The sequence below is a fragment of the Brevibacillus sp. genome (genome assembly GCF_003521185.1).
GTDB classification, from domain to species: domain Bacteria; phylum Bacillota; class Bacilli; order Brevibacillales; family Brevibacillaceae; genus Brevibacillus; species Brevibacillus parabrevis.
In genome coordinates this window covers 1-53,189 of sequence record NZ_DOTK01000056.1, presented here as the reverse complement: position 1 = coordinate 53,189, position 53,189 = coordinate 1, and the positions used below count along the sequence as shown (strand labels likewise).

Here is a 53,189-nt window from a genome sequence, read left to right as displayed (position 1 = left end):
CGCACTTCATATTACAATCCTTCGGATAGAAAAAAAGAAGGCAGCTTCGTCGCTGCCCTCTTCTTGTAACCAGTTATGGCTGACTGATGATTTGCGTATTTTTCGGCATCGGCACATCCGGCTTCCCGGAAGGATTGTTGTACAAATAACTCGGCACCTTGCCGACAATGAGCGCTTCGCTGATCGGAATCTGCGTCGTCACGGTCTGCTGTTTGGTGGCAAACGGAATGACGACACGCAAATCCACTTCTACGTAAATGTAGACCGTGACGAGCACCATGTTGATGCCTGCCTGCTTCAATCCTGTTTCCAGCCGGGTTTTTACCGCGCCAATCGGGACAAACGAAACGGGGATGTCCGGACCCAAGTGCTCCAGAAAAACGTTCTTGGTAGCCAGCCCGAGCGGAATCGTCGTCTGGACGTTCTCTTGCTCGAACTCTTTCAAGCGATTCTGGATACGGGCCGTCGTCTCCCCCACGATTCGGGAGTATTCGCGGAAATTGAAATTGACCGCCTTGATACTGCCTGCCTCGTCCTTTTCCATCATCACGATTTCGTTAAAATCGACTCCTTGCTGTGTCAACCGCTTCGTGACTGCATCCGTAATCGCCAGCTTTGCCACCTGATCGGCTTTGGCTTGCGCAATCAGGATCAAGGTTGGCTCTACTCTTCTTTCCACGACCACGAACAAGATCGCCAATCCGACGATGATCACCAAAAACGTAGCGAAAATTTTTCTGCCGCGCCTTTTCCAGCCTCCTTTTCGAAAACGCACGCTTTCTTCCACTCCCTCGTTTCGCCGTACGAAACTATATCAATGCTCAATCAGGACGTACCGTACGCATGGAAGAACGCTTTTGCTTGCCGCGACGCGGTCGGCCGCTTGCGAGCACGCCGCCGATGCCTGCCACAAAAGTAGGTACGCCGGATGTGACGAGAATCAGCGCCCAATCGCGGATGGACAAGTCTGTCGTCTTGAAGATGGGCTGAAGCGTGTCGATGTAGACGACACCAAGCACCAGTACCAACGACGAGATGACTGCCCAGACGAGGTATTTGTTTTCAAACACATTGCGATGAAACACGCTGTACTGGCTGCGGCAATCGAAAACGTGGATCAGCTGGGCCATCACCAAAGTGACGAAAGCGACCGTCTGGGCGTGGACCAGATCGTTTGGATTCTCGCGCAGCGTCAGCCAGAAAGCGAGCAGCGTCATGGCGCCGATCAAAAAGCCACGGCTGATGATTTTCCAGCCCAAGCCTCTGCCGAAAATGTTTTCCGCCTTGTTGCGCGGGTGCTGGTACATCGTGTCGGCCTCTGCCTGATCGACTCCGAGAGCCATAGCCGGCAACCCGTCCGTGACCAGATTGACCCACAAAATCTGAATCGGCACCAGCGGCAACGGCAAGCCGAGCAGCATGGCAAAAAACATGACGAGAATCTCGCCCACGTTGGAAGCGAGCAAATAGCGGATGAACTTGCGGATGTTGTCGTAGATGTTGCGCCCTTCCTCGACCGCGGCCACAATCGTCGCGAAGTTGTCGTCGCGCAGCACCAGGTCTGCCGCTTCTTTTGTCACGTCTGTTCCGGTAATGCCCATGGCGATCCCGATGTCAGATGTCTTGATCGCTGGAGCATCGTTCACGCCGTCACCCGTCATCGCCACCACATGCCCTTTGCTTTGCAGGGCGCGTACGATGCGCAGCTTGTGTTCGGGAGAAACCCGCGCGTACACCGTCACCCGTTCGGCGTGATCCGCGAGGACAGCATCAGACATCGCATCCAGCTCCCGGCCTTCCAGCACCTCGCCATAGCCGCGCATCAGCCCGATCTGGCGAGCGATCGCTTCGGCCGTCACCTTGTGGTCGCCCGTAATCATGACCGTCTTGATGCCCGCCTGGTGGCACAGATTGATCGCAGAGCGAACCTCTTCCCGCGGCGGATCGATCATCCCGACAAGCCCGACGAAAACGAGATTGTTTTCAATCGCCGCGATCGGTTGTCCGGGACGGTAGCCTTGCAATGTTTTGTAGGCAAAGCCGAGAACCCGCAGTGCTTTGCCCGCCATCACCTCTGTCTGCTCCAATACCCGGTGGCGAAGCGAGGCTGTAAGCGGCTGTAGCTCGCCTCCCCACAAAATGTGCGTGGATCTCGCCAGCACAGCCTCGGCAGCGCCTTTGGTCAGCAGCGAGTGCGCTCCGTCTGCGCCTTTTTCCACCACAGACATCATTTTGCGATCGGAATCAAACGGCAGCTCCTCGACGCGCATCGACTGGCTTTTCTGAGTGCTGCGCTCTGCGGCATTTCCGTTTGCTTTGGCAGCGAGCACCTTCAGCGCTCCCTCTGTCGGGTCGCCCACTACTTGCCAATGCCGCGTCGCTTTGCCCATCCCAAGCAAACTGCGTGTGCTCTGCTCTTCACAAATCAGTTGGGCATTGTTGCACCGCTCGGCGATACGGATGATTTGCGTGAGCGCTCCATCGCGGGCAGGAGACACCATTTTGCCCTGATGATGAAAAGCTCCTTCCGGCACATAGCCGCTTCCGCTCACTTCGTACGTAGCATCGCTGTGCCAGACATGGGTAACGGTCATTTTGTTCTGGGTCAGCGTGCCTGTCTTGTCAGAGCAGATGACGGAAGCGCAGCCAAGCGTCTCTACCGATGGCAGCTTGCGCACGATGGCGTTGCGTCTGATCATTCGCTGTACGCCGAGCGCCAGCGCCACCGTCACAATCGCCGGCAAGCCTTCCGGGATGGCTGCTACCGCAAGACTCACCCCTGCGAGAAACATCGTGAACAGTTCGTGTCCGTGCCACACACCAGCTACGATGACGACTATCGTCAAGAGCAGGGCGACAACCACGAGAATTTTGCCCATTTGCTCCAAACGCACTTGCAGCGGCGTCTCCGCTTCTTCGGCGGTATTCATCAAGTGGGCGATTTTCCCGATTTCAGTGGTCATCCCGGTTGCCACGACGATTCCGCTCCCGGTCCCTCCTGTCACCATCGTGCCCATGAAAGCGAGATTTTTCTGATCTCCCAGCGGCACGGTGGAAGCTTGCGCCGTATCGAGCGTTTTCACGTTTTTTCCTACAGGGACAGATTCACCCGTCAGCGCCGACTCTTCTACCTCCAGCCGATTGGCAGTAAGCAGTCGCAAATCGGCTGGAACCCGATCGCCCGCTTCAAGCTGAACCAGATCGCCCGGCACCAGGCGAGAAGCAGGAATCATGGAAATGTGCCCCTCCCGGATGACGCGCGCCATCGGGGATGCCAGCTCCTTGAGAGCTTGCAGGGACCGCTCCGCCTTTGCCTCCTGAATGAACCCGAGTATTCCGTTAATGATGATGATCGCGATAATCGTAATCGCATCCAGATACTCTCCGAGGAAGTAAGAAATCAGCGTGGCGATGAACAGGATGAGTACCATAAAATCTTTGAACTGGTCGAGAAAGACCGAGTAGAGAGGCTTGCGTTTGTTTTCAGCCAACTGGTTGGCACCTTGCTTGGCCAGTCTCCGCTCTGCCTCCTGCTGAGTCAATCCCTGCGCCGCATCGCTATGAAGGGCTTCGGTCACGTCGGCCGCCGCCAGCGTGTACCATTTTCGAATTGGCTGTGTATCCACCTACATCTCCTCCATCCACTTCTCACTCCTTCTCATGTGTATGCAGACGAGCCAGAAAATAAAACAACCCGTCCTTTTCCGTGGACGGGTCTTCATGTGGAGAGATATTATTTCAAGCTTTTGACCAACCCGATGCAAATGAGCAAAATCGGCGGAAGCCATGTCAGTCGTGTAAGCCATCTGGCTTTTCCTGCGCGTCGTCCCATCGCCAGCCCGACGACAAGCAGCAGTCCGCTCATGATGGCGATACAGAGCGCGACGACGAGTGGAGAGTATCCTAAAAACGTAAGACTGATTCCCGCGCCAAATGCATCCAGCGAGAGCGCCAGCCCAAGCATGACCGCCTCCCAGCCCATGATGTGTCCCGAACGGTCCGCATCTGCTTTGGAGGGGTCTTTCAAAATTTGAATCATCACGCCGAAAATCCGAAATTGGGTCAAGACTGTGCGATCCAGTTCTACCTGATTTGCCGCTTGTGGTACAACGGACACTTCACCCGCAGCTGTCGATCCCCCGGCCTGAGCTGTCAGCAAACATGGCTGGGCTTGCTCTGGTCCCTTCTCCCCTTCTTGCCTGGAAAAGAAAAGTCGCCACAGAGTAAACAACCCCATCAGGATTAGCACTGCCGCACCAATATGTTTGCCAATCTCAGGCGTCAGCCAATTGGTCAGGGAAGACCCTACAAGCATGACACCATACACAACGGCAAAGGAACATCCTGAAATGACGACCAGCGACAAAAAGGGCATTTTCATGTTGCGCAAGCCATACGTCAATCCTACGCTGACACTGTCCATGCTGATGGCCAGGGAAACGAGCAGGAGTGCGAGCCATCCGCTCATATGTGGTCACCTCTTTCCCATTGCCTATTAGGTATACGCGAGAAAGAGGAGTGTTGTGCCAATAAACAGGCAGGGCATGTTTGCACCAGTCAGTCCCTTCTTGGCTTTTTTATCCCGGCCAAAAGACTTGTTGCCAAATAAAAGAAAAGCTGCTATCCTTCAATTAAACAATGTTTAAAACATAGTTTAAGACGTTGTTCTGAACTTCCCCACCAGAAGGAGGTTGTCCGGCCAAAAATGGATAAAAACAGTGACACGAAGGCAAAAATTTTGCAGACTACCCTGGAGTTGATCAAGTCGGAAGGATTCGAGAGCGTCACGGTGCGCAAAATCGCAGCAGATTCGGGAACGAATGTCGCACTGGTCAACTATTATTTCGGGTCCAAGGATCGCCTGATCAACGAAGCTCTCAGCAGTTTTCTCGGCAGCTTTCAAGACACCTTTGATGTGCTCGACGATTTGACAGTCGCCCCAAAAGCGCGGCTCAGACAATTTTTGACCAGCTACGTCTCTGTCATTTCGCAGTACCCCGAGCTGGTTGCGCGGATTTTCGCCATCGGCGGGGCCGTTTTTACCTCGCAATACCAATACGGACAGTTTTTGCGCAGCATCGGGTTCGTCAAGATGCGCTCTGTGCTCCAGGAACTGACCGGGGAAGCCGATCAGGAGCTTTTGCAAATGATGATCATGCAATTGTTTGGAGCGATTTTCCTTCCGGCTCTGCTGAAATCGACGCTGTCGACAGGCGCTGGCATCGAGGTCGGCTCCGTCGAACAGCAAATGGACTTGTTGTTTGCACGCTATTTTCATGAAAATGCAAAATAGGAGTGAAAGAGTATGAACTTTCTGCGCTCGTATTGGCAAGATCTCGGACTACTCGTGGCAGCAATCGTGGGAGTTTATTTGCTGGCGGGGTGGGCGGACATCCCGGAGATTGAGCAAATTCTTTGGTTGAGCTTCATCGCGATCCTCGTGCACCAGTTTGAAGAATATCGTTGGCCTGGCTATTTTCCCGGACTGTTCAACGGACTGATTTTTCCCAGCAAGCATCCGGAGCGCTATCCGCTGAATCGACAGTCGGCCATGGTGATCAACCTCGTCATCGCCTATCTTTTCTATCTCGTTCCTGTCTTTTTCCCCACCGTCGTATGGTTGGCGCTCGGGCCGATTTTCATGGGATTTTTCCAGTTTGTCTGGCACGGCATTTTTGCGAATCGGAAAGCGGGCACCTTGTACAATCCGGGCTTGTTCGCCGTCATCGTCTTCCATATTCCGGTCGGCGGCTGGTACATCCAGCACATCGTCGCCAACAACATGGCTACGGTACTGGACTGGATCGTCGGAACGCTGTACTTTGCCGTCGCTGTGTACATTTTGATCGTCAAAGGCAACATGTGGCTGAAAGACGAGAAGTCTCCCTACGCCTTTTCCCGTCAGCAGCTTGGACCTTATTCTTAGAAATCATGACTGGCGAAAAAGGAGTCGATCGGCCACGGTCGCTCCTTTTTTCCAGGCAAGACGGTCATGAACGTTTGGCACAACAAAAGCCGCCGCCCGCTGTCTTCCAGCAAGCGACGGCTCTTTTTCCTGTATGGGAATAGGTACGTTTTTACAGTTCGTCGTCAAAACCGCCAAAGTCAAAATCTGCTTCTTCCTCTTCGCTGCCATGCTCCTCTTGTGCATCGTCGGAAGCCATTTCCTCGTCTGGCGACATCAGCTCGCCAAGCAGCATGCCCCCGAGAAGCCCGGCTGCCATGCCTCCGATCATGCCGCCCATGCCGCTGCCGCGATGGCCGTGGTGACCGTAATGGCCCTGTTGGTAGGCAGACAGCTGCACGTACGGGATGGCTTGCGGGTTGTTGGCGTAATCGCGAATCTTCGCCAGCAAATAGCGGGACAACTCTTCCTCTTGTCCAGCGGCAAGCAATTCGTTTGGCACCACGATTTCTGCCTTGTACTCCTTTTCGCGGCGCAGAAAGCCACTAGCCAGATCAAGCTCCGCAAGCATGCGCAGTTCGTCAGGAGTCGAGAAGAAGATCACTTCCAGTTCTTTGAGCGGGATTCCGAGATCGACTGCCGGGAAAAAGGCGAACTCCTGCCCGTACGGCGTCAGCTTGCCGGAATCGGCTTTTTGCCGCAGATTTGCGCGATCAAAAGCACGCAACACGCGCTCCACCCGTTCTGGCGGCAAAATTTCCAGACGGTCAAAATCAGTCGGATCGAGCGCCATTTCTACATCCAGCTTGGTTTGCAATGCAAATTGAACGGCTGGAGTAGAGATAGCCAGTCCATCCGGCATGACAAAGGAAAAAGGGATCTCTTGCACAAACGGCTTCGGCTGTACCGTAAACTGGCGGCTGATCGGGTAAACCTGCACTTGTCTGGTTACTTCTTGCCCACGCACATTCACTCTCATGAGCAGGACAGCGCTCAGCTCGGAAATGCGCTGCTCTACGTTGCCGCCCTCAATCCGCACGACGCCTGTCACCTTTTCCCCCAGTCGGAATCCAGGTGCGTCTAGTTGCAAATCAACAGTTGCTGCTCCTACACCGAATTTTGCCATCAGCTTTTTGAACATCGGCTTCTCCTCCAAATATAAGCAATTACTTATATTTATAGTGTAGCAGAAAAAGTTCTCTTTCGTTATCGTATTCCAAATTTTCCATACAGACAGCAATATGATACAATCTTTTTATGAATAAATTTACTTAAAAGGGGGTTGTTTCCATTTGAAAATGATACTTACAGCGCTTTTGTTCCTGTTTAGTTTAACTGCATGTTCTTCTAACAATCCAGAAGAAGAACTAAAAGCGCAGTCACAGAAACTAATACTTGAATATAGTAAAATCCTTTACGAGGTTAAAAAAGAGGACTATGTCAAAACACCTGGCGACTTTACCGCCTATATACCAGTCATTCAGGATAAAGCCAAGCCTTATTTAACTAAGAAGGAAGAACCGGAAAGCTTGCTCAAGTTGAACATCGGTTTTGTCGCTGCTTACTTAGCATATAATGATATTTTTTTAACTGTAGAAGACGTAAAAGTTACCGATTTCGAGAGGGATGAGGCTTCAGGAGCGATTAATATTAGTTATACCATTTTATTAAAAGATTCATTGAAAAGTGAAACCAAACACCAAGCAGGCCGAGTAACCTTAGTGCCCGACGATAAAACTTTTAAGATTGATTACTATTGGGATGATGTCAGAACCAATCAATTTAAAAGCTGAGCTGGGTAAAGAAAACATACGGTTACGAAAAAGAGAAGCACTACTGATTCGATCAGAGTGCTTCTCTTTTCATTGATTTGCTTGTGTGATTAAGGAATGAAATCAAATCCTGGAAGGGTTCTTTTGGATGTATTGTTGATGTCAGACGGGTCAACATGGATCGTAATAATCCCGCTCTGTCCGGCACCGTTCATATAATGATTTGTTAAATAATCCAAAATAGGCTCGCCGAGCTGTGGAGCACCGCTACACGCAAATAAATCGCCACATCTACACTTGTAATAACTCCAATGTGAATTGATGGTATTTCCAGTGTATTTGTTCTTGATGATAGCCCTCGACACCATGTACATCTTATGAACCCCATACAAAGTACAATCTCCTGTCGCCATAAGTAATTCCTCCTTAATTGTAGTAGAGACAATAGATTTTTTGTCTCGTCATATAACAAGGAGAAATTAAGGGCAACATTTACAACCATCTTCACAAAAAAATCTACTCATTATGTTCTTTAGAGAATAAATGACTTTAATAGCTGGCGGTTCTGAAGTTTTAATTCCAACGCCATGTTATCCAGGTTCTTTATCCAGAAATGTCGTTGCGTGCCCCCGTAGCGCGAGTAGCCAATGCGCGAGCGAGCAATTGCACCAAGTTGGCGGCGTATTTCCCTTCCGTATCCCTGAGAGCGGAAAACTCCGTCACTTCCAGTCCCGTGACGCGCCGATCGCTGACTACAGTCGCAAGCAGCATCTCCGCTTCCTCCAGGGAAAGCCCGATCTCGCTTGGCGAATAGGCCGCAGCCATCGCTTCCTTGTCCATCACATCCACGTCAAAATGAACGAGTATGCGGGCATCTGGCGGAATCTCCTGCATGATCCGGGTGATGGATTCGTGTACGCCTGCCCTTTTGAGCTGCTCCAGCGACGTGATCTCCACTCCGTACGTTTCCGCAGGCGGTTGCTGACAGCCCGCCAACCGGATTCGCTCTGCACGCCAACCGCTGCGTTCAATCCATTGCCCCTGGTCTTGCAGCAAAAACCACAGTCCCATCCCTGCCGCTCCAATGCAGCGCGAAGCAGAAGGCACTACCGCGTCCAAATGCCCGTCGATGACCAACAAGTACGCCTTTTCTTGGTGACGCGCCTGGTGGGCCAAAGCCGTCCCGACGATCAGGCTACAGTCGCCGCCAAGCATCAGGACGATCTCGTCGTCGCTTGCAAACCACGCCTGCGCTTCTTTCCCAAGCACGTCCCACAGCATGCGCGGCGCAGGCCAATTGCGAACAGGCGGAATATTGTGACGAGGCAAATAATCAGGTAGCCTCAAATCGCCGCTATCCGCCACTGTCAAGCCAACTTGCTGCAATTGCTCGATGAGCCCCGCTTTTCTCAGTGCGTCCGGGGCCAGCTCCGTTCCAGACACATACGCTCCCGTGAAATGCGGGATACCAGCCACTTTTACGTTAATAGACAGCTCCTCCAGTACCTCATTTATTGGAAATCACCATCAGTATAGCACCTCGATTGGACGAACTGCATTAGTTCGTTGACAGAAGGTTTCAGCCAGCCATCAGGCATGACAGCAGGCTCGCCGCGCAACAATTGGCAGGCAAACGTGTTCGGATGGGCGCCCGGACTCAAAAAATACACTTGCCCTCGCGGATTCGGTACGGCATCCATCGCTTCTACACATTTGCTGACGTACGTTTGCAAAGCTTCCCGATACACTGGCGCAGTAAGGGCCGAACCGCACCAGACGTCGATTCCGGTCAAAGCCTTGGCGTGTTGGGCATCCAGACTTTTGGCGAGAGAGCACACCACAAACAAAAGCTTACCAGGCGCCAGCTTGTAACGCTTTTCATACTGTTTGACAAACCGGGCAATCGTCGCATTCCACGACGGAGTATCGTAGCTACCCAAGTCGGGAATGCATTTGATCGCCGCGACCGTCTGTTCCTGCACTTGCAAAAACAGCAGGCCGTCCATCACTTGAAAAGAAATCCCTGCAATCCGCTCTGCCAGAAACGCCCCCATCCGCTCGTGCATGACGCGGGAGATTCGCTGGGACGATTTGCGCTTCAGCTTTTGCCTCACCCGGATTTCTTCTTCCTCGACGTAAATTCGTATCAGTTCTAAAAACAGCAATGCTTCTGTACTCGGCTCCGGCTGGCTCTTCTGGTCCTGTCCGGCGCACTCATTGATCAGGCACTCCAAACGGCTGTAGGCGTCTGCCAGGCTTTTCGCCCATTGCCCTGCTTTTTCTGTGCCCATTGTGATCCTCCCTTTACCTCATATCCGGCGTCTGATCGGCTACAACGAGGACGTCCATGTGCCGAGCCTCGCGCAGCAATCGCTGGACGACCGAGCCTTCGCGTATTTCCTTCCACCTCGTCCGCGCCGATTGTCCGATAATGACCTGTGTCGTGCCTTTTTCGTTCATCTGCTTGATCAACTGGGTAAAAACTTTGCGCCTTCCCGCTGCTTCGTATTGTTCAAAGCGACCTCCCAGCCGCTTGGTCAACGCGCGCAGCTTTGCCAGTTGCGCCTCTTCCTCTTCGGTAAGCGGCTCGTGATCCTTGACGTACGCCACATGCCAAACGGCCTTGAGCCGATAGGCAAGACGAAAGCCCCTGCGAATCAGCCGCTCACTGTCGGAACGCAAATTGACGCAAACAAAAATGACTTCCTGTTGTCGCCACGGCCCCCTGAGCGTCCGCCGCTCCCACGCCTCCAGCCGCTCGTCAACGTCGTCTGCCACTTCGCGCAAAGCCAATTCCCGCAGCGCTATCAAATTGCCCGTCCGGAAAAAATTCGCCAGAGACTGCTCCACCTTTTCCAGCGCGTAAATGTTTCCCTCGCGCATTCGTTGCCGCAGCGCTTTCGGGGAAATATCAATCAGCTCAACCTCGTCCGCCTGATGCAAAATATGGTCGGGCACTGTTTCCCGCACACGTACTCCCGTAATTTGTTCGACGCTGTCATTCAGACTTTCCAGATGCTGAATATTCATCGTGGAAATCACGGAAATACCTGCCGCAAGCAGCTTCTCCACATCTTGATACCTTTTTTCGCGCTCGCTCCCGGGCACATTCGTATGGGCCAGCTCGTCGACCAGGACGACCTCGGGATTGCGCCGAATGATTTCGTCCGTGTCCATCTCCGTCAAGGTCACGTTTTTGTACGGGATGCGCTTGCGCGGAATCAGGGGCAGTCCGCCGACCTGCTCGATCGTTTCTTTTCGCCCGTGCGTTTCCAGCAGGCCGATCACTACATCGATGCCATTTTCGGCCAGCTCGTTTCCTTCCCGCAGCATCGTGTAAGTTTTGCCCACGCCAGGCGCTGCCCCGACGTATACCTTTAACGCTCCTCGCCTGATTTTTCCGATCTCCTGCTCCATTTCTTCCTGCGACAGGCGGCGATACGGATTGATCGTTTCCGTAGTGTGGCGCTTGGCTGGCATCACTCGCTCCCCGTCGCGCTCTGAGCGGTCGGCGACAATTAAAATATCGATATTTTTCGTTTTCCGGAGAATTTTATGGACGATCGAGCCGTGCCAAATTTCTTCCCAGCGGGTTCGCTTCGACTGCCCCATGACGATCCGGGTTACATTGCGCGCCATCGCGTAGGCGACCAGCTCGCTTGCCACGTCCTTTTCCCGCTGCAAAGGCGTTTCCTCAAACGTACCGCCTACCTTGTCAACCAGCTTTGCAATCGCTCTGCGAAAAGTCGCTTCTTCTTTGCTCAGCTTTTTGGAGGCCGGACGAAAGCAGACGACCAACAGCTCTCCGCCGAGCCGCTTGGCAACCTGTTGTCCGCGCCGCACCAGGATGGAGCCGTTCCAATGATACTGGGCCGATACCAAAATGCGCTCGGTTGCCCCGGATGCTCCCACCATGCCGTGCTTCTCGCGGTACTCCTCCAAATCTTCGTTCACGCCTGTGGCTACGAACCGCAGCGCCAGCTCGCGCAGCACATGCAGATTGTCTCTGCGCAGCAAGGGATGGTTGCTGCGCATCGAAGCAGCACCATCCTCTTCCTGCAACCGTTTCAGGATCGCTTCCGGCGTCACGTCCAGTAGCTTTACCTCGTCGGCAAGAGCCAGCGTCTCTTCCGGCACGCACTGATCGATGTGCACCTGTGCGCGGGTCAGTCGTTCCGCCATCTCTTTCATTCCCGCCAATTCGTAAATGTTGACGGTCCCAATCACGCTGATATTGTGGTCGAGCAAATAACGAACGTCATCGAGCCGGGTCGGGCGTGGCGCATCCGGACGGTTCCGGTGAGCCAGCCCGTCCACCAGCACGACTTCGGGATCTCGCTCCAAAATTTTGCCGACATCCAGATCATGCTTCGCCTCGCCTTGCGCATGCCAGAGAAGGGAAGGGATTTCCTCCAGACCTTCCCGCTTGGGAGCAAGCTTCGGCGATGCGGCCGCACCGGAAGCGGCGATAACCACGTCGATTCCTTTTTTTCGGAGACTCTGCCCTTCCATCAGCAAATGATACGTTTTCCCTGAGCCGCTCACTGCCCCCAGAATGATTTTCAGCCTGCCCCGGTGCATTCTGGAGATGGACTGCAAGATTTCTTCCGGGGTCTTTCGGCGAAACTGCTCGACCATCTCGCAGCCCTCCTGTTTATTTCAGCCGATCCAAAGCCAGATTCAGCTTCAGTACGTTGACTCGCGGTTCTCCAAATACTCCCATGCTTCTTCCTTCCGTGTTTTCCGCAACCAAAGCCTGAACTTTTGCCGGATCGAGATTGCGCGCCTTCGCAACGCGCTGCACCTGAATGGCTGCCGCTTTTGGCGAGATGTGCGGATCAAGGCCCGAACCGGAGTTGGTCAGCAAATCGGCCGGGATATCTGCTTGCGCGACGCCCGGGTTGGCAGCCAGGAAAGCAGCGATGTCTTTTTGCACGCGCTCGGTCAGTGCCGGGTTGGATGGCGCGTAGTTGTTCGAGCCAGAGCCTGCTGCATTGTTGTCGATAGACGAGATGCGGCCCCAGAAATATTGCGGATCGGTGAACGTTTGCCCGATCAGCTCGGAGCCGACTACTTTGCCGTTCGCATCGGCAATCAGACTGCCGCTCGCCTGCGCCGGCATGACGACCTGCGCCACCCCTGTCATCGCAAGCGGGTAAATCAGTCCGCATATGAGCAGTAAAACGACAGACAATCGGAGGTTTTTCAAAATCATGGATATTCACCTTTGCTTTCCTGTTTCGATTGTGGCGGTTTCGCCTATACGAGATTCAATCCGACCAGCACCAGGTCAATCAGCTTGATGCCGACAAAAGGCACCAGAATGCCGCCCAAACCATAGATCACCAGATTGCGGCTGAGCAGCTTGGTCGCGCTCATCGGCGAGTATTTTACGCCTTTCATCGCCAGCGGAATCAAGATCGGAATGATGATCGCGTTGAAGATCAGCGCGGACAAAATGGCGCTCTGCGGCGTAGCCAAGCCCATGATGTTGAGGGCGTTCATTTGCGGGATCGCCAGCATGAACATCGCCGGAATGATCGCAAAATACTTCGCCACGTCGTTTGCGATACTGAAAGTCGTCAGTGCGCCGCGCGTCATCAAAAGCTGCTTGCCGATCGCCACTACCTCAATAATTTTCGTCGGGTCGGAATCGAGGTCGACCATGTTGGCCGCTTCCTTCGCCGCAACCGTCCCGCTGTTCATCGCCAGACCGACATCCGCCTGGGCGAGCGCTGGCGCATCATTCGTGCCATCGCCTGTCATCGCGACCAGTTTGCCCGCTGCCTGTTCTTTGCGGATCAAGGCAATCTTGTCCTCCGGCTTCGCTTCCGCCACAAAATCGTCTACCCCTGCCTCGCGGGCAATCGTCGCTGCTGTGAGCGGATTATCCCCCGTGCACATCACCGTGCGAATCCCCATGCGTCGCAGTTCTTCAAAGCGCTCTCTCATCCCCGGTTTGACGGTATCCTTCAAATAAATCAGCCCGAGAATGACATTTCCCTCCACCACTGCCAGCGGCGTTCCGCCTGCGGTTGCGATCCGGTTTGCCTTTTCGTCGAGGTCTGCCGGGATACGGCCTCCCAATTCCTTGACGTACGTTTTGATCGCGTCTACTGCACCTTTGCGAATTTGCGTGCCGTTTGCCAAATTCGTGCCGCTCATGCGCGTCTCGGCTCTAAATTCCACGCCCTCTGCGCCCGGCAGTTCCAGCTCGCTTGCTGCAAGACCTTGCTTTTTCGCCAGTTCCACAATCGAGCGGCCTTCCGGTGTTTCATCGAGTATGGAGCTTTGTGCTGCCGCCCTGTTCAAAGCGTCTGCCTTGCTGTTGCCCACTGGCACAAATTCCGCCGCCATGCGGTTTCCGTGGGTGATCGTGCCTGTTTTGTCCAAAATAATCGTGTTAATGTCGCCCGAAGCTTCCACCGCTTTCCCCGACATCGCAATGACGTTGAACTGCGTAACCCGGTCCATCCCGGCAATCCCGATGGCGGAAAGCAAACCGCCAATCGTCGTCGGAATCAGGCAGACGAGCAAAGCCACGAGCGTAGCAATCGGAATGGCGGCATTGACGTAGCTTGCGATCGGCTGCAAAGTCGTGCAGACGATCAGGAAAATCAACGTCAAGCTGACCAGCAACGTATTGAGCGCAATTTCGTTCGGAGTTTTTTGCCGTTTGGCACCTTCGACCAAAGAAATCATCCGGTCGAGGAACGACTCGCCAGGATCAGTCGTCACACGGACGCGAATCCGGTCGCTCACTACACGCGTACCGCCTGTAACGGAGCTGAAATCGCCACCCGCTTCTTTAATAACAGGCGCGGATTCACCCGTAATCGCCGACTCATCCACGGAGGCGACACCTTCGACAATCTCCCCGTCACTCGGAATCAGCTCGCCCGCTTCGACGATAACCAGATCGCCTTTGCGCAGTTCCGTCGAGCTGACCATTTGGATCGAGCCATCTTTAGCGAGCTTTCTCGCTTTTGTATCCTGTTTCGTTTTTTTCAGACTCTCAGCCTGTGCTTTTCCGCGTCCTTCTGCCAATGCCTCGGCGAAGTTGGCGAACAGAATGGTCACAAACAGAATCAGGCTGACGATCCCGTTGTATCCGCGATCAGAGGCTCCCCCGAACAGATCGGGCAAGATCGTCAAAAGCAGGGTCACGACAAATCCGACTTCGACCACAAACATGACCGGGTTTTTGATCATGACCCGCGGGTCCAGTTTTTTCAGCGCCTCGACAAAGGCACGCTGGTACAAATCTTTTGGAAACGCAACCGTGCGCGTTCTGCTCATTGGAAATATCTCCTTTGCCTTTTGAATTATCGGATGGTCAACCACTCGGCTACCGGGCCAAGTGCCAGTACCGGCAAGAACGTCAGCGCACCCACGATCACGACCGTCGCGATCAAAATGACCAGAAACACACCATTGTCTGTGCGAAGCGTACCCATCGTTTCAGGTACAGGCGTTTTCGCGAGCAACGAACCGGCTACCGCCAGCATCGCGATGATCGACACGTATCGGCCAAACAGCATGACCAGCCCAGTCGAAATGTTCCAGAAAGGCGTATTGTCGCCCAGTCCTTCAAAGCCAGAGCCGTTGTTGGCTGCCGAGGACGTAAATTCGTACAAAACTTGCGAGATGCCGTGGAAGCCCGGATTGGAGATTCCGGCTGTGCCCATTTCCGAGGCCAGCGCAATCGCGGTCGGAGCCAAAATGATCAGCGGGTGGGCGAGAATCGCAATCGCGATCAGCTTCATCTCTTTCCCTTCGATTTTTCGTCCGAGAAACTCGGGCGTCCGTCCGACCATCAAGCCCGCGATAAACACAGCCAAAATCGCATACATCAAAATGTTTACCGTACCGACGCCATCTCCGCCGAATACGCAGTTCAGCATCATTTCCCCGAGCGGCACCAGTCCGCCCAGCGGCGTCAGCGTGTCGTGCATGTTGTTGACCGTTCCGGTCGTCGCCGCAGTCGTCACCGCTGTAAACAGGGCGCTCTGCGCAATGCCGAAACGCACTTCTTTTCCTTCCATGCTGCCCACGGCCTGTGACAAACCTGCACGTTCAAGCGCCGGGTTGCCATTGATCTCGCTTCCGTAGGCAATCCCGAGGAACACGAGAAACATCAAACTCATGGCGCCAAAAATGATCCAGCCTTGCTTGCGGCTCTTCGTCATGAAACCGAAGGCAAAAGGCAGAGACGCCGGAATGAGGAACATCGACAAAATCTCCAGCACGTTCGTCAAAGGAGTCGGATTCTCAAACGGATGCGCAGAGTTGACCCCAAAGAACCCGCCGCCGTTCGTTCCCAAATGCTTGATCGACACAAGCGAAGCTACCGGACCTCGTGCGATTTGCTGTTCAGCCCCGCTCAATGTAGTCGCCGTCGCTGTCGGTTCCATCGTCTGCGGCACGCCTTGCGCCACCAGAAGAAGTGTCACGACTACTGCCAAGGGAAGCAGCACACGCGTATGCGCCCGCACCAGGTCGACATAGTAGTTTCCGATGCTGCGCTGTCCGGTCAATCCGCGCATGAATGCCATGACGACCGCAATCCCCGTAGCAGGTGTCGTAAACATCAGGTAGATAATCACCATCATCTGCGACAGATAGGACAAACCGCTTTCTCCGCTGTAATGCTGGAGATTGGTATTCGTCAAAAAGCTTACCGCCGTATTGAACGACAGCAACGGGTCCATCGCCGCCACACCGCTCGGATTCCCCGGCAGCATCCCTTGCAAGCGCAAGAGCAGATAAGCAATCGCAACCATCGTGATATTGCTGACCAAAACCGCCGTCGCGTACTGCTTCCAGGTCATGTCTGCGATGCGAATGCCAGACCATTTGTAAATGACTTTTTCCACCCCGCCAAAAGCGCGGTCCAATCGCGTATTTTCCAGGGAAAAGGCCCGCGCCAGATAGCGTCCCGTCGGAATCGCCAACAAGAGCAGCACCACCAAAACCACCGATATTTGTATAAAGTCCACGGACAATTCCTCCTACTTCCTCTATGAAATGAATCGCTCGACCAATCCTTAATACTTTTCCGGATAGATCAGTGCGTGGCCCAGGTAGATCGCCAGTCCGGCCACAATCAACAGCAGCAAGATCATTTTTCTTTTCCTCCCTGTTCTTTTACTACCGCATCACAAAACTTGATCAGGGCAAAAAATGTAACAAACGAGATTGCCAAGAGCAGTATGGCAACTAAGTCCATGAAAAGTCCCTCCTTTTTCCGCTTGCAGTTTGCCGTTTTTGTCGCGCCAGCTTCCTTCAGGCGCCCACCTCCATCTACCTTGAACAAAGTCGTGCCGGTTCGCCTCTTTCGCTCACTTCCTGGTACAAGCTTTCTCCCCTGAAAAAACCTGCCATGGAAGCAAAAAAATAGACCAATGCTTACTCATTCCCCGAAAAGATCGCCACAATGGACCAGCAAAGCTCAACAGACAGGGCAAGCCCCGCCCGCACTTTAGCGGTATGAAAGACGATCACTTCTTCGGAGAAAAAGTACTCATTGGTCTACCGAACGCCCAGCCGACTTGAATGTGCCTTCTTTGCGTTTTGTCTCCCGTTTCCTTTTTCCGAAAAACGTGTATTCATTTTTTGGGCAAAACGAAAAGACCTGCATCTTTCGTTTCGAGCAAGCTTCTTTGCTCATCCCAAAGGACAACAAAAAAAGCCTCCTCAAACAGGCGGTCTTTAGACCTCCCTCGCTTTAGCCGACGAAGTTAGCTGACGGGTAGGATGGCGAAAGAGTTACTCATCCCTTCCACGAATCGTGGAATTAACCCCTACAAAATTGGGTCCTCCGTTCCCGAGTGCCTCGGGATTTGGCCAGATTTGCAATTGTTGGTTACGAGTCTCATTATACGTCTGGCATAATCGGTTGTTAATGTCTTGTTTCTCGCTTTTTAGCACGATTTGTGCAGTCTTTATCGATGTAAGCGATTTAATCCTGTCAGGACTCAGCCGCGCAAGATATTTCGTCGATTATCTCGCGTTTTCTCGCAACGCATGGACCGCGTTCGGAAATGCCCTGTCCGATTTTTTGCAGCCATTGCTTTATTTCTTCTGCCGACAAAGGCTTGCTGTAAAGGTATCCTTGCATTTCATCACACTTCTGTTCACGCAAAAAAGCAAACTGAAGCTCGTTTTCCACCCCTTCAGCCAAAACGCTGAGGTGCAGATTATGGGCCATGGCAATGATCGACTGGGCAATCACGGCATCGTCCTTTTCCGTAATAGCACTTACGAAGGAGCGATCAATTTTCAGACGATCTATGGGAAAATCGCGCAAGTAGCTAAGCGAAGAGTATCCGGTGCCAAAGTCGTCAATCGACAGCTTCATCCCCAATCGCTTTAACTCATGCAGAACACCGATCACCGCATCCGGATTTTTCATGACGGCGCTTTCTGTAATCTCTAGCTCCAGAAGCTCGGGCTGCATGTCCGTCTCCTGAAGAACTTGCTGAATCATCTGTACCAGATTCTCTTGTTGAAACTGACGGGCAGACAAGTTGACGGCAACTCGCAACGGGTCATATCCTGCCTGCTCCCAGAGCTTGGCTTGGTTACAGGCTGTTCGCAGCGCCCACTCGCCAATCGGTACAATAAGTCCCGTCTCTTCTGCCAGTGGAATGAAGTCTGCCGGGGAAACCAGCCCCCATACGGGATGCTGCCACCTCAGCAGCGCCTCGACTCCGACTATTTTTCCTGTCTGGCAATCGATTTGCGGCTGGTATTGCAGATGAAATTCCCCCCTCTCCAAAGCTTTGTGAAGTTCCTGTTCCATCGCAAGACATTCTGATGCATGATTGCTCATCGTAAAGGAGTACACAATGTATCGATTTCGTCCCTTCTCTTTTGCACTGTACATAGCGGGAGATTTGGGCGCTTCGTTCCTTCAGGTCTTTCGGGATTGTTCCTTGCCGCTCGCCCACGTAGTCACATATGGCGCGAACCGCTCCCTTCCGATATTGAACCCCTCTGTAATTCAGCCCGCTCATCCGTTCTTCTGCGGTAAACGGTACGACCTGGCCTTCGTATGCCTTCACGTCGCAAACGACATGCTTTTGCTTGGCGAGCATGAGGATCGAGCTGCCTTCTGGCGTATCGTCAAACAGAGAGGTAAGTACCGCTACCTCTATCAACTCCTTCTCCTCTGCTCCTGCGACTGGAACAAACTGCGCCGCCAGCCGATTGCCGTACGTGATCGTGCCTGTTTTGTCCAAAATAATCGTATTGACGTCACCAGCCGCCTCTACTGCCTTGCCTGACATCGCAATGACACCGAAGCGGGTAACCCGATCCATGCCTGCGATTCCGATCGCAGACAAAAGACCGCCAATCGTCGTCGGAATCAAACAAACTAACAGTACGACCAGGACAGAAATATTGAGATGAATGCCCGCATAGGCGGCGATTGGCACCAGTGTGACTACGACGATGAGAAAAATAAGCGTAAATACGATCAATACCGTATTCAGGGCGATTTCGTTTGGGGCCTTTTGCCGTTTGGCGCCTTCGATCAAGGCAATCATCCTGTCCAAAAAAGAATCGCCCGGGTTCGTGGTTATTTTGATCAAGATAGAATCACTCGTGACCCGCGTACCGCCAGTCACGGACGACTGATCACTTCCCGCCCGTTTGATTACAGGTGCAGATTCGCCTGTAATCGCTGATTCATCAATCGAAGCCAGCCCCTCGACAATTTCACCGTCGCCAGGAATGAAGTCACCCGTCTCTACCAGAACAAGATCCCCTCTTCGCAGTTCCTCCGCAGACACCACATGGATGCCCCCGTCTGCCTTCAGCCGTTTCGCCTCAGTATCTCTTTTGGCCCGGCGCAACGTATCTGCCTGCGCTTTTCCCCGCCCTTCTGCCAGTGCTTCGGCAAAATTGGCAAACAGGACGGTAACAGCAAAACCAAAAATACGCCTGTGTTCCAGCCTATCTGATTCTCTGTTCCGAAATAATGGGGGAAAAGGATCATGAGCAGGATTAGCACAGTTCCCATCTCAACCACAAACAGTACAGGATTCGATTTCATAACCAGCGGGTTTAGCTTGCGTACACTCTCCAACAAAGCTGTTCCGATTATTTTATTGTGGAATGTCGAATGCTCTTCTACTTGTTTCACGGCCATTCACCTTTCTATCCTATGAAATTCACAATTGTTCTACATGACATAAGGCGTGAACCAAATACAAAAAAATCCCCACGGCAAAAATCGTTACGATTACCACAAAATCATCCCTCCTCAGACGTGTTGACAGCCCAAAGTCGGCTGAGTAATATAAGGCACAATGATAAATAATGGGAGGTATGGCGTTTGGCCATCTCTAACAAAAAAAAGCTGGAAGCTGAAATCAGCGAAACTTTCATCAAATTTCAACGCGACTTGATCGGACGTGGCCCTCAAGAAGCAAAAACCTACATCGTCGGCGACATGGTCCTCGTTCGCTTCAAGGGAGTGCTCACCGTTGAAGAAAAACATCTCTCCAGCCACGATAAAGGCCGTCGCATTGTAAAAGAAATGCGCGAGGTGCTTCGTGAGATGTATAGCGAGGAATCAGAAGAAATCGTAGAAAAGCTGACCGGCTGCAAAGTGCTGTCCAGTCATAGCGACATCAGCACCAAGATGGGGGAGCGAATCGAGGTTTACGTGTTGGACAAGGACCTCGAAAAAATGCTGGGCTGATTCCTCAACTGAATACCTGTGCATCGAAAAGGCGGCTCCGCCTGCTTACTGACGGAGCCTTTTTCCAATCAACCGCTGAGTTGTTCTGCCAGCCATCGATATCCCTTGTACCCTGGCTTGCTGATGATGACATAATGGGCACCTAACCCTTTGTATAAACTCGCATTTTGCTGCTCCTGTGTCAGAACGAAAATGCGGCAAGTGCCCAACTGCCGAAACAAAGTAATGAAATCACGCCCTTCTGGCCATTCGTCCACAAACAGATAGACAGACTGATAGACTAACAACTCCTCTTGATGAAGATAGCTTTCATCGAAAGAAATGGGCGACAACTTTTCTGTGCAGGAGTGACGCTCTCCCCTGATCAGCGAATAGGCAACAGGACTTTTCCGGAAGAACAGAGAGTCACTGCCTCCTCTGATCGTCTGCACAAAAGACGTGAATGCCTCTCCCACCCCAATGACCAGACAATTTTTCATGCCAGCCCCTCCTCTTCCCGTTTATTTGAGCTCCTCAATCGACTGGATGTTCATATAGCCTGGAACCACCAACCCGATTTTGGTTCCGTCCAGATTGGGGCCAAGGTCTTCCAACTGATCCCCGAACTTTTTGAGGTAGCTCGCATCGGTAGAGGGAAGCCAGGCTGCTACCATCCCGTCCACATCGCCCATGGCTACGCCTGCCCACATCGGTCCAGCCTGGACCTGACTCAATTCCACCTCATATCCGAGCTTTGTCTCCAGCACTTCCTTCACTATGTGCGAACTGGCAATTTCCGAGTCCCATGCCACGTAAGCGATGGTCAGCTTTTCTTTTTGAACCGGAGCAAGCCCCTCTACCCACTTCCCGACCTTGTCTTCGTTGTTTTTCACCCACTCCGCAGCCGCTTCCTCTGGTTTTTTCCCGTCCAAAATATGTACCATCACAGCTTCCATGTCCGCAGGCTTCCATTGGAACGCGTCCAGAAACCGATAGGCGGCAGGGTGATCCTGCTTCAATCCTTTTCGAACGATGGTATGAATCTGTTCAGCTCCGCCAAAGCCGTTTTTCGGGTCCTGCAAATATTTCAGATCCAGTTTTTTGAACATCCAATGCGGCGTCCAACCCGTGATGATAATTGGTTGCTTCTGTTCGTAGGCACGCGTCAGCGCGGCAGTCATCGCCGCATCCGATCCTTCTACGAGCTGCCAGTTGTCCAGGCCGTACAGCTTCATGACTTCCTCAGTCTTCACCATCGAGCCGGCACCAGCGTCAATTCCGATGATTTTATATCCCACTGCTTCCCCAATCGCGTTCTTCGGCACCTGGACGGGATTCGGATTGTGCCCAATCGTCGCCCCTGTCGGTGTAGAGCCTTGCTGAGAGCAGCCTGCCAGCATAATAGCCGCAGCCACCACCCATGTCAGTGCATTTTTTCGCGTGAACTTGTTCATAACGCTTTTCTCTCCTTTTGTTTGGCATGCTGGGAAATGCGGTCCAGAACGATAGCAATAATCACGATCGATAACCCCGCTTCAAAACCTTTGCCGATATCCACCTGGGATACAGCCCGATAAACATCGGCTCCCAATCCTTTTGCTCCGATCATGGCGGCGATAACCACCATCGAAAGCGCAAGCATGATGCACTGGTTGACTCCCGCCATGATGGTCGTCTTCGCCAAAGGCAGTTGCACCTTCATCAACTTTTGCCATCTCGATGAGCCGAAAGCATCCGCTGCTTCTGCAAGCTCCGGCGGAACCTGACGTATGCCGAGATTCGTAAATCGGACGATCGGCGGCAGCGCAAAGATAACGGAAGCAATGACCCCTGGTACTTCGCCCAGTCCAAAAAAGAAAATGGCCGGGATCAAGTAAACGAATGCTGGCATCGTCTGCATCAAATCTAGCAACGGCATGACCAGCTTCGTGAAAGTATCGCTTCGCGCGCAGGCAATACCCGCAGGAATCCCTACAGTGATGGACAACAGGGCAGAAGCAATAACCAAGCCGAGCGTTTCGACCGTTTCATCCCAGTACCCCAGATTGGCAATGAGAAACAGCCCAAGCAATGTGAAAAACATCGAAGATCGCCCGCCAAATACCCAGGCCAGCGCCCCGAACAGCAAAATGAGAATAACAGACGGTATCGCAGCCAAAACCTCGGTAAAGTACGTGACCATTCCCGAAATGATGATCGCGATCGGATCGAACAAAATGCCTTTGTGCTGACCGAGCGCCTCAACGATTCGTTCCACCCACTCACCGATCGGCAACTTAGGCACGGAATCCATGAGGCATCACCTCTGCTCCCTGCTGCGGATTGACCTTGCCGACAAGCCCGCCGAGCACCGCTCCCTTGACAATGACGCCCAACAGACGCCGCTCCTCACCCACGACAGCAATCGGAACGTGCAAATCTGCCATCAGAGGAAACAGGCTGTTCAGACGGGCATCTGGCCCCACGCTGGGGATATCTTTTTTCATCATGGTTTCAAGCGACTCGCCCGTATTGATCGCAAGCGAAACGTCATAGGCGGTAACAAGCCCAAGCAATGTCCGCTTTTTGTCTACGATGTACAGACTGGATACCCCGTTGTCCATCATGAGCTGGAGGGCCACCCTCGCACCTTTGTCAGGAGTAATCGCTTCTGCCCTTTTCATCACGTGTTTTGCCACCAGCACTTTGGACAAGTCTGCATCCTCAACGAATTTTTTCACGAATTCATCCGCAGGATCGGTCATGATTTCTTCGGGACGCCCGACCTGGATGAAGCGACCGTCTTTCATCAGGGCGATCCGGTCACCGAGCCGCAATGCCTCATGCAGATCGTGAGTAATGAACAAAATAGTCTTTTTCATCGTTAGCTGAAGCTCTAGCAGCTCATCCTGCATGTCTTTTCGAATCAGCGGATCAAGGGCACTGAACGCTTCATCCATCAGCAAAATGTCGGGATTGTTGGCGAGCGCCCGGGCCAGGCCGACCCTCTGCCTCATTCCGCCGCTCAATTGATCAGGGAAGGCATTTTCCCACTCGGAAAGCCCGACGAGCGCAAGCGCTTCGCGTGCTTTTTCTTGCCTCAATCCATGCGGTACTTGCTGAATCTCCAAACCGAATTCGATGTTTTCCCGTACCGTTCGCTGTGGGAAGAGCGCGAAATTTTGAAAAACCATGCCGAGCTTTCTCCTGCGTACCTCGCGCAAATGAGCCGGCTTCATACCAATGAGTTCTTCGCCATCGATCTGAACGCTCCCAGTGGTTGGCTCAATCAGGCGGTTGCAAAGTCGGATCAAGGTAGATTTGCCGCTGCCTGACAGCCCCATAATGACGAAAATTTCGCCCTCTGCTACCGAGAAGCTGATCTGGTTCACACCGATCGATTGCCCTGTCTCTTTAAAAATTTGCTCCTTTGTCCATCCTTGCTCCAACAGCTTTAACGCTGCCTGCGGCTGCTTGCCAAACACTTTCGTCAATTGCCTGACTGTCATTTTGGGCATGAGCCTTTCCTCCCTTTCTTGTTTTCCCAAATGAAAAAACCTGCGAAGTTCCGCTTCCAACCGGACGAACCACCTGCAGACGCTGCCGCTTGTGTACGCTCGATTTTTGCAGAATAACGCAGGCTTACCTAATACCTGGCGCCCCTGTGCAAAAGGCTCCCTGTACGCTGTCTTCCTGATTTCGCTGTTCGTTTTTTGGTTTCATGCACCGGGTTTATGCCGAAATTCATTTGCCGCCCGCCATCCTCGCACATCGACATGCACGCGTATGACAAAAGCCACACATGAAAATCGCCATAAAAAATAGACCTATTTCATCCTTTTTCTCAAGAACAAAGGTCCCAAAGAAAAAGTCTGAAATGGCCTATAAACGCGCCCGAAGAGGACCGCTCCTCTTTTTTCGCATCATTGCCCAGACTTCATCGCTTCATGAACCTTCCCTGCTTTGGCCGACGAGGTTAGCTGACGGGTAGGATGGCAGAGAAGACTTATCTCATCCCTCCTGATTGCTCAGGATTAACCCCAAAAGATTGGTTCCCCCGCTTCCGGGTTGCCCCGGAACTAGGCCGTATGAAATGTTTGAATCAGATTCGGTAATGTGATTTGATTATACGCCTGCTGCCAATTATTGTGAATGCTCGCTTCTGCCTGCTTGCCTCATGCTTGATCGTTCTTTATTTATATCCTGACATTAGCTATCGGTTGCTCACCAATGAAAGCTATTTCGCCTGCTTTCCAGCTTACACGCAAATGCTCACCAGTACAGAATCATCGTAAGCAAACCGCTCGCTAATATCGGTGACCACTTCCCATTCCTCTTCCCCGACGCGAATCGAGTAAATCAGCTCCCGGCCCTGAAACTGGACGTGAGCGACCTTGCCCATGATCCCGTCCGCGCCTTGTTGCCAGGTGGACAGCTTCAACTGGTCCGGGCGAACAGGCAATACTTGCTGATCGAAAAAAGCGGAAAAATCACGCGAAACGGTGATCGGCAACGATGACGCTCCCTGTTTTTCCAGCAAAAAGGTGTTCGCGGCAGCCCAGTTCCCTTTTAAAAAGTTGGCTCTGCCGACAAACTTGGCGACAAACGGCGACTCCGGGGCGTAGTAAATGTCGTGCGGAGTGCCTGCCTGCTCAACTCTGCCGCCCTTCATCACGACAATGCGATCAGCCATGGCCAGTGCCTCGGATTGATCGTGCGTCACATAGACAATCGACGTACCCAGTTCGCGGTGAATGAACTGGATTTCTTTTCGCATCTGCATGCGCAGCTCGGCGTCCAGACTGCTCAACGGTTCGTCCATCAGCAACAAGGTCGGATTGAACACGATGGCGCGCGCCAGCGCCACACGCTGCTTTTGCCCACCGGAAAGCTGACTGGGGAACCGCTCCTCCATACCGCCCAGACCGACCATCTCCAGCATCTGGGCTACCCGCGCTTTCGGGTTTTGCTTGTACGCTTCCGGCACCTGCTGTTGATGCTGCAAAGGAAACGCCACGTTTTCGTAGACCGTCAAATGCGGCCAGAGGGCGAACGACTGAAACACCATGCCAATCCGCCGTTCTTCCGGCGGCTTGCGCTTGGCCGCGCTGGCTACACACTCGTTGTTGATCCAGATTTCTCCGCTTGTCGGGGATTCGAACCCGGCAAGGAGCCGCAGCAGCGTCGTTTTGCCGCAGCCGCTCGGACCGAGCAAAGCGACAAACTCGCCCTGGCCGATCTGCAAATCGAGATGGTGGAGCGCCGTGACATTCCCGAATTTTTTCGATACCCCTATTACCCGCGCACTGTTCATTGTTCGATCCTCCGTTGCCAGTATCGTTTCCACAGACTGCCCGCCGCGAGCACCAGCAGGATGGCTCCTACGATCAAAGTCGAGAGGGCCGTGCTGTACGTTGTCGATCCCGCCTGCTCAAAGCTGAAAATGACGACACCGATCGTTTCCGAGCCGGATGACCACAAGAGCGACGAAATCGTCAGCTCTGTAAAAGCGGTGAGAAAGACCAGAAACAAACCTGTTGCCATGCCCGGCGCGTAGAGCGGGAGCAAAATGCGCCGCCATCTCGTCCAGAAGCGCCCGCCGTTGATCCGTGCCGCTTCCTCCACTTCTTTGCCCACTTGCATGATCGAAACCGTACTGCTTTTGACTTGCAAAATGAGAAAGCGCGTCACGTAAGCGATCATGATCAGCCAAACCGTTCCGTATATGCCTGGCTGCCAGCCGGGAATCGGTTCAATCCAGGTCAAAATCATCGCAAGTCCGAGCACCATGCCCGGAAGCGCATACGGCAGCGCTACAGCCCCTTCCATCGCTTTGCCAAGCGCAGACGGCTTATGAATGCGCCAGTAGGCGAACAGCGTGCCCGCGACGACGCACAAGACACCCGTCATGCTGGCAAGCATCAAGCTGTTGCCGATGGCTCCCTTCGTACCTGCGTGGTCGAACATTACGAAGGCAAAGTGCTTCCACGTCAAATTTTCCGGGACAAACGGCAAGCCGTACGCTTTGACAAAAGCGGTTGCGGCCATCGACAAAAGCGGAAGCAGGCTCGTCACAAGCAAAAACCCGCCCACCAAAACCTCCGCCGTCAAACGGTGCTTGCCCAAAGACCGCCGGATGGACTTGTCCTCGGCACTGGTCTGGTCTACCCGGCTTTTCCGCAGCAAAACCCACTGCATCCCTGTCCCTGCCAGCGCAATGACGCCGAGCAAAACAGACAGGACAGCCGCCCTGGCAAAAGCGCTCGGCCCAAATCCGATCACTTCCTCGTAGATCAGTGTACTGAGTACAGAGATATTTTCCGGGATACCCAAAAATGCCGGAATCCCGAAGTTGTCCAGCCCGGAGATAAACGCCAGCAGTCCGCCTCCCGCAATGCCTGGCAAGGCGAGCGGAAGCGTCACTTTGGCAAACACAGCCCGCGCGCTTGCTCCCGCGGAATGCGCCGCCCACTCCAGCTCTTTCGGAATCCGGTACAGCACAGACAGCGTCAACATGTACACCAGCGGATAATGAGTCAGCCCCATCACGACGATGATCCCATCCAGCCCGTACACGTTCCACAGCTCGACCGGACTGCCCATCACCCAGCTCGCAGCCCTGTTCAGCACACCCTGCGGCCCTGCCAGCTGCGTCCAGGCCAGCGTCATTACATAGGACGGGATGAGCAGCGGCAAAAGGGCAAACGCGTGAATCGCACCTTTCCAGCGTATATCGGTATACGCGCACAGCCAGGCAAGCGCCACGCCGACGACTACCGAGATGACGGTGGAAATACCTGCTGCCAGCACAGTATGACCGACTGCATCCCACGTCCGGGCATTGACAAGCACCTCCTGAAAGTAGTGCAAGCCAAGCCCTGCTTCTGTCTGGATACTAAGCACAATCAGCTTCCACAACGGATAGACAAAAAAGAAGGCGACCGGCACCAGCACGAACCAGGTAGCCGCCTTATCCATGGACAGGGAGGCGGCGAACTTGCGCCGCTCCCCCATCTGTCTCTCGCTCACTACCGTCTGCCAGTTACTTGCCACCCATCATCTCTCCAAATTTCTTTTTGTCCGCTTCCCTGGAAGCTTCCAGTTCGTCAATATTGGCGGAAAGCGCCTTGATTTGATCTTGTGCGTACAGTCCTTCCGGTGCTGCTACTCCTTTGCGGATCGGTGTATAGCCCAGGCCGCTGGCGAGCTTTTGCCCTTCTTCGGAGAGGACGAAATCGACAAACGCTTTGGCAGCCTCCTGGTTTTTGGTCGCTTTCATGATGCCGATCGGCTCCGTGATGACAGGCACGCCTTCTTTTGGATACACGATCTCGACGGGCGAACCGTCTTTTTTGGCGCGGGCAACCAGATAGTCGACGACCATGCCGTAATCTTTTTCGCCGCCCGCTACACTTTTGAGCACGGCGCCATTTCCTTTAATGACGGTCATTTGATTCGTTTTCAGCCCGCTGATGTAATCCCAGCCCAAATCAGGCTGGCGCGTAAACACCCCGACATTGTAAGCCGCTGCGCCTGAGTAGAGCGGGCTTGGCATAATCGCTTTGTTCGCCGCTTCCGGACTCGTCAGCACTTTCCAGCTGTCCGGGAGAGCTTTGACCTTGCTCGTGTTGACCGCGAGCACAGTCGCCATGACTTTCGTTCCGGTGTACGCGCCGTCCGCGTCTTTCCACTCCGCCGGAATGTCCGCCGCTTCAGGCGAAGTGTACGGCATGAGCAAATCTTGTTTTTTCAGGCTGACAAAGGTGGGCGCATCCGCGACCAACAGCACGTCAGCTTTTACTTGCCCTGCCTGTGCTTCGGCCTGCAAGCGGCTGATGACTTCCTCCGTTCCCGAGCGGAACAGATCTACTTTCACGTCAGGATACTTCTTGGAAAAAGCGTCGATCAAAGAAGCTGCATCCGCATCCGGCTGGGACGTGTAAAAGCTCAAGGTTCCCGCTACTTTCGGGGCAGCAGGCTCCGTTGTGGCAGCCGGAGTCGACTGCGACGCTGGCTGGGATGGGGTCGACGAAGAAGGCTGGGAACCGCAGGCAGCAAGTCCGAAGACCGATACGGCCGCGAACAAAGAAAGAGTCCATTTTTGCAACAGAACACGTTTCATTTTTTATTCCTCCTGATCATTAAGTAGGCTTATGAGTTAAGAGCTTTGCTTCGCACCTTGAAACCATTTTCCGATCTTCGTCTTCATGGCCGTGTTGGTCATGTTCAATTGCAGAGGCGTAATCGTGATGAACCCGTCGCGCAGCTTGTAGTAATCCGACTCCTCATCCTCAAAGTTCAGTTCGCTCAAATGATCGGATAGCCAGTAGCACAGGTAGCCCTGCGGGTCGTTCAGTCCGACGTACTGATAGCGCAGCACATCCATTGCCAATGGCGTCACCGCAACGCCTTTTACCATTTCTTTGGACAAGTACGGCAAGTTGATATTCAGTACCGCTTCCGGGCTGAGCTTGTGCCTGAATAGCGTTTCAAACACTTCGTAGGCCAACGGCTCCACGATCGAAAAGTTCGGGTTCGGCTTCAGCGTGGCGAGCGAGATCGCGACAGAAGGAATCTGGTACATCGCCCCCTCGATCGCAGCCGAGATCGTGCCCGAGTAAAACACGTCCCGCCCGAGATTCGGCCCGCGGTTGATCCCGGAAACAATCACGTCCGGCTTTTCTTTGAGAATCACCTCAATCGCCATTTTGACGCAGTCGGCGGGAGTGCCGTTGACAGCCCACGCTTCCAATGAAGTATCGAAAAAGTTTACTTTGTTTGCTTTTACAGGTGATTTCAGTGTGATCGCATGGCTGATCGCACTTCGTTCCTGATCCGGGCAGACAATGGATACATTGCCGAACGGCTGCAGGGCTTGCGCCAGACACAGCACGCCGCTGGAGAAAATTCCATCATCATTCACTACGAGAATGTTCAAAATAATACAAACCTCCTATCCAAATGAGACACTGTGGCCTTGTTGCAAAAAGAGCAGGTTTTGCTTGAGTTGGGACAAATTCCGCGCATCGTCGAAGCCTTCTACAACCAGCGGCTTCTCTTCCGCAAGCAAGAGCGGCCAAATCGTCGGCAGGTCAATTTCCCCTGTTCCGAGTGGCACATGCAGCTTGGTTGCTGTCGCATCGCTCACATGGATTTTGTCGACTCCCTCCAGTTCTCCGAGAAACTGCGGCAGAGAACAGGTCAGGGGCACATGGGCGATATCCAAGGTCGCTGCCGTCGGATAGTTCAGCGCTGCACGCAGCCTGTTCAAATCCCCCGGCGTCACGATCAGTTCTTTTGGCAACGGCTCGATATGCTCGATGGACAGCACCCTTCCCAGACGCACAGCCTCTTGCGCCAGCTCGTTCAGGCTCTCGATGAGCACCGCTTCGTGCCATTCCCGGTTTTTGTGGGTCAAAGTCAATCGTCCCGGATGGATCGTCACGCTTTTCGCTCCGATCTCCCCCGCGAGAGCCAACGACCGCTTGATTTCCTCCACCGATTGTTTGCGAATGCCGCTATTCAGCGAGCACAAGTTCAAGTCCCAGCTAGCCGCATGCAAAGTCAGCTTCATGCCGACGCGTTTGGCGGCCTGCTGAATTTCCCGCGGGTTGCTTTTGTGGAACCAGACGTGCTCGGCCCAGACCTCCATCCCGGCAAATCCGTACTGCCTGGCAATCAAAATCGCCGCTTCTACCGGGTAGGACCACATCAATGTCGATGAAACATACAGCATGTCCACCACTCCTTTACCTCTGCCGGGATCGGCACACTGCCAACCGGGTAAGGGTTGCGCGAGCCGTGCCCGTGAAAGTCGCTGCCTCCCGAGCGGATCAGGTGATTCACCTTAGCTTGCCGCTCCCAAAATGCCATCTGTTGCGCGGAATGCTTCGAATAGTACACCTCGATGCCATCGATGCCGTAGGCAAGCAACGCATCCAGCTTCACTTCAAACGAGTAAATACCCGGATGGGCCAAAATCGCAATGCCGCCTACTTCATGAGTAAGCTCAATCGCTTCGCGTGCCGAGAAGGAAGGACGGGGCACATAGGCCGGGCAGCCTTTTCGCAAATACGTCTCGAACGCCGCTTGCGGAGTGGAGCAAAAGCCGCGTGCTGCCAAAACTTCTGCCACATCTGTGCGCACCAGCACGTCGCCTTTTGCCCGGGCTGTGCATTCTTCCATGGTGATCGCCATACCTAAACGATTGCAGCGTTCGACGATTTCGGCGATCCACTCGATCCGCTCCCGTTGGCGCCTGTCCATGACGTGCAGGAGCCGGGCATCCGATATATCGAGGCCGTAACCCAAAATATGCAACTCGTCTTCTGGGCCGTCCGTGTTCCATTCGATTCCCGGTATGAGCTTCAGACCGAGACGTTCGGCCTCATCGCGAGCCAGCAGATATCCATCGACGGTATCATGGTCTGTAATGGCTAGGTGAGTCACTCCCCGCTCGCTTGCCTCGGCAAGCAGCTCTGCGGGAGTGAGCTTCCCGTCAGAAGCGGTGGTGTGCATATGCAAGTCCATCATCTGACCACTCCTCCTGTTCTTTTCCGACTTGTTTGATTTCGTTTGATTTCATTGTAGCTGTCGTTTTTGAAGGGCGTATAAAGCAGGCGACAAGGTTTGATAAAGGCCAGACGCCTGTCCATGCGCCTTTTCGGTCGATCCCCTGCCGGATTGTTGAGGAGGTGTTAACGATTTACAAAGTCTTTACAAAAGCGAAAAGTTCGTGGGCAAACGGCACTGGTGGAGAGGAAAACGAAAAACCCCCACCCGAACTAATGTTCAGGCAGGGGCTTTGTGTTCAAAGAGACAGTCGCTATTTAAACGACATCGTATCCTTGTTCTTCGATTGCTTCCTTGATGGCATCCAGCGTCAGCGTGCTTTCGTTGAAGGAAACCTCTACTGTTTTGGCCGCCAGATTGACTTTGCCTTCTGCTCCCAGCTCTTTCAACGTTTTTTCCACGGTATTCACGCAATGGTTGCAAGACATGCCTTCTACATTCAGTGTTACGTTTTTCATTCTCAATCTCTCCTTTGAGTGTATGTGTATAAATGATGCGGACAAAGCCGCTTGTTGCTGTTTGTAAACGACAGATGGCAGATGGCAGCTTACAGCTTCACTCGCTGCAAGCGCAGGGCGTTGAGCACGACGGAGACGGAGCTGAAAGCCATCGCGGCTCCGGCTAACCATGGAGCGAGGAAGCCCAAGGCTGCAAACGGAATGCCCAGCGTGTTGTAGGCAAAAGCCCAGAACAGGTTTTGCTTGATGTTGCGAATGGTTCGCTTGCTCATTTCGATGGCGTCAGCGACACTGGTCAGCTCGCCGCGCATCAAGGTAATGTCGGCCGCTTCCATCGCCACATCTGTTCCCGTGCCGATCGCCATGCCGATATCAGCGGTAGCCAGTGCCGGAGCATCGTTGATTCCGTCGCCGACCATAGCCACTTTCTTGCCCTCTGCCTGAAGCTTTTTCACCTCGGCAGCCTTGCCTTCGGGCAGGACTTCGGCGATGACGTGCTCAATTCCTGCCTCGCGAGCAATCGCTTCGGCGGTTTGACGGTTGTCGCCCGTCATCATGATGACCGTCAGCCCCATCGCTTTCAGGCGTTCGATTGCTTGCTTCGAAGTCGGCTTGATCGTATCCGCTACGGCAATCAACCCGGCAAGCTTGCCGTCGATGACTGCCAGCATCGCCGTTTTACCCGCTTGTTCCAGCGAAAGCATCGTGTCTGAAACAGCCTGATACGATATGTGGTGCTGTTCGAGCAGACGGCGGGTCCCGACCAGCACTTCTCTGCTGTCGACGGTTGCCCGAATCCCGAAGCCGGGAATCGCTTCAAACACGCTGGTTTGCCCAAGCGCTATGCCTTTTTCCGCGATCCCGCGAACGATCGCCTGGGCAAGTGGATGCTCGGAGTTTTTCTCGGCCGCGCCTACCAGCGCAAGCAGTTCTGGCTCGGCAAAATCAAGCGAAATCACGTCTGTCAGCTCCGGCTCTCCTTTGGTTACGGTTCCTGTCTTGTCGAGGACAATCGTATCCAAATGGTGCGCCGTCTCCAGATGCTCTCCCCCTTTGAACAAAATGCCCAGTTCCGCTGCGCGGCCAGAGCCAGCCATAATCGAGGTTGGAGTCGCCAGGCCAAGTGCGCACGGGCAAGCGATTACCAGCACGGCGATAGCCTTTTCCAGCGCCTCGGCAAAGTTGCCGGGAATGACGGCGAAATACCAGATGAGAAAAGTCACCACCGCAATTCCGACGACAATCGGAACGAAAATCCCGGAAATGCTGTCTGCGAGTCGTTGAATCGGCGCTTTTGTCCCTTGCGCTTCCTCCACGACTTTGATGATTTGCGCCAGCGCCGTTTCCTTCCCGACTTTGGTCGCTTTCACCTTCAGGAAACCGTTTTTGTTCAAGGTGGCTCCGATGACGGCATCTCCAGCCGCTTTATCTACCGGGATGCTTTCCCCCGTCAGCATGGATTCGTCGACCGCAGACTGCCCCTCCAGCACGATGCCATCCACTGGCACCTTGTCGCCTGGCTTCACGTTCACGATATCTCCAGGCCGCACTTCTTCAACAGGGATCGTAATTTCCACACCGTCGCGGACGACTACGGCTGTTTTCGCTTGCAAGCCCATCAGCTTGCGGATTGCTTCCGAAGAGCGTCCCTTCGCCTTGGCTTCAAACAATTTGCCCAGCAAAATCAAGGTAATCAGCACAGCGCTCGTTTCAAAGTAAAGCTCCAGCATGTGGGCGTGTGACCCGATGGACGAGATCGCCACGTACAGACTGTAAAAATAGGCAGCCGAGGTGCCGAGCGCGACCAGCACATCCATGTTCGCGCTCTTGTTGCGAAGCGCTTTGTAGGCCCCTGCGTAAAACTGCGCCCCGATGATGAACTGCACAGGAGTCGCCAAGGCCAGTTGTACCCACGGGTTCATCAGGAAGTCCGGCAACCAGATGAACGAAGTGAAGGAAAAGTGGCTGACCATCGACCAGAGCAGCGGCAGCGACAGCACGAGGGAAATCCAGAACTTTTGCGTCTGCCGCTTGATCTCGGCCATGCGGCGGTCAACCTGCTCCTCTTCTTTGCCCTCTTCCTTGCGCGTTGCCTGGTATCCCAGCTTTTCTACCTGCCGCACAAGATCAGACACGCCCAGCTGAGCAGAATCGTATTCGACCGTAGCTGTTTCCATCGCCAGGTTCACGTTTGCCTTCAACACGCCAGGCATTTTGTTCAGACCCTTTTCGATTCGGGTTGAACACGCCGCACAAGTCATGCCTGTAATATTCAGCTCGACTTTGTCGGCGACGACGCCGTAGCCAAGCGCCTCGATCTTCGAGCGTATATCGTCGAGACTCGTTTTGGCCGGATCGAAGACGACTGTCGATTTTTCCAAAGCCAAATTCACATTGGCTGTTTCTACACCATCCAGCTTCTTCAAGCCTTTTTCAATGCGCAGCGCGCAGGCTGCACATGTCATCCCTGAAATCGGAACTGTAGCTTCTGCCGTTTTGGCACTCATACCAATTCCCCCAAATACCCTTAGAGGGTATATTTCATTGTATAGTTCCCCTTACGTTCATTTCTTATCACACTCTCAATATACAATACCCCCACAGGGTATATCAAGTGATTTTTTTAAAATTTTTCTCCTCTGCTTCTTTGGCTTTTCTCGACGCACAAAAAAAGCCCCCGATTTTCATCATCGGGAGCCTGGAATGACTGTTTATTTTCCTGCGTTCACTTCTTTTTGGTAGGCAGCAGCTACTTTTGCCGCTACTTCCGCATTGTGTCTTACGAGAGCGATATTCGTTTGCAAGCTTTTGCCTGCTGTCAGTTGTTTCACTTTGTCGAGCAGGAACGGTGTTACTTTTTTGCCTGCGATGTTGTTTTCCTTCGCTTCTTTGAGCGCCTGCAAAATTACGCCTTCGATTTGCTTGTGGTCAAGCGCGTCTGCTTCCGGTACCGGGTTGGCGATGATCAAGCCGCCAGTCAGACCGAGCTTCCATTTGGTGTTCATCAAAGTGCCGACTTCTTCTGGCGTATCCAGACGGAAGTCTACGCCAAATCCGCTTTCGCGAGCGAAGAAGGACGGGAACTCGGCAGTGCGGTAGCCGACCACCGGCACGCCTTGCGTCTCCAAGTATTCCAGCGTGCGTCCGATATCCAGGATCGATTTTGCGCCAGCGCATACAACCGCAACGCTTGTTTGCGCCAGCTCAGTCAAGTCAGCAGATACGTCCCACGTAATTTCGCCATCGCGGTGTACCCCGCCGATACCGCCAGTCGCAAACATGCGGATGCCAGCCAGATCGGCTGCGATCATGGTTGCCGCTACTGTCGTCGCACCGATTTTGCCGCTTGCGAGGACGTAAGGGAAGTCGCGGCGGCTCACTTTTTCCACCGATTTGTTGGTCGCGAACTCTTCCAGCTCGCTCTCGGTCAAACCGATTTTGATTTTGCCGTCCATGATTCCGATTGTCGCTGGCACTGCGCCATTGTCGCGGATGATTTGCTCTACTTCTTTTGCCATTTCGATGTTTTGCGGGTATGGCATCCCGTGGGAGATAATCGTAGTCTCCAGGGCAACTACTGGCAAGTTGTTCTCCAGCGCGTGGCGTACTTCCTCAGTAAAGGTCAGGTATTGTTTCATCTTTTATCGCTCCTTTTCGTATTGTCCAACGGTCAATTGCAGTTGTTCCGCTTTGAGCAAGGGAGAAACGGACTGCTCTGTCTGCAAAGTCAGAGCGGATGCTGCCAAACCGAGACGGCAAGCAGCCTGGAACGACTCCCCGTTCACGATGCCGTACAACAGGCCGGACGCAAACGCATCGCCTGCCCCTGTTACATCAACTACCTCAGTCGGATACGGCGCCATCTGCTCCGATACGTCCTCCGACTGATAAAAAATTCCTGCTTCGCCCATGGTGACGATGACGTGCTTGACGCCTCTCTCCCTGATTTTCTTGCACGCTTCGGCGCAATCCTCGATAGAGTTGATCGTCATGCCGGAAAGCAGCTCCGCTTCCTCCCGATTGGGCAGGATCGCTTCGACTCCGTCCAATTGCTGTGGGAGCTTTTTCGCTTTTGCAGAAGAGACCGGGTCAACAAAGAGTCGGATGTTTTCCTCCCGGCAACGGCTAATGATGTAGGCCAAGCAATCCTCCGGTATGTTCGTATCGATAAAAATCGCGTGGGCTGCTGCAATGTGCGACCATTTCTCGGCAAACATCTCCGGTGTGAGCGCGTCGTAAATATCCATGTTCGCCAAAGAAACGACCATTTCCCCATCGATATCGAGCAATGCGGTATACGTGCCTGTGCGCTGCGTAGGCAAGCGCCACACCTGGCTGATATCTACTCCGTGCTTTTTCGTCTCCTGCACGATCCACTCGCCTTCCTTATCTTCACCGATGCTGGTGAACAAGGATGTATTGCATCCCAGTCGTCCAAGATTCTCCGCGATATTGCGGGCAACCCCGCCACACGATTCCATGATCGTAACCGGATTGGAGGAATGCAGACGCACGGCTTGCTTTCCACGCGCTTTTCGGTCGAGGTTCGCTCCACCGATGCAAGCGATCATGCCTTCGTCCCGCAATACGTACGCTCTGCCTTTAATCTCGCCGCGCTTGGTCAACTGAGCGATATACCCCGCTACAGCCGACCGCGAAATCCCGATCAAGTCAGCCAGCTCTTGCTGGGAAATGAACGGATTTTGCCGGATGTGATGAAGGATCAACATATCTTTCTCCACGGTCATCCTCCTTTCTTCTGATTAGCATTCACAGCTTTGTTTACAAACAAAAGTCTATCATAAAAACATTTGTTTTGCAAAGGATGATTTTATCCCCCCTCTATTTGACAAACGGATGCGACTTCATGTAAAGTTATCTTAAATTCAAGATATCGAAAATTCGTTGGAAAGGAGGGTTTTTCATGGATCGCAATGATTCCCTCGATCTTTTTGTCGTATTATCGAGATCATATAACTGGGTCACTGCCCACTCCAATCGGCACATCCGCCTGCACGGGCTGAATCCTACCGAGTTTGGCGTCCTGGAAGTTCTCTATCATAAGGGCCCGCAGCCATTGCAGCAAATTGGCGAAAAGATCCTGATCTCCAGTGGAAATATCACCTACGTTGTGGACAAGCTAGAAAAGAAGCAACTGTTGATTCGCAAACCCTGTTCGGCCGACCGCCGGGTCATTTACGCCGAGCTGACGGAAAAAGGCCATGCGTTTCTGGCAGACATTTTTCCTTCTCATCAAGAGGCGATTGAAAAAGCGGTCGCGGGACTTACCCCGGAAGAACAACAGCAAGCGATTGCTTTGTTAAAAAAGTTGGGACGTGCTGCTCAGGAGAATTATTAGACTGGGCAGCACCCACCGAGGGTAAAAAAGGTGTTGACAAAACCTTCAACACGTAATAATCTTAAAATCAAGATTTACACATTAAAAGTTATCTGCTTACAAAAAGAAAGGGGAATATTTTTCTCATGAGCAAAGTACTTTTCATTAAAGCAAATGATCGCCCAGTTGAGCAGGCAGTAAGCGTAAAGCTGTACGAGGCTTTCGTAAAATCTTATAAAGAAACGCATCCAAACGACGAGATCGCCGAGCTGGACCTGTTCGCAGAAAACCTTCCTTACTACGGAAACGACCTGCTCACTGCCATGTTCAAAGCTGGACGCGGCATGGAGCTGACTGCTGAAGAACAAAAAGGCGCTGAACTGGTGAGCAAATATTTGAACCAATTCACTGATGCAGAAAAAGTAGTTATCGCATTCCCTATGTGGAACTTCACCGTTCCTGCTGTTCTGCACACCTACGTTGATTACCTGTCGCAAGCAGGCAAAACGTTCAAATATACAGCGGAAGGCCCTGTTGGACTGATGGGCGACAAAAAAGTAGCTCTCCTGAGCGCACGCGGCGGCGTATACTCCGAAGGCCCAATGGCTGAAATCGAACTGGCTAACCGCTACGTTCGCACGGTGCTTGGCTTCTGGGGCATCAGCAATGTGACAGAAGTGATCGTAGAAGGTCACAACCAATTCCCGGACAAAGCAGAAGCAATCGTAGCAGCAGGCATCGAAAAAGCAGCAAAACTGGCGGAATCCTTCTAAGGCCCGCCAGCCTTTCTTGTCCTAATATCTCAAATTTGAAATACTATAATTTAAAATAATTAAGGAGAGATGAAAAATGATGGATCTTGGATTGTTGATTATTCGCTTGGTGATTGGGTTGTCGTTTGCAGGTCACGGTGCGCAAAAGCTGTTTGGCTGGTTTGGCGGCTACGGTTTGAAAGGCACAGGCGGCTGGCTGGAGTCCATCGGAGTCAAACCTGGCGTTGCCATGGCTCTGCTTGCCGGATTGGCTGAACTGGTCGGCGGCTTGCTGTTTGCAGCAGGTGTCGGTACATGGGTCGGCGCTCTCCTCATTGTCTTCACAATGTTGGTTGCGATTGTGAAGGTTCACGGTCAAAATGGATATTGGGTAACGCAAAACGGCTACGAGTACAACCTGACTTTGATCGCTGTCGCTATCGGTGTCGCTTTGATCGGTCCAGGAGCATACGTTTTGTTTTAAGCAACACTCGCTAAGCCCGTAAGCCAGCATTCCACCAAGGGAGGACACAACAGATGGAAATCCGCGTCTATACACAGAATGAACAAGCAAAAGGACACTTTGGCGACGGTGAAATCGTAGAAAACAAACCGATTGGCTTCCCCCACGAAGGTTCCGTCGTAAAACGGGTTGGCCCGCTTTTTTACTGGGCATGGGCAAAATCACTGCAAACGTTTGAAATTCCTCTTCACCCGCATTCCGGCTTTGAAATTTTGTCCTATGTCTTGAAAGGCACAGTGGGTCATCGGGATACGCTGGGCAATTTGCAGCAAGTGACAACAGGCGGCGCTCAGATCATGCAAACAGGATCAGGAGCTTACCACGCCGAAGAATTGGGCAAAGATACGGAAATGTTCCAAATCTGGTTTGAGCCGCACCTGGCAAAAACCACAAAGACTCCGCCGACTTACAATCAGTATGATCACGAAGAGTTTCCAAGCGAAACGACGGATGGCGTATCGGTAAAAAACATCATTGGTTCTCAAGCTCCCATTTCGCTCGTGACCGACTCTTCAATGAAAGACATTGCCATTCCGGCAGGCAAAGCTTTTTCGCTGGAGCTTCCGGCTGGCTACGCTCACGCTGTCGTCGTCGTGGAAGGCAGCGGGAACATTTTGGGCAGTGAACAGTCAGCAACTGCGAATACAGGCGACTTTGTCGTCGTTTCAACCGAAGCAGCGGAAACCATCACCTATCAGGCAAAAGACGATGCTCCCCTGCGCTTGGTGCTGATCCAGGTGCCGCTCGAAGTCGACTATCCGCTTTACCGCAAATAATTTCTTGTATCCAAACTGCAAACAAAAACCGCCCTTATGCATGAATATAGCCATAGCTTCACAAAGACCGTCACCTGCTCGTGGCGGTCTTTATTTTTTGTACATGAACGAAAGCGGCCCCGCCTGGCCTGGCTACAGCGGAGCCTTTTTTGCTGGGAAAACGCTCAAAAAATCTTCGCTTCCTCCAGCATCATTTTTTGTTCAAAAGGAGCCGTCAACACAATCAGCGTATAAGAGTAGCCGAAATCTCCGGTGCGTTCCGAAAAAGCTACCAACTCCTCCGTAGAACGGGTGACGACCTTCAGCATGTAGTTGTACTCCCCGCTGATCCGGTACATGTCGGTCACTTCTGGCGCCTGCTTGCAAAAGTCGATAAAAGCCGCGCACTGCTTGGTGCGGAACATGACAAAAGCAGTCGTGTGCTTGCCCAGCTTCTCCTGCGAGATCGCCGCGTGATAGCCGGTGATCACGCCTTGTTCTTCCAGACGGCGCACCCTCTCCTTGACCGCTGGCTGCGTCATCCCGATGATTCGCCCCATCTCCGCCAACGGTATCCGCGAATTTTCATGCAACAGGCTAATGATTTTGTAATCGACCTGATCCACTTTTATCACCCTTTCGATTTCATAAGCGCTAACCTGCAAATAACTTGCTTCTATATAGAAATACAAGAGAAACACCTTGGTTCATGCATGTAAATTATAAAAATTGTTTCGTAAAATGTCACTACCGAGATGCTCACTGACCAGCGCGCGGTCAGGCGGCATGAAAAGCTTGTTTTTCCAAGGAGTGAAGCCGCTTTGTCCAGACGTACACTGATTTTGTTGCTGGCACTGGGAGAATTTATGGTGGGCACCGCCGAATCGATCGTAACAGGCATCATCGGCATGATCGCAAATGACACCCACGTCTCCGTCTCCCTGGCTGGCCAGCTTGTTACAGCCTTTTCCCTGGCTTTTGCTTTCGGTTCACCGATTTTGATTGCGCTCACGGCAAAAATGGAGCGCAAAAAGCTCATCCTCTGGGCGCTTTTTGTGTTCATCCTGACGAATTTGCTCGCTTTCGTCAGCCCTGGGTTCTCCCTGCTGTTGTTCTCGCGTATTTTGCTCGGGCTTTGCGGCGGCATTTACACGGTGGTTGCTCTCGCGCAAGCCGCCAATATGGCCTCCCCCGAGAAAAAGGGCAGCTCCATTGCCATCATTCTCATGGGCTTTAGCCTCTCGCTTGTGCTCGGCGTTCCGGCTGGCACGATGCTCGGCGAACTGTGGGGCTGGCGGTCTGTATTCGCCCTGATCGGCGTCCTGACCATCATTCCGTTCGCAGCCATTCTTGCCTTTTTGCCAAAAGAACAAGGCGAGGCAGCCATCCCCTTGCGCCAGCAGCTGGCAGCGTTACGCAACCGCCGCGTGATTCACGCCCTGCTCCTCTCTTTGTTCTTCGTCACAGGGTACTCGACGGTTTACACGTACATCACCCCGCTCTTGCAGAGCACGACCGCCATGTCTACCGCCTGGGTAAGCGCTACGCTGTTCATGGCTGGTCTCGCCAGTGTCGCGGGTTCGCGAATCGGCGGTGTCGCCACTGACAAATGGGGCGTCCGTCGCACCTTGTACATCAGCCTGGTAGTGCATGCGCTCGTCCTGTTGTTTTTGCCCTTGTCCACCATGCTGTTCGCAGGCGCGATTGTGGCAGTCATGTTCTGGGTGGCTGCGGTTCAGACGACTGTCCCTGCCCAGCAGTATTACCTGATTACTTTGTCTCCGCACTCGTCCCAAGTCGCGCTCAGCATCAACACCTCGGTTTTTCAACTGGGGCTGGCACTTGGCGCAGGGCTGGGCGGATTGATCGTCAACCATGCGGCGATTGTGCATGTGAGCTGGGTTGGCGGCTTGCTCGTGCTCGCAGGGCTGGGCTTTGCCGTCGCATCCTTTTCTCAGCCAAAAGAAAGCGGAACAGTAACAATCGCTTCCGCCAAAAGGTAAAGCAAGCACAGACACAAGCAAACCCGTCCAGGCATCGACGCCCGGGCGGGTTTGTTTTTTACCGCTGTTATTCTCCTACAACTCTTAAACTATACGAGAGCCGGCTCATGCGCAAGCATCGTGCCTTCCTGCGCGTACCGCACATGCCAGGAGAACGCTTTTTCCAATACGTGCGGAGTATGCCCGCCGCGTGTGAGCGCTTCTTCATAATACGCTCTCAATTGATCCCGATAGAGCGGATGGGCGCAGTTCTCGATGATTTTCAAGGCGCGCTCTCTTGGAGCCAGGCCGCGCAAATCAGCCAGTCCTTGTTCCGTGACGATAATATCGACATCGTGCTCGGTGTGATCCACATGAGACGCAAACGGAACGATGCTGGAAATTTTCCCGCCTTTGGCAATCGACTTGGTGACGAAAATGCCAAGACGAGAGTTGCGGGCGAAGTCGCCGGAGCCGCCGATGCCGTTCATCATTTTGCTGCCGGATACATTCGTGGAATTGACGTTGCCGTAAATATCCACCTCAATCGCCGTGTTGATCGCAATCAGTCCGAGACGGCGGATGATTTCCGGATGGTTAGTAATTTCCTGCGGACGCAGCAACAGCTTGTCGCGGTATTGGGCAAAATGACGCGTGACGTGCTCCATTTTTTCAGCAGTCAGCGTGATCGAACAGCCGGAAGCAAACGAGATTTTTCCCGCATCGATCAAGTCAAATACCGCATCCTGCAATACTTCCGAATAAACAGTCAGGTCAGTGAACTCCGAGTCCAAAAAGCCGTTGAACACCGCGTTGGCTACAGACCCGATGCCCGATTGCAGCGGCGCGAGATTTTTCGGCAAACGGGAAGCTTTCACTTCCTCGCGCAAAAACGCAATCAGATGGGCGGCGATCTGAGCTGTCTCCTCATCCGGCTCCACAATCGTCGACGGCGAGTCGAGCTGGTTCGTCAACACGATGCCTTTGATTTTATCCATATCGACCACAATTCCCGCTGTGCCGATTCGCTGATCGACTGCTGTAAGCGGGATCGGCTCGCGCTCTCCCTGTTTCCCTGGTGTGTAGATGTCGTGAATGCCTTCCAGTTCAGCAGACTGAGCCAGATTCAGCTCAACGATGACATGCTTCGCATAATCGACGAAGATGTTCGAATTGCCGACGGATGTGGCCGGAATGATCATACCATCCTCCGTAATTGCAACCGCTTCCACAATCGCGTAATCAATGGCGGCCATTGCTCCCTGACGAATCAGCTCTGCCGTGTGGGACAGATGCTGGTCGACGAACATCATGCTGCCGTCATTGATTTTTTTGCGCATCACGGGATCGGCCTGAAAAGGCAAGCGTTTGCTGACGATTCCCGCTTCCGCCATCACGGCATCCACATCGGAACCGAGCGATGCGCCTGTATATACGTTCACTCCAAAAGGTTTGTTTTCTCTTTTGACCAGCTCGGCCAATGCGAGCGGCACGACTTTGGCATCCCCTGCACGAGTGAAGCCACTTAACCCGATCGTCATGCCATCCTCGATCCAACTCGCTGCTTCCTCAGCTGTCACGATTTTATCTGCCATTCGTTTATCGCGTAAGCGCTCCCACATCATTGTGACCCCCTATGCCATCTTTTCTTGCTCCTACACTAGCACAAGGAATCTGAGCGGGCACTCAATTTTCAACAAAGCAGAATATTTGAGCAGATAATTAGAAAAAAAGACAGCGAACCATTCTCAGCGAAACGGCGTTTTTGCCTGTTAAAAGCCGAGCAGTTGCCGGAACGCACTGGCATACGTCTGACTCACGGGCACTCTCGTCTTCTGCTTGTCCTTCATCTCCAGCAAAAACGTCGAGTGAAAATGCGGATGAATGAAGCCAATCGCCTCCATGTTCACAAAATACGAGCGATGGCAACGCACGAACCGCTCCGGCGGAAGCATGTATTCCAGCTCGGACATGCTGTACTTGTTCGCGTACGATCCAGTGGCCGCATGCAACAGCGTCTTGCCTTCATTCGAGCTGATATACACAATCTCATGCAACGGAATCGGCAGCCAGCCATCTTCCCCTTTTCCAATCAAAAACGACAGCCGCGGCTGCGGATTGGCAAGCGGAACGCTTTGCAAAGGGTAGATGGCGGTAATACAGCCCATGACCTCTCCACTTTTGAACAACGGAAGCGACAAACCGTAGTACGGCACTCCAAAAATCCGGCTTTCTACCTGATGCCCTACTTTGCCTCTTTCCATCAATGCTTTGTGAGTCGCTGAGCCAACCGGAACCTGATCGCCCGGTGCAATTTTCAAGTCTATGTTTGAGCTAGGCTGATAATACAAATATTGCGTTCCATCCGATATGGCAATGGACACTTCTTCTGGCACAGCTTGACCGATCATTTGCAGCATCTCTGGAACAAATGTGTTCTCCATGCTGAATCCCCCTGCTCCTCTTCTCGCTTTTTCCTTCTCCTTCTATTAAACCACACTTCCCGCCTGGCAGATCAATCCTTGTCTTTCCTTTGCAGACAAGGGAATCCATCCATCGCCGGACAGCCGTTGTGCTATCATTAGTAGCAACAGTTTTCCCAGAAAAGGCGGTGCACCATGGATCACACCATTGTCTTGATTGCAAAAGGAACCGATACGCTCGCTTTTTTGCTGAAAGAGCTGCGGGCGTACTTCGAGCCGTATTGCAAGGTCATCGGTTATGCCAGCCACGAGCCAATCCCGGACCTCTCCGGGGTATCACACGTCTTCATCACGACAAGGGCACCCGAGTTGTATACGATCGCCCGTCAGGCTGTACCCGAGACGGTGCCGATTACCGTCCTCAACCGTTTCTTTGAATTGCGCAAAATCAAGGCGCTCATGCAAATTCCGCCCGGAACGACCGTACCTGTCATGAACAACTCGCCCGTCACCGCGCAAGAAGTCATTCAAAACTTGCGGGAAGCCAACATCGATCACTTGCACTACGTTCCGTTCCACCCCGGCTGTACGTTCGAAGAGGCGGAATTTCAGTATGCGATCATCATGAGCATTCCCGACGTTCCGCTGCCGCCTCATGTGGAAATCATCGACCTCGGCTTCCGCAAAATCAGCATCCACGATCTGATCGATACAGGACGCAAGGTAGGGGTTCCGATTGAATGGGAGCGGCAATATCTCTCCGCTTTTATCGCTGAAATGTCCGAGTTGGCCAAAATGCTCGGAACTTCCTACGCGGAGGTGCAGAAGCTGAACAGCCAACTGCAATCTACGTTTCAAGCTGTAAAAGACCCGGTCATCGCCTGCAATGAAGCTGGCTTGATCACGTTTATTAACGATGCGGCCGTCGAACTGTTCTGTCCACTCGAAACAGCGATCATCGGCAAACCGTATACCACGCTGAAAGAGTCAAGCCAGCTCGCCCCCTTTTTCAAGCAGGAGGGCCAGGAAGACACGCTCATTGCCATCGAGCAGAGACAATTCATTGTCCGCAGCCACAGCATTCGCAGAGGCCACGAGCAGCTTGGCTTCGTCTGCACGTTAAAAGACGTGACCGAGATTCAGCGCCTGCGCACGCAGCTCACTTTGCGCGGGCACACGGCTACTTATTCTTTTGCGGATATAAAAGGAGACAGCCAACCGCTGCTACACGCCATCGAGCTAAGCAAAAAAATGGCGAAAAACAACCAGACGATCTTGCTGACGGGGGAAAACGGCACGGGAAAAGAGTTGTTTGCCCACGCCATTCACCAGCATTCCTTGCAAAAAAACGGCCCTTTTGTCGCCATCAACTGCGCGTCGCTGCCGGAAAACTTGCTGGAAAGCGAGCTGTTCGGCTACGATGATGGAGCTTTTACGGGGGCGCGAAAAGGCGGCAAGCCAGGTCTGTTCGAACAGGCAGATGGCGGGACGATTTTCCTCGACGAGGTTGGCGATATCTCCCCAGCGATCCAGGTCAAGCTGCTTCGCGTCCTTCAGGAAAAGCAAGTGATTCGCGTCGGCGGCACAGGCATTTTGTCCGTAGACTGCCGGGTGATCGCGGCAACCAACCGCAATCTGGAGGATGCCGTCAAAGAAGGGGCGTTTCGCGAAGACTTGTTTTACCGCCTCGCCGTCTTGCCAATCGAGATTCCGGCGTTGCGGGAACGGATCAGTGACATCCCGCTGCTGATTGACGATCACCTCAAGCAGCAAGGCATTCGCAAAAGCTGGTCGCCGGAAGTGATGGAGCTTTTGCTTGCCCATGATTGGAGGGGAAATATTCGGGAGCTGAAAAACGTGGTGGACTACGCCATTACGGTAAGCGAGCATCCTGTCATTGGCGTATCCGATCTCCCCAAGAGGCTGACCGAGCGTATTTTTCAAAAGCAATCACTGGCTGCCGTCGTGCCGCTTGACGATGAACGAAATCTCGATATTTTAATCGCCCTGTATCAATATTACCTCTCCAACAAACCAGTAGGGCGCTACCAACTGGCGCATTCCCCCGCTCTGCAAGCGAACGGCTGGACGGAAAGCGCGCTGCGCAACCGCTTGAAACAGCTGGAGCAGCTAGGCTTGGTGCGCTCTGGAACAACACGTCAAGGAACCTTGATAACGCGAGACGGCATCGAGGTGCTGAGGAAGCATGGGAAAATCTAGGGAAAGATTTTTGAATATTAGGATGTATTAGGTCGAATAAATCCTAATAAACATTCCTAAAGAGTGCGTTTTCTATTGGAGGAGCACCTTCTTCGTCCGATGAAAACGCCTTTTTTCGTGAATTTTCGACACTTGGCATGCCACTTGCTTATAAAAAGCCAAAAAAAGCGAGGTGACCTCATGGCTACACAACATCCTTCTCCTCAAGCAACGCCAGCCAAGAAACGTTTTTCGGTCCCACACACTTATGCCATTCTCTTTATCATCATTATTTTGGCAGCGCTTGCTTCTTACGTGCTCCCTACTGGCGAGTTCGAACGCGTCAAGGACGCAGCCTCGGGTAAAACGATTGTCGTGAACGGCAGCTACCACCCTGTCGAAAGCAGTCCTGTCGGATTTTTTGACATGTTCAAAGCGATTCCGGAGGGCATGCAAAAAGGCTCGCAAATCATCTTCTACATCTTCATCGTCAGCGGCGTTTTCGGAATCATCCGTCAAACGGGCGCGATTGAGGCGGGCATCAACAAAGGCGTCCGCTATCTGGAGGGCAGGGAAAAGCTCCTGATCCCCGCTTCCATGTTCCTCTTCTCCATCGGGGGCTTCACGATGGGGATGGCGGAAGAAAGCATCATTTTCGTCCCGATCGGGATTGCGCTCGCCCGGGCAATGGGCTTCGATGCGGTAACGGGTACGGCCATGATCACGATGGGCGCGGCTGCCGGGTTCATGGGCGGTATGCTCAACCCGTTCACGGTAGGGGTAGCACAATCTCTGGCGCAACTGCCGCTCTTCTCCGGCTTGACTTTCCGCGCCGTAGTTTACGTTTTCGTCCTCGGCTTTGCCATCTGGTACGTCATGCGCTATGCCTACCGTGTCAAAGCTGACCCGACCCAAAGCGTGATTTACTCGATCGAAAAACAGGAAAGCACCGATCAGGTCGCTGTCGAGATTCCAGACCTCAACGGACGCCACAAGCTTGTCTTTTTGGTGATGGTCTGTGGGCTGTCCTTCAACGTCTACGGCGTGTTCGAGTACGAATGGTTCCTGACTGAACTGACGGCTTCGTTTTTAATCATGGGTCTGGTTGCCGGGCTTGTCGGCGGCCTGAATGTAGACAAGCTGTTTGACTCCTTTGTCGCTGGCGCCAAAGCCGTTACCTTCGGCGCCCTGATCGTCGGCTTTGCCCGGGCGATCACCGTCGTGCTGGAAGAAGGAAAAATTATCGATACGATGATTTACGCCCTGACTTCCGCCATCGGCCATTTGCCGGATGCGATCAACGTACTGGCTATGTTCCTGATTCAAGCGGTGCTCAACCTGTTCATTTCGTCCGGAAGCGGCCAGGCTGCGACAACGATGCCGATCATGGTGCCGATTGCAGACCTGCTTGGCATTCAGCGCCAGATCGCCGTTCTTGCGTTCCAGTACGGTGATGCGGTGACCAACTCGATCATCCCGACTTCTTCGGCACTGATGGGCTACTTGGCTGTCGCAGGCATCCCGTACGAGAAATGGGTCAAATTCATCTGGAAGCTGCTGTTGGGCTGGGCACTCATCGCCGCTGTCGCTCTGATCGTTGCTGTCACCATCGGCGTTTCCTAGACACGATTTTTGCCAATTGACTGGCTGGGCCATGACGTGGCGCAGCCCCGGTCGTAAACCTATGGAGGAACCATGCGCACAACTATCGAACAATTGCAGCCCGCCATTTTTTCTCTGTATGAGCACTTGCACCAACATCCTGAGGTTAGCTGGCAGGAAGTCGAGACGACCGCTTATATCGCCCGCTTTTTGCAAGAGCACCATTGCCGGGTCACTACTTTTGACGATGTGACAGGCGTAGTAGCTGAGTGGGGAAACTTGACCCCGGGCGGATTGACGGTCGGCGTGCGGGCTGACATGGACGCTCTCTGGCAAGAAGTAAACGGCGTCTTCCAGGCCAACCACTCTTGCGGGCACGATGCCCACATGACGATGGTGCTGGGAGTGCTCATGGTCTTGCAGGCGCAAAATATTCAGCTTCCCGGACGTCTCAAGCTGATTTTCCAGCCGGCTGAGGAAAGCGGAAACGGCGCTCTGGCTATGGTCAAAAAGCAAGTTGTCGACGATATCGACTACTTGTACGGCGTCCACCTCCGGCCGATTCAGGAGATTGGGCAAGGTACGGCTGCCTCGGCGATTATGCACGGCGCGGCAGGCACCATTTTTGGACAAATCAAGGGAGACGATGCCCACGGAGCGCGTCCGCATCTCGGGGTCAATGCCATCGAGGTCGCAGCCGCCATCGTCGAGCAGCTCAAAGGCATTCATCTCGATCCGCTCATCCCGTATTCCGTGAAAATGACGCAGCTTTCTGCGGGCAGCAAGAGCAGCAATATCATTCCCGGCTCCGCCCAGTTCCATCTGGATTTGCGCGCGCAGACGAACCCTGTCATCGACGCGCTCTTTTCCCGAGTCGAACACATTTTGCAACATGTAGCCCGGCTTTATGAGGTAGACTTGTCTTATGACATCACCGAGCGGGTGTACGCGGCCGAAGTCCATGAGGAAGCTCGGCAAATCATGGCTGATGCGATTGTCCAGACGCTTGGCGCAGACAAGCTGGAAGCGCCGATCCAGACGCCGGGCGCGGAAGACTTCCACTACTACACCAAAGAACGGCCTCATCTACGCGCAACCATGCTGGGGCTGGGCTGCGGCCTGGCACCCGGATTGCACCATCCGCAAATGACTTTTGCAAAAGAATCGCTGCTGGATGGCATCGAAATTTTGGCCCGAACGGTACTCACCACGTTTGAGCGGCATGCAGGCAAGTAATCTCGCCTGCAACCCGCCTTCGCTCATCCGAATACATGTCTGAGGAGAGATGGTCATGAAAATCGAACGCGTCGATCTGCAAAGAATCAAAATTCCCCTGACTGCCCCGTTTGTCACCAGCATGGGGCTGGAAACTCACAAGGAATGTATTCTCGTCCGCGCCTACAGCGGCAATCACGTAGGCTTTGGCGAGAGCGTCGCGATGGATGTTCCGGTTTACAACGAAGAAGATGTCGACACCGTCTGGTACATGCTTGAAAAGTACCTGATTCCCCAACTGTTTACCCGCGACATCGAGCATCCTGATCAAGTTTCGGAAATCTTCTCCTGGATGCGCCGCAACCAGATGGCCAAATCCGCTCTGGAAGGCGCTGTCTGGGACTTGTACGCCAAAATGAACGGGCTGTCCCTCTCCCAGGCGCTTGGCGGCACACGCACGACAATCGATGTCGGCGTCAGCATCGGAATCGAGCCAACCATCGAAAAATTGCTGGAACGAGTCGACGGCTTTATCCGCGACGGGTACAAAAAAATCAAGGTGAAAATCAAGCCGGGCTTTGACGTAGAGCCGATGCGCGCCATCCGTCACACCTTTGGCCCTGACGTCCCGCTGATGGCTGATGCCAACTCGGCTTACACGCTCGCAGACATCGACATGTTGAAACAGCTCGACGAGTTTGGCCTGATCATGATTGAGCAGCCTTTGGGACACGACGACATCATCGACCATGCGACATTGCAACGCGAGCTGAAAACGCCTATTTGCCTCGACGAGTCGATCCACACCGTCGAGGATGCCCGCAAAGCGATTGAACTCGGCAGCTGCCGCATCATCAACATCAAGATCGGACGCGTCGGCGGCCTGACAGATGCGAAGAAGCTCCATGACTTGTGTGCGGCAAAAGGCGTTCCGGTCTGGTGCGGCGGCATGCAGGAAGTCGGGATTGGCCGCGCCCACAACATCGCCATCGCTTCGCTGTCCAACTTCACCATCCCGGGCGACACGTCGCCATCTCACCGCTACTTTACAGAGGATGTCGTTACGCCGATGATCGATTTTGCTTCGCCGGGCGTTCTCTCCGTCCCTACCGGAGCAGGCATAGGTTTCACGATTAATGAAGCCGCCATTCTCCGGTCGCTGGTGGAGCATAAGAGCTACTACGCGAATCAAGAGTCCACGACGACCGTCATTCCGGGCTGGTAATGCATTGATGAAAATGAAAACAGGGACGCCACAGCGGCTTCCCTGTTTTTTCGTTATCGAGCGCTTTTAGTCCATAATCGTCAACAGCTTGCACAGGTTGCGCTCGGCGCCTGCCCTGTCTTCTGCCGGCAATTTTTTCAGCAAGTCCAGCGCAGCGTACGGCAGCTTTAGCGCGTGAGGGTCGCTATACGTCTTCTCCCAATACGCCGGCGCGAAAATCTCGGCAAAAGCTGGCTCTTTTACTTCATCCTCCAGCACAAACTCCGGTCGCTGACGGTCGAGATAGGTTTGAATCCGATGATTGGCGATTCCCGCCTTGACCATCTCTCCGTAGCCGAAACGCTCCAACTCAGTCAAAGCCTGGGCATGCGTCACGCTGTGGACGACCTCGCCTGCAAAGTGATAGCGCTGCCCATCAATCACCCGCCCAGGGATGACTGTATGTAGCTCGTCAAACGTCCTGACCGCCATCTCGTCGGTCGTGTCGTATGGCGCCACTTCCGAAGCCACGTCCTCCGTCCTGATCGCAAAATAGTTGGCGATGCCCCAATAGCGGGTTGGTCTGTCTTCTTTTGTCCTTTTCAGCAATTCAACCAGCCCGCTGACAATGCTCGGACGGATCAGATCGGGACGTTCCTTGAGCGCTTTCAATGCCAGCACGCCCAATGCCAAACCATGTCCGGAGGTGCGCAGCTGCTGCGTATTTTGCTTGAGTCTGTAAATGACGCTGTCCAGCAAGGCGGGATCAGCTTCTTCTTCCTGGTCCAACGGGGCGAACCATTCCGGCTTCAATTTCCGGAAAGCTTCACAGGTTCGCTCAATCCCCTCTATTACGTGACGAGGCAAATCATGCTCCTGATTCATGTAGTAGCCTGCCAGCAATGCCGCACCGTAATGACCCTCGAACCATCCTTCTTGCGCCGCGCGCGCCATTCCCACCAAGCCTAGCTCCAAATACGAATCGAGTAACCGCATGTAACATCCTCCTTTTACCAATTGGATCTTGCATTTATAATATAACATATATTTTAGTTTGTTAAGTGTAAAAATAAAAATGACTCCATCTCGCGGAGTCATTTGCTTCTCATCATTATTGTTCATCCAGACGGAAATCGACTTCGTCAGTCGCTGGACGGTAGTCCACGATCAGTCCTTTTCCGTTCATATACCACAACTCGTCTTGTTCCATATAAAAAGTAATGCCATCTATTACGGTAGACAGTCCGATTTCGTTCGGCAGTTCTTTGGCGATCCCCATGGAAAAGGAATCCTGAACCGTGCTTACCCCTCCATATCGGACAAAAAAGCGAATGCTGTCGCCCTCTTGGCAGCCCCACTCTTCTTTAAACCACGCTACAGCTGCTTCCGTTACCGTCATCTTCATCAAACGCCACTCCTCTCTTCCCTTGTAGTTTACCTTACTTTCTAAATATGTAAAGCAAAAAAGTATACTATCAGCACTTTATCCTTGTGCAAAAGAAAAACCGATTCCCTTGAAGTGGAAATCGGTTCTGCCTCTGTTCCTCTGTTTACTTTACTGGAAGTGTAACCAAAAAGCTGGTTCCTATGCCTTCCTCGCTGCTCACGTGAATTTTGCCATGGTGGGCGTCCACAATCCATTTGGCGATGGACAGGCCCAATCCCGTGCCTTCTGTGGAGCGGGAGCGCATTTTGTCCACGCGGAAGAAACGGTCGAACAAATACGGAATGTTTTCTTTGGAAATGCCGATTCCGCTGTCTTTTACCAGGATGGCGACGCGGTTCCCGTCTTTTTTGCAAGAAACGTAAATGCTGCCGCCTTTGTTTGTGTACTTGAGGGCGTTGTCCAGCAAAATGACCAGCAACTGATGCAGACGCTCTTCATCTCCGGCAATTTCCAGCGGCCCTTCGATGTTCGTCTCCAGGCTGATTTCTTTTACGATCGCAAGCTGGGTAAACACCTGTGTGCATTTTTGCACGACCTCGTCCAGACGGATGCGTTTGCTCATGATTTGCAGCTCGTTGGAATCGCTGCGAGCCAAGGTCAGCAAATCAGCCACCAGCTTGCTCAGCCGCTTCGCCTCCTGCATGCCAATCATGATTTTCTCGCTTTCCTGCTCTATCGTATGGTCCGGGTGGCGAAACAGGCGCTCCAGATTGACCATGATCGCGGTCAACGGAGTGCGCAGCTCATGCGAGGCATCGGCGATGAACTGCTGCTGCTTTTCCCACGAAACCTGGATCGGAATAAGCGCGCGCCTTGCCAAAAACCAGCCCGCCACGATGGCAATGACGACGCTGACAGCACCACCGATCACGACGACGTACAACAAGCTGCTCAGCATGTTTTGCTCAGGTGCGAGATTGTAGATCAATTGAAACTGATAGGCGATTTGCACTCGATCGCCCACGACGACTTTTTTGGGCACAGTTACTGTCTGTACCCGATACATCTGGCCTCTGATGGATACCGTCTCAGTCCCGTCTGGTTTGTCGATGTGCAGAAACTCGGGGAAATCCTCCGGCTCCAGCCGATCTCCAAAGGCTGTTCCCATCACTTGACCAAAGCTGTCCCAGACGAGCAACGTGTACCTGCGCTCCAGGTCGATATACTTTTTTCGCTCCATCCGGTTGTACGGAAAAGATTCATCGTCCATTCGCTGCAAGCGAGGCAAGGGATCTACGGTAAGACGCTGACTCACTTTTTCCAGTTCGCGGTCTACTTGCGAGTAAAGCCGATACTTCATCGTGTAGTAAACAGCGCCTCCTAGCAGGTTGAGCAGCAGAAATACCACGATGACATTCAGTGTCACCAGGCGAATCCGCGTTTTTCGAAACATTAACGTTCTTCCTTTTTCAAAATATAGCCCACGTTGCGGATCGTGCGGATAAAGCTTTCGTACGCTCCCAGCTTTTTGCGCAAATAGTGGACGTACAAATCAACTACCCCGTAATTCGCTTCTGAGTCAATTCCCCATACACGGTCAAAAATTTGCTGACGCGTCAAGATTTGCTCCCGATTTTGCAGAAAATACTTGAGCAGTTCGTACTCCTTGGTCGTCAGCTTCATCGGCTCATCATCCACGAAACCGTCGTATTCATTTACTTTTAAAGAAATGGGACCGTATGTCATTTCGCCTTCCGTACCCGTCTTCCCATTGCGGCGCAGCAAAGCTCTCGCTCTCGCTGTCAGCTCTTCCGCAGCAAACGGCTTGACCAGATAATCGTCAGCTCCTGCATCCAGTCCTTCCACTCTTGCCTTGACGCTGTCCTTTGCTGTCAGGAACAAAACAGGTGTCATAATTCCTTTGGCACGAAGCGTTTTTACCAGAGTCAGGCCATCCATACCGGGCATCATGATATCGAGCACCAGCAAATCGTAGATGTCTCGCTGCGCCAGCAACAAGCCGTCATCTCCCCGATCAGCCGTATCTACCTGATAGCCTTCATCACTCAAAACGCCAGCAATAGTCTGTAACAGGGCTTGTTCGTCTTCGACTGCAAGAATCAGCATGGAAATCCCCTTTCATGAAAAGTGCTAGCTGTGTGCGTATCCGTTGCGACTTCTTGTTCCATGTTCCTCTGCCGTTTTCAGCATGAATCACTATTTCATCCAGCATAGCATAAACAGCTGGAATCACAATGCACATAAATAGACAGACACTTTCATTACAGCACGCCTTTTTTTGAATTGGATTTGAAAAAAGAAACAGACCATCGTTTTTTGCAAATACGCGCAAACAAAAAAAGCTGCATTCTCCATTACTCGCAAAAGTAATCGAGAATACAGCTTTTCTGCTTGTTCCTTCAAAACTGAAT

48 protein-coding genes, 1 pseudogene and 2 riboswitches are annotated in these 53,189 nt (G+C 53.0%); of the genes and pseudogenes, 13 read left to right on the top strand and 36 right to left on the bottom strand.

The window, feature by feature from the left end; genetic code table 11:
- Positions 1-73: 73 nt before the first annotated feature.
- The 3 genes from yunB to DEP07_RS17740 form a co-directional block, all read right to left on the bottom strand.
- Positions 74-775: a sporulation protein YunB gene (gene yunB, locus DEP07_RS17750; RefSeq protein WP_122966655.1), complete on the bottom strand. Its 702-nt coding sequence runs from the start codon at positions 773-775 to the stop codon at positions 74-76.
- A 46-nt stretch (positions 776-821) separates the two neighbouring features.
- A complete protein-coding gene (locus tag DEP07_RS17745; RefSeq protein WP_122966656.1) occupies positions 822-3,626 on the bottom strand; it encodes a calcium-translocating P-type ATPase, SERCA-type in 2,805 nt (934 codons plus the stop codon).
- A gap of 107 nt (positions 3,627-3,733) precedes the next feature.
- Positions 3,734-4,468 (bottom strand): MntP/YtaF family protein, encoded by a 735-nt coding sequence (locus DEP07_RS17740; protein ID WP_122966657.1) that lies wholly within the window; start codon positions 4,466-4,468, stop codon positions 3,734-3,736.
- A 237-nt stretch (positions 4,469-4,705) separates the two neighbouring features.
- Here DEP07_RS17740 and DEP07_RS17735 point away from each other — a divergent pair, with 237 nt between their 5' ends.
- Together DEP07_RS17735 and DEP07_RS17730 are read left to right on the top strand one after the other, a co-directional pair.
- Positions 4,706-5,293, top strand: coding sequence for a TetR/AcrR family transcriptional regulator (locus DEP07_RS17735; RefSeq protein WP_217023188.1), 588 nt, complete (start codon positions 4,706-4,708; stop codon positions 5,291-5,293).
- A 12-nt stretch (positions 5,294-5,305) separates the two neighbouring features.
- Positions 5,306-5,926 (top strand): HXXEE domain-containing protein, encoded by a 621-nt coding sequence (locus DEP07_RS17730; protein ID WP_173599974.1) that lies wholly within the window; start codon positions 5,306-5,308, stop codon positions 5,924-5,926.
- 151 nt (positions 5,927-6,077) lie between these two features.
- On the opposite strand, the gene DEP07_RS17725 is transcribed toward DEP07_RS17730, so the two are convergent.
- On the bottom strand, positions 6,078-7,046 hold the full coding sequence (locus tag DEP07_RS17725) for a sporulation protein (RefSeq protein WP_122966660.1): 969 nt from the start codon (positions 7,044-7,046) through the stop codon (positions 6,078-6,080).
- A 151-nt stretch (positions 7,047-7,197) separates the two neighbouring features.
- Here DEP07_RS17725 and DEP07_RS17720 point away from each other — a divergent pair, with 151 nt between their 5' ends.
- On the top strand, positions 7,198-7,698 hold the full coding sequence (locus DEP07_RS17720; RefSeq protein ID WP_287102811.1) for a hypothetical protein: 501 nt from the start codon (positions 7,198-7,200) through the stop codon (positions 7,696-7,698).
- A gap of 89 nt (positions 7,699-7,787) precedes the next feature.
- Here the strand turns inward: DEP07_RS17720 and DEP07_RS17715 are convergent, their stop codons facing one another.
- From DEP07_RS17715 to kdpB (DEP07_RS17675), 10 genes and pseudogenes are all read right to left on the bottom strand, one after another.
- Positions 7,788-8,090 carry a hypothetical protein gene (locus DEP07_RS17715; RefSeq protein ID WP_122966662.1) on the bottom strand — a complete coding sequence of 101 codons (303 nt, stop codon included), beginning with the start codon at positions 8,088-8,090 and terminating at the stop codon, positions 7,788-7,790.
- A gap of 190 nt (positions 8,091-8,280) precedes the next feature.
- Entirely contained in the window at positions 8,281-9,153 is an 873-nt protein-coding gene (locus DEP07_RS17710) for an arginase family protein (protein ID WP_173599971.1), read from the bottom strand.
- A 35-nt stretch (positions 9,154-9,188) separates the two neighbouring features.
- Positions 9,189-9,968, bottom strand: coding sequence for a hypothetical protein (locus tag DEP07_RS17705; protein ID WP_287102810.1), 780 nt, complete (start codon positions 9,966-9,968; stop codon positions 9,189-9,191).
- 13 nt (positions 9,969-9,981) lie between these two features.
- Entirely contained in the window at positions 9,982-12,315 is a 2,334-nt protein-coding gene (locus tag DEP07_RS17700; RefSeq protein WP_173599970.1) for a universal stress protein, read from the bottom strand.
- Positions 12,316-12,331: 16 nt separating this feature from the next.
- A complete protein-coding gene (gene kdpC, locus DEP07_RS17695; protein WP_173597955.1) occupies positions 12,332-12,892 on the bottom strand; it encodes a potassium-transporting ATPase subunit KdpC in 561 nt (186 codons plus the stop codon).
- Positions 12,893-12,936: 44 nt separating this feature from the next.
- Positions 12,937-14,976, bottom strand: a complete 2,040-nt coding sequence (kdpB, locus tag DEP07_RS17690; RefSeq protein ID WP_122966667.1) for a potassium-transporting ATPase subunit KdpB — start codon at positions 14,974-14,976, stop codon at positions 12,937-12,939.
- A gap of 26 nt (positions 14,977-15,002) precedes the next feature.
- Positions 15,003-16,676, bottom strand: a complete 1,674-nt coding sequence (gene kdpA, locus DEP07_RS17685) for a potassium-transporting ATPase subunit KdpA (protein ID WP_122966668.1) — start codon at positions 16,674-16,676, stop codon at positions 15,003-15,005.
- Between the two features lie 48 nt (positions 16,677-16,724).
- On the bottom strand, positions 16,725-16,802 hold the full coding sequence (locus DEP07_RS27760) for a potassium-transporting ATPase subunit F (protein WP_083955723.1): 78 nt from the start codon (positions 16,800-16,802) through the stop codon (positions 16,725-16,727).
- 589 nt (positions 16,803-17,391) lie between these two features.
- A riboswitch (cyclic di-AMP (ydaO/yuaA leader) is annotated at positions 17,392-17,535 on the bottom strand.
- A gap of 112 nt (positions 17,536-17,647) precedes the next feature.
- The gene (locus DEP07_RS17680) at positions 17,648-18,481 is read right to left on the bottom strand and encodes a putative bifunctional diguanylate cyclase/phosphodiesterase (RefSeq protein WP_233454136.1); all 834 of its coding nucleotides are present in this window, start codon (positions 18,479-18,481) and stop codon (positions 17,648-17,650) included.
- An 88-nt stretch (positions 18,482-18,569) separates the two neighbouring features.
- Positions 18,570-19,834: pseudogene (gene kdpB / locus DEP07_RS17675) on the bottom strand (potassium-transporting ATPase subunit KdpB); the annotation flags it as partial.
- Positions 19,835-20,020: 186 nt separating this feature from the next.
- Here kdpB (DEP07_RS17675) and DEP07_RS17670 point away from each other — a divergent pair.
- Entirely contained in the window at positions 20,021-20,389 is a 369-nt protein-coding gene (locus DEP07_RS17670; protein ID WP_063229353.1) for a DUF2294 domain-containing protein, read from the top strand.
- Between the two features lie 68 nt (positions 20,390-20,457).
- Here the strand turns inward: DEP07_RS17670 and DEP07_RS17665 are convergent, their stop codons facing one another.
- The 14 genes from DEP07_RS17665 to DEP07_RS17600 all read right to left on the bottom strand — a co-directional run bounded on the left by DEP07_RS17665 (position 20,458) and on the right by DEP07_RS17600 (position 36,119).
- Positions 20,458-20,868 carry a hypothetical protein gene (locus DEP07_RS17665; RefSeq protein WP_122966671.1) on the bottom strand — a complete coding sequence of 137 codons (411 nt, stop codon included), beginning with the start codon at positions 20,866-20,868 and terminating at the stop codon, positions 20,458-20,460.
- Between the two features lie 21 nt (positions 20,869-20,889).
- On the bottom strand, positions 20,890-21,822 hold the full coding sequence (locus tag DEP07_RS17660) for a glycine betaine ABC transporter substrate-binding protein (protein ID WP_122966672.1): 933 nt from the start codon (positions 21,820-21,822) through the stop codon (positions 20,890-20,892).
- Entirely contained in the window at positions 21,819-22,661 is an 843-nt protein-coding gene (locus tag DEP07_RS17655; RefSeq protein WP_122966673.1) for an ABC transporter permease, read from the bottom strand. The genes DEP07_RS17660 and DEP07_RS17655 overlap by 4 nt, the downstream gene beginning before the upstream one ends.
- On the bottom strand, positions 22,645-23,865 hold the full coding sequence (locus DEP07_RS17650) for a quaternary amine ABC transporter ATP-binding protein (protein WP_122966700.1): 1,221 nt from the start codon (positions 23,863-23,865) through the stop codon (positions 22,645-22,647). Before DEP07_RS17650 ends, DEP07_RS17655 begins: the two co-directional genes overlap by 17 nt.
- A 431-nt stretch (positions 23,866-24,296) precedes the next feature.
- Positions 24,297-24,443: riboswitch (cyclic di-AMP (ydaO/yuaA leader) on the bottom strand.
- A 162-nt stretch (positions 24,444-24,605) separates the two neighbouring features.
- A complete protein-coding gene (locus DEP07_RS17645) occupies positions 24,606-25,661 on the bottom strand; it encodes an ABC transporter ATP-binding protein (protein WP_280649147.1) in 1,056 nt (351 codons plus the stop codon).
- Entirely contained in the window at positions 25,658-27,400 is a 1,743-nt protein-coding gene (locus DEP07_RS17640) for an ABC transporter permease (RefSeq protein ID WP_280649148.1), read from the bottom strand. The genes DEP07_RS17645 and DEP07_RS17640 overlap by 4 nt, the downstream gene beginning before the upstream one ends.
- Positions 27,390-28,469 (bottom strand): ABC transporter substrate-binding protein, encoded by a 1,080-nt coding sequence (locus DEP07_RS17635; protein ID WP_173597950.1) that lies wholly within the window; start codon positions 28,467-28,469, stop codon positions 27,390-27,392. The genes DEP07_RS17640 and DEP07_RS17635 overlap by 11 nt, the downstream gene beginning before the upstream one ends.
- Positions 28,470-28,505: 36 nt before the next feature.
- Positions 28,506-29,285, bottom strand: coding sequence for a 5'/3'-nucleotidase SurE (gene surE / locus DEP07_RS17630; RefSeq protein WP_122966676.1), 780 nt, complete (start codon positions 29,283-29,285; stop codon positions 28,506-28,508).
- Between the two features lie 15 nt (positions 29,286-29,300).
- Positions 29,301-30,083, bottom strand: a complete 783-nt coding sequence (locus DEP07_RS17625; RefSeq protein WP_173597949.1) for a sugar phosphate isomerase/epimerase family protein — start codon at positions 30,081-30,083, stop codon at positions 29,301-29,303.
- Positions 30,059-30,880 (bottom strand): PHP domain-containing protein, encoded by an 822-nt coding sequence (locus tag DEP07_RS17620; protein ID WP_122966678.1) that lies wholly within the window; start codon positions 30,878-30,880, stop codon positions 30,059-30,061. Before DEP07_RS17620 ends, DEP07_RS17625 begins: the two co-directional genes overlap by 25 nt.
- A 296-nt stretch (positions 30,881-31,176) precedes the next feature.
- The gene (locus DEP07_RS17615; protein ID WP_063229343.1) at positions 31,177-31,377 is read right to left on the bottom strand and encodes a copper ion binding protein; all 201 of its coding nucleotides are present in this window, start codon (positions 31,375-31,377) and stop codon (positions 31,177-31,179) included.
- A gap of 89 nt (positions 31,378-31,466) precedes the next feature.
- Positions 31,467-33,884 (bottom strand): heavy metal translocating P-type ATPase, encoded by a 2,418-nt coding sequence (locus tag DEP07_RS17610; RefSeq protein ID WP_122966679.1) that lies wholly within the window; start codon positions 33,882-33,884, stop codon positions 31,467-31,469.
- A 204-nt stretch (positions 33,885-34,088) separates the two neighbouring features.
- Positions 34,089-35,015 (bottom strand): pseudouridine-5'-phosphate glycosidase, encoded by a 927-nt coding sequence (locus tag DEP07_RS17605; protein ID WP_287102808.1) that lies wholly within the window; start codon positions 35,013-35,015, stop codon positions 34,089-34,091.
- 3 nt (positions 35,016-35,018) lie between these two features.
- Entirely contained in the window at positions 35,019-36,119 is a 1,101-nt protein-coding gene (locus DEP07_RS17600; RefSeq protein ID WP_173599967.1) for a carbohydrate kinase, read from the bottom strand.
- Positions 36,120-36,301: 182 nt separating this feature from the next.
- Here DEP07_RS17600 and DEP07_RS17595 point away from each other — a divergent pair, with 182 nt between their 5' ends.
- The 4 genes from DEP07_RS17595 to DEP07_RS17580 all read left to right on the top strand — a co-directional run bounded on the left by DEP07_RS17595 (position 36,302) and on the right by DEP07_RS17580 (position 38,766).
- Positions 36,302-36,736, top strand: coding sequence for a MarR family winged helix-turn-helix transcriptional regulator (locus DEP07_RS17595; protein ID WP_122966682.1), 435 nt, complete (start codon positions 36,302-36,304; stop codon positions 36,734-36,736).
- Positions 36,737-36,861: 125 nt separating this feature from the next.
- The gene (locus DEP07_RS17590; RefSeq protein ID WP_122966683.1) at positions 36,862-37,488 is read left to right on the top strand and encodes an FMN-dependent NADH-azoreductase; all 627 of its coding nucleotides are present in this window, start codon (positions 36,862-36,864) and stop codon (positions 37,486-37,488) included.
- A gap of 76 nt (positions 37,489-37,564) precedes the next feature.
- Complete coding sequence (locus tag DEP07_RS17585) at positions 37,565-37,951, top strand: DoxX family protein (protein ID WP_122966684.1); 387 nt, start codon at positions 37,565-37,567, stop codon at positions 37,949-37,951.
- 53 nt (positions 37,952-38,004) lie between these two features.
- Positions 38,005-38,766 (top strand): pirin family protein, encoded by a 762-nt coding sequence (locus DEP07_RS17580; RefSeq protein ID WP_173597948.1) that lies wholly within the window; start codon positions 38,005-38,007, stop codon positions 38,764-38,766.
- Between the two features lie 164 nt (positions 38,767-38,930).
- Here the strand turns inward: DEP07_RS17580 and DEP07_RS17575 are convergent, their stop codons facing one another.
- Positions 38,931-39,371, bottom strand: coding sequence for an Lrp/AsnC family transcriptional regulator (locus tag DEP07_RS17575; RefSeq protein WP_274874754.1), 441 nt, complete (start codon positions 39,369-39,371; stop codon positions 38,931-38,933).
- A 195-nt stretch (positions 39,372-39,566) separates the two neighbouring features.
- On the opposite strand from DEP07_RS17575, the gene DEP07_RS17570 reads away from it, so the two are divergent.
- Complete coding sequence (locus tag DEP07_RS17570) at positions 39,567-40,748, top strand: MFS transporter (RefSeq protein WP_173599965.1); 1,182 nt, start codon at positions 39,567-39,569, stop codon at positions 40,746-40,748.
- A gap of 89 nt (positions 40,749-40,837) precedes the next feature.
- Here DEP07_RS17570 and DEP07_RS17565 read toward each other — a convergent pair whose 3' ends face one another.
- Positions 40,838-42,349 carry an acetyl-CoA hydrolase/transferase family protein gene (locus DEP07_RS17565; protein WP_122966687.1) on the bottom strand — a complete coding sequence of 504 codons (1,512 nt, stop codon included), beginning with the start codon at positions 42,347-42,349 and terminating at the stop codon, positions 40,838-40,840.
- 150 nt (positions 42,350-42,499) lie between these two features.
- On the bottom strand, positions 42,500-43,171 hold the full coding sequence (locus DEP07_RS17560) for a LytTR family DNA-binding domain-containing protein (protein ID WP_122966688.1): 672 nt from the start codon (positions 43,169-43,171) through the stop codon (positions 42,500-42,502).
- Positions 43,172-43,345: 174 nt separating this feature from the next.
- Here DEP07_RS17560 and DEP07_RS17555 point away from each other — a divergent pair, with 174 nt between their 5' ends.
- The 4 genes from DEP07_RS17555 (at position 43,346) to menC (ending at position 49,391) form a co-directional block, all read left to right on the top strand.
- Positions 43,346-45,370 carry a sigma-54 interaction domain-containing protein gene (locus DEP07_RS17555; RefSeq protein ID WP_122966689.1) on the top strand — a complete coding sequence of 675 codons (2,025 nt, stop codon included), beginning with the start codon at positions 43,346-43,348 and terminating at the stop codon, positions 45,368-45,370.
- 180 nt (positions 45,371-45,550) lie between these two features.
- The gene (locus DEP07_RS17550) at positions 45,551-46,972 is read left to right on the top strand and encodes a YfcC family protein (RefSeq protein ID WP_122966703.1); all 1,422 of its coding nucleotides are present in this window, start codon (positions 45,551-45,553) and stop codon (positions 46,970-46,972) included.
- A gap of 72 nt (positions 46,973-47,044) precedes the next feature.
- Positions 47,045-48,187: a M20 peptidase aminoacylase family protein gene (locus DEP07_RS17545; RefSeq protein ID WP_122966690.1), complete on the top strand. Its 1,143-nt coding sequence runs from the start codon at positions 47,045-47,047 to the stop codon at positions 48,185-48,187.
- A 55-nt stretch (positions 48,188-48,242) separates the two neighbouring features.
- On the top strand, positions 48,243-49,391 hold the full coding sequence (gene menC, locus DEP07_RS17540; protein WP_173597945.1) for an o-succinylbenzoate synthase: 1,149 nt from the start codon (positions 48,243-48,245) through the stop codon (positions 49,389-49,391).
- A gap of 66 nt (positions 49,392-49,457) precedes the next feature.
- Here menC and DEP07_RS17535 read toward each other — a convergent pair whose 3' ends face one another.
- The 5 genes from DEP07_RS17535 to DEP07_RS17515 form a co-directional block, all read right to left on the bottom strand.
- The gene (locus DEP07_RS17535) at positions 49,458-50,366 is read right to left on the bottom strand and encodes a hypothetical protein (RefSeq protein WP_173599964.1); all 909 of its coding nucleotides are present in this window, start codon (positions 50,364-50,366) and stop codon (positions 49,458-49,460) included.
- Positions 50,367-50,481: 115 nt separating this feature from the next.
- Positions 50,482-50,775 (bottom strand): HesB/YadR/YfhF family protein, encoded by a 294-nt coding sequence (locus DEP07_RS17530; RefSeq protein WP_173597943.1) that lies wholly within the window; start codon positions 50,773-50,775, stop codon positions 50,482-50,484.
- A gap of 145 nt (positions 50,776-50,920) precedes the next feature.
- The gene (locus tag DEP07_RS17525; RefSeq protein ID WP_122966694.1) at positions 50,921-52,210 is read right to left on the bottom strand and encodes a sensor histidine kinase; all 1,290 of its coding nucleotides are present in this window, start codon (positions 52,208-52,210) and stop codon (positions 50,921-50,923) included.
- Positions 52,210-52,884, bottom strand: coding sequence for a response regulator transcription factor (locus DEP07_RS17520; RefSeq protein ID WP_122966695.1), 675 nt, complete (start codon positions 52,882-52,884; stop codon positions 52,210-52,212). Before DEP07_RS17520 ends, DEP07_RS17525 begins: the two co-directional genes overlap by 1 nt.
- The coding region (locus DEP07_RS17515; protein WP_287102807.1) for a hypothetical protein at positions 52,820-53,189 on the bottom strand (370 nt) is incomplete at its 5' end. The genes DEP07_RS17520 and DEP07_RS17515, both read right to left, overlap by 65 nt.

Coding starts and splice junctions, on each gene's coding strand:
- DEP07_RS17740 (WP_122966657.1), bottom strand. CDS start 4,468: ATGAGCGGATGGCTCGCACTCCTGCTCGTTTCCCTGGCCATCAGCATG.
- menC (WP_173597945.1), top strand. CDS start 48,243: ATGAAAATCGAACGCGTCGATCTGCAAAGAATCAAAATTCCCCTGACT.
- DEP07_RS17725 (WP_122966660.1), bottom strand. CDS start 7,046: ATGTTCAAAAAGCTGATGGCAAAATTCGGTGTAGGAGCAGCAACTGTT.
- DEP07_RS17585 (WP_122966684.1), top strand. CDS start 37,565: ATGATGGATCTTGGATTGTTGATTATTCGCTTGGTGATTGGGTTGTCG.
- DEP07_RS17520 (WP_122966695.1), bottom strand. CDS start 52,884: ATGCTGATTCTTGCAGTCGAAGACGAACAAGCCCTGTTACAGACTATT.
- DEP07_RS17735 (WP_217023188.1), top strand. CDS start 4,706: ATGGATAAAAACAGTGACACGAAGGCAAAAATTTTGCAGACTACCCTG.
- kdpC (WP_173597955.1), bottom strand. CDS start 12,892: ATGATTTTGAAAAACCTCCGATTGTCTGTCGTTTTACTGCTCATATGC.
- DEP07_RS17620 (WP_122966678.1), bottom strand. CDS start 30,880: ATGATGGACTTGCATATGCACACCACCGCTTCTGACGGGAAGCTCACT.
- DEP07_RS17580 (WP_173597948.1), top strand. CDS start 38,005: ATGGAAATCCGCGTCTATACACAGAATGAACAAGCAAAAGGACACTTT.
- DEP07_RS17715 (WP_122966662.1), bottom strand. CDS start 8,090: ATGGCGACAGGAGATTGTACTTTGTATGGGGTTCATAAGATGTACATG.
- DEP07_RS17655 (WP_122966673.1), bottom strand. CDS start 22,661: ATGGATTCCGTGCCTAAGTTGCCGATCGGTGAGTGGGTGGAACGAATC.
- DEP07_RS17615 (WP_063229343.1), bottom strand. CDS start 31,377: ATGAAAAACGTAACACTGAATGTAGAAGGCATGTCTTGCAACCATTGC.
- DEP07_RS17555 (WP_122966689.1), top strand. CDS start 43,346: ATGGATCACACCATTGTCTTGATTGCAAAAGGAACCGATACGCTCGCT.
- DEP07_RS17545 (WP_122966690.1), top strand. CDS start 47,045: ATGCGCACAACTATCGAACAATTGCAGCCCGCCATTTTTTCTCTGTAT.
- DEP07_RS17650 (WP_122966700.1), bottom strand. CDS start 23,865: ATGCCCAAAATGACAGTCAGGCAATTGACGAAAGTGTTTGGCAAGCAG.
- DEP07_RS17560 (WP_122966688.1), bottom strand. CDS start 43,171: ATGGAGAACACATTTGTTCCAGAGATGCTGCAAATGATCGGTCAAGCT.
- DEP07_RS17680 (WP_233454136.1), bottom strand. CDS start 18,481: ATGGAACAGGAACTTCACAAAGCTTTGGAGAGGGGGGAATTTCATCTG.
- DEP07_RS17525 (WP_122966694.1), bottom strand. CDS start 52,210: ATGTTTCGAAAAACGCGGATTCGCCTGGTGACACTGAATGTCATCGTG.
- DEP07_RS27760 (WP_083955723.1), bottom strand. CDS start 16,802: ATGATCTTGCTGCTGTTGATTGTGGCCGGACTGGCGATCTACCTGGGC.
- DEP07_RS17550 (WP_122966703.1), top strand. CDS start 45,551: ATGGCTACACAACATCCTTCTCCTCAAGCAACGCCAGCCAAGAAACGT.
- DEP07_RS17645 (WP_280649147.1), bottom strand. CDS start 25,661: ATGAACAGTGCGCGGGTAATAGGGGTATCGAAAAAATTCGGGAATGTC.
- DEP07_RS17635 (WP_173597950.1), bottom strand. CDS start 28,469: ATGAAACGTGTTCTGTTGCAAAAATGGACTCTTTCTTTGTTCGCGGCC.
- DEP07_RS17660 (WP_122966672.1), bottom strand. CDS start 21,822: ATGAACAAGTTCACGCGAAAAAATGCACTGACATGGGTGGTGGCTGCG.
- DEP07_RS17625 (WP_173597949.1), bottom strand. CDS start 30,083: ATGCTGTATGTTTCATCGACATTGATGTGGTCCTACCCGGTAGAAGCG.
- DEP07_RS17530 (WP_173597943.1), bottom strand. CDS start 50,775: ATGAAGATGACGGTAACGGAAGCAGCTGTAGCGTGGTTTAAAGAAGAG.
- DEP07_RS17730 (WP_173599974.1), top strand. CDS start 5,306: ATGAACTTTCTGCGCTCGTATTGGCAAGATCTCGGACTACTCGTGGCA.
- DEP07_RS17565 (WP_122966687.1), bottom strand. CDS start 42,349: ATGTGGGAGCGCTTACGCGATAAACGAATGGCAGATAAAATCGTGACA.
- DEP07_RS17665 (WP_122966671.1), bottom strand. CDS start 20,868: ATGAAAAATTGTCTGGTCATTGGGGTGGGAGAGGCATTCACGTCTTTT.
- kdpB (WP_122966667.1), bottom strand. CDS start 14,976: ATGAGCAGAACGCGCACGGTTGCGTTTCCAAAAGATTTGTACCAGCGT.
- DEP07_RS17610 (WP_122966679.1), bottom strand. CDS start 33,884: ATGAGTGCCAAAACGGCAGAAGCTACAGTTCCGATTTCAGGGATGACA.
- DEP07_RS17590 (WP_122966683.1), top strand. CDS start 36,862: ATGAGCAAAGTACTTTTCATTAAAGCAAATGATCGCCCAGTTGAGCAG.
- DEP07_RS17595 (WP_122966682.1), top strand. CDS start 36,302: ATGGATCGCAATGATTCCCTCGATCTTTTTGTCGTATTATCGAGATCA.
- DEP07_RS17700 (WP_173599970.1), bottom strand. CDS start 12,315: ATGGTCGAGCAGTTTCGCCGAAAGACCCCGGAAGAAATCTTGCAGTCC.
- DEP07_RS17605 (WP_287102808.1), bottom strand. CDS start 35,015: ATGAAACAATACCTGACCTTTACTGAGGAAGTACGCCACGCGCTGGAG.
- DEP07_RS17705 (WP_287102810.1), bottom strand. CDS start 9,968: ATGGGCACAGAAAAAGCAGGGCAATGGGCGAAAAGCCTGGCAGACGCC.
- DEP07_RS17535 (WP_173599964.1), bottom strand. CDS start 50,366: ATGCGGTTACTCGATTCGTATTTGGAGCTAGGCTTGGTGGGAATGGCG.